General features: G+C 64.0%; 49 protein-coding genes (2 of these 49 only partly in view). 26 read left to right on the top strand and 23 right to left on the bottom strand.

The features are described from left to right. Positions 1 to 197, bottom strand: partial view of a class I SAM-dependent methyltransferase gene (locus tag CK215_RS14085; protein ID WP_095831256.1) — the start only. It extends 436 nt beyond the left edge of the window; the window shows 197 of its 633 coding nt (coding positions 1-197); the start codon lies at positions 195 to 197; its stop codon lies off the left edge, out of view. Positions 198 to 292: 95 nt separating this feature from the next. Here CK215_RS14085 and CK215_RS14080 point away from each other — a divergent pair, with 95 nt between their 5' ends. Further along, positions 293 to 1,195: a phosphotransferase family protein gene (locus tag CK215_RS14080; RefSeq protein ID WP_095831340.1), complete on the top strand. Its 903-nt coding sequence runs from the start codon at positions 293 to 295 to the stop codon at positions 1,193 to 1,195. On the opposite strand, the gene CK215_RS14075 is transcribed toward CK215_RS14080, so the two are convergent. Together CK215_RS14075 and CK215_RS14070 are read right to left on the bottom strand one after the other, a co-directional pair. After that, positions 1,192 to 2,115, bottom strand: a complete 924-nt coding sequence (locus CK215_RS14075) for a DMT family transporter (protein WP_095831255.1) — start codon at positions 2,113 to 2,115, stop codon at positions 1,192 to 1,194. The genes CK215_RS14080 and CK215_RS14075 overlap by 4 nt on opposite strands. Before the next feature lie 83 nt (positions 2,116 to 2,198). After that, complete coding sequence (locus CK215_RS14070; protein WP_095831254.1) at positions 2,199 to 3,479, bottom strand: amidohydrolase family protein; 1,281 nt, start codon at positions 3,477 to 3,479, stop codon at positions 2,199 to 2,201. A 166-nt stretch (positions 3,480 to 3,645) separates the two neighbouring features. Between CK215_RS14070 and CK215_RS14065 the strand changes: the two genes are divergently transcribed. Next, the gene (locus tag CK215_RS14065; RefSeq protein ID WP_095831253.1) at positions 3,646 to 5,400 is read left to right on the top strand and encodes an ABC transporter ATP-binding protein; all 1,755 of its coding nucleotides are present in this window, start codon (positions 3,646 to 3,648) and stop codon (positions 5,398 to 5,400) included. Between the two features lie 144 nt (positions 5,401 to 5,544). Here the strand turns inward: CK215_RS14065 and ilvD are convergent, their stop codons facing one another. Then, the gene (gene ilvD, locus CK215_RS14060; RefSeq protein ID WP_095831339.1) at positions 5,545 to 7,389 is read right to left on the bottom strand and encodes a dihydroxy-acid dehydratase; all 1,845 of its coding nucleotides are present in this window, start codon (positions 7,387 to 7,389) and stop codon (positions 5,545 to 5,547) included. Between the two features lie 264 nt (positions 7,390 to 7,653). Here ilvD and CK215_RS14055 point away from each other — a divergent pair, with 264 nt between their 5' ends. Further along, the gene (locus CK215_RS14055; RefSeq protein ID WP_095831338.1) at positions 7,654 to 8,124 is read left to right on the top strand and encodes a VOC family protein; all 471 of its coding nucleotides are present in this window, start codon (positions 7,654 to 7,656) and stop codon (positions 8,122 to 8,124) included. A 237-nt stretch (positions 8,125 to 8,361) separates the two neighbouring features. Continuing rightward, a complete protein-coding gene (locus tag CK215_RS14050) occupies positions 8,362 to 9,483 on the top strand; it encodes a TIR domain-containing protein (RefSeq protein ID WP_095831252.1) in 1,122 nt (373 codons plus the stop codon). A 13-nt stretch (positions 9,484 to 9,496) separates the two neighbouring features. Here CK215_RS14050 and CK215_RS14045 read toward each other — a convergent pair whose 3' ends face one another. The 3 genes from CK215_RS14045 to CK215_RS14035 form a co-directional block, all read right to left on the bottom strand. Then, positions 9,497 to 11,089 (bottom strand): peptide chain release factor 3, encoded by a 1,593-nt coding sequence (locus CK215_RS14045; protein WP_095831251.1) that lies wholly within the window; start codon positions 11,087 to 11,089, stop codon positions 9,497 to 9,499. 123 nt (positions 11,090 to 11,212) lie between these two features. After that, a complete protein-coding gene (locus tag CK215_RS14040) occupies positions 11,213 to 11,455 on the bottom strand; it encodes a DUF1127 domain-containing protein (RefSeq protein ID WP_067003572.1) in 243 nt (80 codons plus the stop codon). A 135-nt stretch (positions 11,456 to 11,590) separates the two neighbouring features. After that, complete coding sequence (locus CK215_RS14035) at positions 11,591 to 11,872, bottom strand: DUF4242 domain-containing protein (RefSeq protein ID WP_067003570.1); 282 nt, start codon at positions 11,870 to 11,872, stop codon at positions 11,591 to 11,593. Positions 11,873 to 12,076: 204 nt separating this feature from the next. On the opposite strand from CK215_RS14035, the gene CK215_RS14030 reads away from it, so the two are divergent. Beyond that, positions 12,077 to 13,885 carry a winged helix-turn-helix domain-containing protein gene (locus tag CK215_RS14030; protein WP_170950298.1) on the top strand — a complete coding sequence of 603 codons (1,809 nt, stop codon included), beginning with the start codon at positions 12,077 to 12,079 and terminating at the stop codon, positions 13,883 to 13,885. Positions 13,886 to 13,952: 67 nt separating this feature from the next. Further along, positions 13,953 to 15,026, top strand: a complete 1,074-nt coding sequence (locus CK215_RS14025) for an FAD-binding oxidoreductase (protein ID WP_095831249.1) — start codon at positions 13,953 to 13,955, stop codon at positions 15,024 to 15,026. Here CK215_RS14025 and CK215_RS14020 read toward each other — a convergent pair. The 3 genes from CK215_RS14020 to CK215_RS14010 form a co-directional block, all read right to left on the bottom strand. Continuing rightward, entirely contained in the window at positions 15,020 to 16,393 is a 1,374-nt protein-coding gene (locus tag CK215_RS14020) for an amidase (protein ID WP_095831337.1), read from the bottom strand. The two genes, CK215_RS14025 and CK215_RS14020, sit on opposite strands and share 7 nt — an antisense overlap. Before the next feature lie 162 nt (positions 16,394 to 16,555). After that, a complete protein-coding gene (locus tag CK215_RS14015; protein ID WP_067003564.1) occupies positions 16,556 to 17,356 on the bottom strand; it encodes a class II glutamine amidotransferase in 801 nt (266 codons plus the stop codon). Between the two features lie 16 nt (positions 17,357 to 17,372). After that, the gene (locus CK215_RS14010) at positions 17,373 to 17,627 is read right to left on the bottom strand and encodes a DUF6356 family protein (protein WP_067003741.1); all 255 of its coding nucleotides are present in this window, start codon (positions 17,625 to 17,627) and stop codon (positions 17,373 to 17,375) included. A 116-nt stretch (positions 17,628 to 17,743) separates the two neighbouring features. On the opposite strand from CK215_RS14010, the gene CK215_RS14005 reads away from it, so the two are divergent. From CK215_RS14005 to CK215_RS13985, 5 genes are all read left to right on the top strand, one after another. Continuing rightward, entirely contained in the window at positions 17,744 to 18,214 is a 471-nt protein-coding gene (locus CK215_RS14005) for an Lrp/AsnC family transcriptional regulator (RefSeq protein WP_095831248.1), read from the top strand. Between the two features lie 84 nt (positions 18,215 to 18,298). Next, positions 18,299 to 18,784, top strand: coding sequence for a dUTP diphosphatase (gene dut / locus CK215_RS14000; RefSeq protein ID WP_067324332.1), 486 nt, complete (start codon positions 18,299 to 18,301; stop codon positions 18,782 to 18,784). Beyond that, the gene (locus tag CK215_RS13995) at positions 18,785 to 19,444 is read left to right on the top strand and encodes an HAD family phosphatase (protein ID WP_095831247.1); all 660 of its coding nucleotides are present in this window, start codon (positions 18,785 to 18,787) and stop codon (positions 19,442 to 19,444) included. It abuts the gene before it with no gap. 174 nt (positions 19,445 to 19,618) lie between these two features. Further along, a complete protein-coding gene (locus CK215_RS13990; RefSeq protein WP_095831246.1) occupies positions 19,619 to 20,476 on the top strand; it encodes a hypothetical protein in 858 nt (285 codons plus the stop codon). Between the two features lie 74 nt (positions 20,477 to 20,550). Next, positions 20,551 to 21,363 carry an oxaloacetate decarboxylase gene (locus CK215_RS13985; RefSeq protein ID WP_095831245.1) on the top strand — a complete coding sequence of 271 codons (813 nt, stop codon included), beginning with the start codon at positions 20,551 to 20,553 and terminating at the stop codon, positions 21,361 to 21,363. A 70-nt stretch (positions 21,364 to 21,433) separates the two neighbouring features. Here CK215_RS13985 and CK215_RS13980 read toward each other — a convergent pair whose 3' ends face one another. Beyond that, the gene (locus CK215_RS13980) at positions 21,434 to 22,153 is read right to left on the bottom strand and encodes a sulfate transporter family protein (RefSeq protein WP_095831244.1); all 720 of its coding nucleotides are present in this window, start codon (positions 22,151 to 22,153) and stop codon (positions 21,434 to 21,436) included. Between the two features lie 152 nt (positions 22,154 to 22,305). Further along, positions 22,306 to 23,208 carry an EamA family transporter gene (locus CK215_RS13975; protein ID WP_095831243.1) on the bottom strand — a complete coding sequence of 301 codons (903 nt, stop codon included), beginning with the start codon at positions 23,206 to 23,208 and terminating at the stop codon, positions 22,306 to 22,308. Between the two features lie 264 nt (positions 23,209 to 23,472). On the opposite strand from CK215_RS13975, the gene CK215_RS13970 reads away from it, so the two are divergent. The 3 genes from CK215_RS13970 (at position 23,473) to CK215_RS13960 (ending at position 26,978) form a co-directional block, all read left to right on the top strand. Beyond that, complete coding sequence (locus tag CK215_RS13970; RefSeq protein ID WP_095831242.1) at positions 23,473 to 24,465, top strand: adenosine kinase; 993 nt, start codon at positions 23,473 to 23,475, stop codon at positions 24,463 to 24,465. Between the two features lie 354 nt (positions 24,466 to 24,819). Then, positions 24,820 to 25,383: a hypothetical protein gene (locus tag CK215_RS13965; protein ID WP_348628601.1), complete on the top strand. Its 564-nt coding sequence runs from the start codon at positions 24,820 to 24,822 to the stop codon at positions 25,381 to 25,383. Between the two features lie 422 nt (positions 25,384 to 25,805). Next, positions 25,806 to 26,978 (top strand): porin, encoded by a 1,173-nt coding sequence (locus CK215_RS13960; protein WP_095831241.1) that lies wholly within the window; start codon positions 25,806 to 25,808, stop codon positions 26,976 to 26,978. 194 nt (positions 26,979 to 27,172) lie between these two features. Here CK215_RS13960 and CK215_RS13955 read toward each other — a convergent pair whose 3' ends face one another. Beyond that, a complete protein-coding gene (locus tag CK215_RS13955) occupies positions 27,173 to 29,452 on the bottom strand; it encodes an NADP-dependent malic enzyme (protein WP_095780196.1) in 2,280 nt (759 codons plus the stop codon). A 254-nt stretch (positions 29,453 to 29,706) separates the two neighbouring features. On the opposite strand from CK215_RS13955, the gene mutS reads away from it, so the two are divergent. Further along, complete coding sequence (mutS, locus tag CK215_RS13950) at positions 29,707 to 32,430, top strand: DNA mismatch repair protein MutS (RefSeq protein WP_245418678.1); 2,724 nt, start codon at positions 29,707 to 29,709, stop codon at positions 32,428 to 32,430. A 27-nt stretch (positions 32,431 to 32,457) separates the two neighbouring features. On the opposite strand, the gene CK215_RS13945 is transcribed toward mutS, so the two are convergent. The 3 genes from CK215_RS13945 to CK215_RS13935 form a co-directional block, all read right to left on the bottom strand. Continuing rightward, a complete protein-coding gene (locus CK215_RS13945; protein ID WP_095831239.1) occupies positions 32,458 to 33,303 on the bottom strand; it encodes an aldo/keto reductase in 846 nt (281 codons plus the stop codon). 93 nt (positions 33,304 to 33,396) lie between these two features. Then, positions 33,397 to 33,786: a DUF305 domain-containing protein gene (locus tag CK215_RS13940; RefSeq protein WP_095831238.1), complete on the bottom strand. Its 390-nt coding sequence runs from the start codon at positions 33,784 to 33,786 to the stop codon at positions 33,397 to 33,399. A 44-nt stretch (positions 33,787 to 33,830) separates the two neighbouring features. Beyond that, complete coding sequence (locus CK215_RS13935; RefSeq protein ID WP_095831237.1) at positions 33,831 to 36,341, bottom strand: heavy metal translocating P-type ATPase; 2,511 nt, start codon at positions 36,339 to 36,341, stop codon at positions 33,831 to 33,833. 195 nt (positions 36,342 to 36,536) lie between these two features. On the opposite strand from CK215_RS13935, the gene CK215_RS13930 reads away from it, so the two are divergent. The 6 genes from CK215_RS13930 to CK215_RS13905 all read left to right on the top strand — a co-directional run bounded on the left by CK215_RS13930 (position 36,537) and on the right by CK215_RS13905 (position 46,009). Then, positions 36,537 to 39,341, top strand: a complete 2,805-nt coding sequence (locus CK215_RS13930) for a [protein-PII] uridylyltransferase (protein WP_095831236.1) — start codon at positions 36,537 to 36,539, stop codon at positions 39,339 to 39,341. Between the two features lie 46 nt (positions 39,342 to 39,387). Next, positions 39,388 to 40,995 carry a murein biosynthesis integral membrane protein MurJ gene (gene murJ / locus CK215_RS13925; protein WP_095831235.1) on the top strand — a complete coding sequence of 536 codons (1,608 nt, stop codon included), beginning with the start codon at positions 39,388 to 39,390 and terminating at the stop codon, positions 40,993 to 40,995. A gap of 172 nt (positions 40,996 to 41,167) precedes the next feature. Then, positions 41,168 to 42,235 (top strand): tryptophan--tRNA ligase, encoded by a 1,068-nt coding sequence (trpS, locus tag CK215_RS13920; protein ID WP_067003531.1) that lies wholly within the window; start codon positions 41,168 to 41,170, stop codon positions 42,233 to 42,235. 102 nt (positions 42,236 to 42,337) lie between these two features. Continuing rightward, complete coding sequence (locus tag CK215_RS13915; protein ID WP_067003529.1) at positions 42,338 to 42,829, top strand: universal stress protein; 492 nt, start codon at positions 42,338 to 42,340, stop codon at positions 42,827 to 42,829. A gap of 322 nt (positions 42,830 to 43,151) precedes the next feature. Beyond that, on the top strand, positions 43,152 to 45,296 hold the full coding sequence (locus CK215_RS13910; RefSeq protein WP_095831234.1) for a glycogen debranching N-terminal domain-containing protein: 2,145 nt from the start codon (positions 43,152 to 43,154) through the stop codon (positions 45,294 to 45,296). A 143-nt stretch (positions 45,297 to 45,439) separates the two neighbouring features. Then, the gene (locus CK215_RS13905; protein WP_067003527.1) at positions 45,440 to 46,009 is read left to right on the top strand and encodes a NifU family protein; all 570 of its coding nucleotides are present in this window, start codon (positions 45,440 to 45,442) and stop codon (positions 46,007 to 46,009) included. A 173-nt stretch (positions 46,010 to 46,182) separates the two neighbouring features. Here CK215_RS13905 and CK215_RS13900 read toward each other — a convergent pair whose 3' ends face one another. Then, a complete protein-coding gene (locus CK215_RS13900; protein WP_067003525.1) occupies positions 46,183 to 46,800 on the bottom strand; it encodes a L,D-transpeptidase in 618 nt (205 codons plus the stop codon). Between the two features lie 223 nt (positions 46,801 to 47,023). On the opposite strand from CK215_RS13900, the gene cueR reads away from it, so the two are divergent. From cueR to CK215_RS13880, 4 genes are all read left to right on the top strand, one after another. After that, complete coding sequence (gene cueR, locus CK215_RS13895; RefSeq protein WP_067003523.1) at positions 47,024 to 47,413, top strand: Cu(I)-responsive transcriptional regulator; 390 nt, start codon at positions 47,024 to 47,026, stop codon at positions 47,411 to 47,413. 85 nt (positions 47,414 to 47,498) lie between these two features. Next, positions 47,499 to 47,801, top strand: a complete 303-nt coding sequence (locus CK215_RS13890) for a DUF1330 domain-containing protein (RefSeq protein WP_095831233.1) — start codon at positions 47,499 to 47,501, stop codon at positions 47,799 to 47,801. A 649-nt stretch (positions 47,802 to 48,450) separates the two neighbouring features. After that, the gene (locus CK215_RS13885; protein ID WP_095831232.1) at positions 48,451 to 48,702 is read left to right on the top strand and encodes a hypothetical protein; all 252 of its coding nucleotides are present in this window, start codon (positions 48,451 to 48,453) and stop codon (positions 48,700 to 48,702) included. Between the two features lie 87 nt (positions 48,703 to 48,789). Next, positions 48,790 to 49,290 carry an MmcB family DNA repair protein gene (locus tag CK215_RS13880; RefSeq protein ID WP_170950297.1) on the top strand — a complete coding sequence of 167 codons (501 nt, stop codon included), beginning with the start codon at positions 48,790 to 48,792 and terminating at the stop codon, positions 49,288 to 49,290. 75 nt (positions 49,291 to 49,365) lie between these two features. On the opposite strand, the gene CK215_RS13875 is transcribed toward CK215_RS13880, so the two are convergent. The 6 genes from CK215_RS13875 to CK215_RS13845 form a co-directional block, all read right to left on the bottom strand. Continuing rightward, positions 49,366 to 49,830 (bottom strand): hypothetical protein, encoded by a 465-nt coding sequence (locus tag CK215_RS13875; protein WP_245299809.1) that lies wholly within the window; start codon positions 49,828 to 49,830, stop codon positions 49,366 to 49,368. A 118-nt stretch (positions 49,831 to 49,948) separates the two neighbouring features. Then, entirely contained in the window at positions 49,949 to 51,139 is a 1,191-nt protein-coding gene (nhaA, locus tag CK215_RS13870; protein ID WP_095831336.1) for a Na+/H+ antiporter NhaA, read from the bottom strand. Positions 51,140 to 51,413: 274 nt separating this feature from the next. Beyond that, entirely contained in the window at positions 51,414 to 51,977 is a 564-nt protein-coding gene (locus tag CK215_RS13860) for an ActR/PrrA/RegA family redox response regulator transcription factor (RefSeq protein ID WP_040974834.1), read from the bottom strand. Between the two features lie 106 nt (positions 51,978 to 52,083). After that, entirely contained in the window at positions 52,084 to 53,409 is a 1,326-nt protein-coding gene (locus tag CK215_RS13855) for an ActS/PrrB/RegB family redox-sensitive histidine kinase (RefSeq protein ID WP_095777048.1), read from the bottom strand. Between the two features lie 381 nt (positions 53,410 to 53,790). Beyond that, a complete protein-coding gene (gene hrpB, locus CK215_RS13850) occupies positions 53,791 to 56,253 on the bottom strand; it encodes an ATP-dependent helicase HrpB (RefSeq protein WP_095831230.1) in 2,463 nt (820 codons plus the stop codon). A gap of 52 nt (positions 56,254 to 56,305) precedes the next feature. After that, on the bottom strand, positions 56,306 to 57,196 hold the full coding sequence (locus CK215_RS13845) for a DMT family transporter (RefSeq protein ID WP_095831229.1): 891 nt from the start codon (positions 57,194 to 57,196) through the stop codon (positions 56,306 to 56,308). A 23-nt stretch (positions 57,197 to 57,219) separates the two neighbouring features. On the opposite strand from CK215_RS13845, the gene CK215_RS13840 reads away from it, so the two are divergent. Then, positions 57,220 to 57,671, top strand: partial view of a PIG-L deacetylase family protein gene (locus CK215_RS13840; RefSeq protein WP_067003507.1) — the 5' portion only. It continues 238 nt past the right edge of the window; 452 of the gene's 690 nt are visible here — the first part of the coding sequence; the start codon lies at positions 57,220 to 57,222; the stop codon falls past the right edge of the window.

Raw genomic sequence — 57,671 nt, 5'->3', positions numbered from 1 at the left:
GCGTCGAGCACGGGTTCCGCGCCGCGCGGCAGATGGCGGGCAAGCAGGGCCAGGCAGATGGTCGGATGGCGATAGCCGGCCGCCGACATATCGGCGTCGTAAGTTTCGGCCCAGCTATCGTAGATTGCGGCCACTTCGTCCGGCCGTGTTGCGGCATAGGCCGCGCTTAGCGCGCTGTTGTGCTTGCCCTCCGCCATTGCCGCTCCCGCCGCCGATTCGTGTTGGCCATGGTAGCCAAGCGGCAAAAACTGTGGAACCGTTCCGCCATAAACATGGCGTGATGGTTAAGGGGGTGACGATGGAAGAGGCGCGCGCGGCGCTGGCCGCCATTCCGGCGCTTGCCAGGTATAAGGGTCCGCTGGAGCGGCTGGGCGGCCTTACCAACCGTGTCTACAAGGCCGGCGAGGTCTGCCTGCGCATTCCCGGCAAGGGCACGGAGGAATATATCAACCGCGCCAACGAGGCAGTGGCGGCGCGCGAGGCGGCCAAGGCCGGCGTCAGCCCGGAGGTGCTTTTTGCCGATCCCGCATCCGGCTTGATGGCAACGCGCTTCGTCGCCGACGCCGAGACCATGTCGCCGGAAAAGTTCAAGGCCAGACAGGGCAGTCCGGCGCGTGCTGGCGCAGCCTTCCGCAAGCTGCATGCGTCCGGCGCGGTCTTCCCCTTCCGCTTCGAGCTGTTTGCGATGATCGACGACTATCTGAACGTACTGTCGACCAAGGATGTGGCCCTGCCGCCCGGCTATCACGACGTGGTGCGCGAGGCGGGCAGCGTGCGCGAAGCATTGGTCACGCACCCGATCCAGCTTGCTGCCTGCCACTGCGATCCGCTCTGCGAAAACTTTCTCGATACCGGGGAGCGGATGTGGATCGTCGACTGGGAGTACTCCGGCATGAACGATCCGTTGTGGGATCTCGGCGACCTCTCGGTCGAAGGCAAGTTCGACGCCGGCCAGGACGAAGAGCTGATGCGCGCCTATTTCGGCGGCGAAGCAAGGCCGGCCGAGCGCGGCCGCGTCGTCATCTACAAGGCCATGTGCGACCTGCTCTGGACGCTGTGGGGGCTGATCCAGCTCGCCAACAACAACCCGGTCGACGATTTCCGCGCCTATGCGGACGGACGCTTCGCCCGCTGCAAGGCGCTGATGGAGACGCCCGAGTTTTCACGGCACCTGGCCGCAATACGAAAGGGCTAATTGACGCCCTTCGGCACATTCTCGGGCGGCACGACGGTCTCGACCACCTTCTGGCGATAGAAGATGAAGATGCCGGCGAGCACAACGATGGCCGAGCCGGCGAGTATCCGCGGGCTCGGCACATCGCCGAAGAAGACCAGGCCGAAGACAATGGCCCACAGCAGCAGGCTGTAATGCAGCGGCGCAAGCGTTGACGCCGGCGCCAGTTTCAGCGCGCGGGTGATCATCAGATGGGCGGCGCAGGAGACGATGCCGAGCAAAAGCATGGCGCCGAAATCGAGCGCCGACGGCGTACGCCAGGCGCCGATGGTCAGAACGCCGCCGACAATCAACGTGCCGATGGTCTGCCAGGTGACCAGCGTCGTGTCACTCGTTCCGCGCAAACGCCGGCCGAGAATGATGGCGAAGCCGAAGGCAATGCTGCCGATCAGCGCATAGGCCGATGACAGCGAAAACGCGGCCGACGATGGCTTCAGGATGATCAGCACACCGCAGAAGCCGACCAGGATCGCCAGCCAGCGCCGCCAGCCGACCTTCTCGCCGAGCAGGAGATGCGAGAGCGCGGCGACATAGATCGGTCCGGCCATGTAGAAGCTCATCACGTCGGCGAGCGGCAGATAGACGACCGCGGCATAGAACAGCCCGGTATCGAGCGTGGTCGCCGCGACGCGCAGGACCTGCAGCACCGGCCTTTCCACCTGAAAAAGCTTGCCTGCGCCCTGGTTGGCGATCATCGGCCCAAGCACCAAGAAGGCGCCGATGGAGCGGACCAGCACCACCTGACCGACCGAGAAGGAAGCGACCAGCCATTTGCCCATCGCGTCGTTCAGCGCGAACATGAAGTCGCCGGCCAGCATCAAGAGAATGCCGGCGAGCAGGACATTCTTGATCGTAAGATTGCGGGCGAGGAACTGGGCCATGCCCGGCTCCCTACTCGCAATCTGTCGCTTTGAGGAGGGAAATTCGGACGATCCGTAAGACCAGCGGCGGAAATCGGCTGGCGCTACGCGGATTTGTGCCTGCGGTTGACGTTCTCCGGCCGACCGGCGATCGACAGCCGCGTCTCCTGCCTGGTCCGTTCGGCCACCACCTTGCCCCTGGCGATGACACAGAGGCGCTCGGGGCGCAGGCGGACGGCCTCGATCGGATTGCCGGCGTCGAGCACGACAAGGCTCGCCCGCTTGCCGACGGTCAGACCCAGATGATCAAGCCCCATGATCGCGGCGTTGACGTTGGTGACCATGTCGAAGCAGCGCGCCATGTCGGCCGGGCTCGACATCTGCGCGACATGCAGGCCCATGAAGGCCACGTCGAGCATGTCCGCCGTGCCCAGCGAATACCATGGGTCGAGCACGCAGTCCTGGCCCCAGCCGACGCGGATGCCGAGCGCCTGCATCTCCTTCACCCGGGTCAGGCCGCGCCGCTTGGGGAAAGTATCGTGGCGCCCCTGCAGCATGATGTTGATCAGCGGATTGGGGATCGCAGAAACGCCGGCCTCGGCGATCAGCGGCAACAGCTTCGAGACGTAGTAATTGTCCATGGAATGCATCGAGGTGAGGTGCGAGCCCGCCACCCTGCCCTGCAAGCCGAAGCGCTGCGTTTCATAGGCAAGCTGCTCGATGTGGCGCGAAAGCGGGTCGTCGGTCTCGTCGCAATGCATGTCGACCATCAGGCCGCGCTTCGCCGCGATCTCGCAGAGCTCCGTCACCGAGCGGGTGCCGTCGCCCATGCTGCGCTCGAAATGCGGGATGCCGCCGACGATGTCGACGCCCATATCCAGCGCCCGGATTGTGTTTTCGCGGGCCGTCGGCGAGCGATAAAACCCGTCCTGCGGAAAGGCGACCAGCTGCAGGTCGAGATAGGGCGCGACCGTTTTCTTCACGTCCAGCAGAGCTTCCACGGCAAGCAGCCGGTCGTCGCAGACATCGACATGGGTGCGGATGGCAAGCAGGCCCATCGACACCGCCCAGTCGCAATAGGCGAGCGCGCGGTCGCGCACGGCCTCATGCGTCAGGAGCGGCTTCAACTCGCCCCAGAGCGCAATGCCTTCGAGCAACGTGCCCGAAGCGTTGATGCGCGGAATGCCATAGGAGAGCGTGGCGTCCATATGGAAATGCGGATCGACGAAGGGCGCCGTGACAAGATTGCCGCGCGCGTCGACCTCGCTCCGAGCTGCGCCTTGCAACTGAGGCTCGATCGCGGCGATGGTTTCGCCAGCGATGCCGATATCGGCGATCCTGCCGTCCGGCAGCGTGCCGCCGCGCACGATGAGGTCGAAATCCATGTCATCATCCCTTTGGTAGAATCAGCGTTATCGTGATCGGAAAGGCGGCCCGCCGCAGCCGTTTCTTCCCTGCCGGCGTTTCCTCCGGCGCCAACTCGCTCTATAAGCCGCCTCTCGCCCCCGTGGCGAATCCGAAATTTGCTAAGCCAGACACAGGATCGGCCGTTTGTTTCGCTTCTTCCGCTCGACGGAGAACCAGCGCCTTGTCGCAAGGCTGGTACGAGAATCTTTCCGGGAGCATAAATTCGGCTATGGCGCGGCCATTGTGTCGATGCTGGTGGTGGCCGCCATGACGGGGGCAAGCGCATGGATCCTGAAGGAGATCACCAACGAATTCGTGGTCTACAAGAGAGCGGATCGCGTCAACCTGATCGCGGCCGCGGTCGCCGCTATCTTCGTCCTCAAGGGCCTGGCGACCTTCGTTCAGGCCTATTTCATGAGCCGGGTCGGCAATGCCATCATCGCCGATAGGCAGCGAAAGATCTATGACCGGATCCTGGCGCAAGGCATCGAATTCTACCATTCGACCTCGTCGTCCGACCTGATCACCCGCATGACCAACAACGCCCAAGCCGCGCGCAGCGTGCTCGACCTCGTTGTCACGTCCTATGTGCGCGATCTGGTGACGCTGATCGTGCTGGTCGCAGTGATGGTCTGGGAGCAGCCGGCGCTGTCGCTGATCTGCTTCGTCGTCGGACCGGTGGCGATCCACGGCGTCAACAGCATTCTCAAGCGCGTGCGCCAGATCGCCAAGATGGAATTCCGCTCGCTCGGCCAGATCGTGCATGTGATGCAGGAAACGGCAATCGGCGTGCGCGTCGTCAAATCCTTCAATCTCGAAGGCGCGATGCGCAAGCGCATGTACAAGGCCGTGTCGGACGTCCAGAACCGCGCCAACAACATCGCGACGCTCGAGGCAGCCACCAGCCCGGTGATGGAAACGCTTGCCGGTCTGGCGATTGCCGGCGCAGTCTTCATCAGCGGCTTCCTGGTGCTGCAGGGCGGCCAGATGCCGGGCAACATCATGGCCTTTATCGGGGCGCTGCTGCTCGCTTATGAGCCGGCAAAGCGGCTGGCGCGCGTGCGCATCTCGCTGGAGACCGGCATTGTCGGCGTGCGCATGATGTTCCAGCTTGCCGACCGGCCGCTGACGCTGGCCGAAAAGCCCGGCGCCAAGCCGCTGCAGCCGGGCCCGGGCGAAATCCGCTTCGACAATGTCAGCTTCGCCTATCCCGAGAGCCCGCCGGTTTTCGAACATCTCAACCTGACCCTGGCGGCCGGCAAGATGACGGCGCTGGTCGGACCTTCCGGCGGCGGCAAGTCAACGATCCTCAACCTGATCATGCGCATGTACGACCCGCAGAGCGGCAAGGTGATGTTCGACGGCCAGGACATCTCCTTCGCCACGCTCGATTCACTCAGGCAGAAGATTGCCTATGTCAGCCAGGACACATTCCTGTTCGCCGGCACCATCATGCACAACATACGTCTCGGGCGTCAGGACGCGACCGACGAGGAGGTGATCGCCGCGGCCAAGGCCGCCAACGCGCATCACTTCATCAGCGCCATGGCCAAGGGCTACGACACGGAGGTGGGCGAGAACGGCTCGTTGCTGTCCGGCGGCCAGCGCCAGCGCATCTCGATCGCGCGCGCCATGCTGCGCAATGCCGAGATCCTGCTGCTCGACGAGGCGACCAGCGCGCTGGACGCCGAATCGGAAGCGCTGTTCCGCGACGCGCTGCAGCAACTCACGGTCGGGCGCACGACCATCGTCATCGCGCATCGGCTGTCAACGGTGCATCAAGCCGACACGATCGTGGTGCTGGAAAACGGCAAGGTGCTGGAAAGCGGCCCGCACAAGTCCCTGCTCAAACAGGGCGGACTCTATCAGAAGCTTTATGAATATCAGCTGATGCCGTGACGCCGGCGCTTACCCTCCCCGTTGTGGGGAGGGTCGCTGCGCAGCAGCGGGGTGGAGGTGCGGCGCCGACCGACCCGGACCTTCGGTCCGACCTCCCCACAGAGGGGCCCACAAGGGGGAGGTAGGGGGGTGCTGCCCGACTTATTATTCCGGCACTTTCCTGACAGCACCTTTGTCGGCGCTGGTGGCGAAGGCGGCGTAGGCGCGCAGCGCCGTCGTCACCTTGCGCTTGCGCTTTTCCTCAGGCTTCCAGGCCTCCGCGCCCTTGGCCGCCATAGCCTTGCGGCGGGCGTCGAGCTCGGCTTCGCTGACGGCGAGACGGATCTTGCGGTTCGGGATGTCGATCTCGATCGTGTCGCCTTCCTGAACCAGGCCGATCAGCCCGCCCTCGGCGGCTTCCGGCGAGACGTGGCCGATCGACAGACCCGACGTGCCGCCGGAGAAGCGGCCGTCGGTGATCAGCGCGCAGGCCTTGCCGAGGCCCTTCGACTTAAGATAGCTGGTCGGGTAGAGCATCTCCTGCATGCCGGGGCCGCCGCGCGGCCCCTCATAGCGGATGACGACGATGTCGCCCGCCTTGATCTCGTTGCCGAGGATCGCCTTGACGGAAGCGTCCTGGCTTTCGAAGACGCGGGCCGGACCGGTGAATTTCAGGATCGACTCGTCGACGCCGGCCGTCTTCACGATGCAGCCGTCGAGCGCCAGATTGCCCTTCAACACGGCGAGGCCGCCATCCTTGGAGAAAGGCGTCTTGGCCGAGCGGATGACGCCCGTCTCGCGGTTGGTGTCGAGATCCTCCCAGCGGCGATCCTGGCTGAAGGCGACCTGCGTCGGCACGCCGCCGGGGGCCGCAAGGAAGAAATCGCGGACATTCTGGCTGGAGGTGCGGGAAATGTCCCAATGGTCGAGCGCTTGGCCCAGCGTCGCGGTGTGCACCGTCGGCAAGTCGCGGTTGATCAGGCCCGCCTCGTCGAGCTGGCCGAGGATCGCCATGATGCCGCCGGCGCGGTGGACGTCCTCCATATGCACGTCGGACTTGGCCGGCGCCACCTTGCACAGCACCGGCACTTTCCGTGACAGCCGATCGATGTCTTCCATGGTGAAGTCGACCTCGCCCTCATGCGCGGCTGCAAGGATGTGCAGCACGGTGTTGGTCGAGCCGCCCATGGCGATGTCGAGCGCCATGGCGTTTTCGAAGGCGCCCTTGGAGGCGATGCTGCGCGGCAGCGCGCTGTCGTCCTCCTGCTCGTAATAGCGTTGGGCGAGATCGACGACGAGATGGCCGGCCTCGACGAACAGGCGCTTGCGGTCGGCATGGGTGGCCAAAGTCGAGCCGTTTCCGGGCAGCGACAGGCCGAGCGCCTCGGTCAGGCAGTTCATCGAATTGGCGGTGAACATGCCCGAGCAGGAGCCGCAGGTCGGGCAGGCCGAGCGCTCGATGACCTTGACGTCCTCGTCGGAGACGCGGTCGTCGGCGGCGGCGACCATGGCGTCGACCAGGTCGAGCGCTTGCGCCTTGCCGCCCAGCACCACCTTGCCGGCCTCCATCGGCCCGCCGGAGACGAAGACGGTCGGGATGTTGAGGCGCAGCGAGGCCATCAGCATGCCGGGGGTGATCTTGTCGCAGTTGGAGATGCAGACAATGGCGTCGGCGCAATGCGCGTTGACCATGTATTCGACGGAGTCGGCGATCAGCTCGCGCGAGGGCAGCGAATAGAGCATGCCGTCATGGCCCATGGCGATGCCGTCGTCGACGGCGATGGTGTTGAATTCCTTGGCGACGCCGCCCGCCTTCTCGATCTCGCGCGCTACGAGCTGGCCGAGATCCTTCAGGTGCACATGGCCCGGGACGAACTGGGTGAAGGAGTTGACCACGGCGATGATCGGCTTGCCGAAATCCGAATCCTTCATGCCGGTGGCGCGCCACAGGCCGCGGGCGCCGGCCATGTTGCGGCCATGGGTAGTGGTGCGGGAACGATAGGCAGGCATCGGATTGTCCTTGCTGGCCGGCCACGCCGATGCACGGCGGGCGGCGCTCAAATTTTAGTCGGCAGCGGTTATAGCGGCCATAGCCCGGCATGACCACCATTTTGCACTGCGCCAGATTCTTGCGAAAAAAGCATCGGGCGAAAAAGCATCGGGCCAGTGTCGGATCGCGGGCCGCACAGCCGTCCTTGGGCAGACGGCAAGGAATGGCACCATTCTCGGAGCCAGCCGTTCCACTACAACAAGCAGCAACCCGAGGAGCACGACATGCAAAAGATCACCACCTGCCTGTGGTTCGACGACCAGGCCGAAGAGGCGATGAATTTCTACGTGTCCATCTTCAAGAATTCCAAGGTGCTGAGCGTGATGCGTTGGCCCGAAGGCCACGCCGATGAAGGGAAGGTGCTGGTGACCACGTTCGAACTCGACGGCGTGCAGTTCCAGGCGCTCAATGGCGGCCCCCACTTCAAGTTCAACGAGGCGATGTCACAGTCGATCGACTGCAAGACGCAGGAAGAGGTCGATTATTTCTGGGACAGGCTCATCGAAGGCGGTGGTGAACCGTCACAATGCAGCTGGCTGAAGGACAGGTTCGGCGTCTCCTGGCAGGTCGTGCCGGAGCAGTTGCCCCGTCTGCTCCTGGATCCGGACCGGGCCAAGGCCGGCCGGGTCATGTCGGCTATGATGCAGATGAGCAAGATCGACATCGCCAAGATCGAGGAAGCGGCGAAGGGGTGATCGCGATATAGAGAATTTCTTATATTTCTTCTAGGCGCGCCAAAGCTATTGGCGCGCCTGATTGGTAGTTAGCAGTAGCACCTTGGTGCTGGTGAGACCTAGACCAGCCACTGCACTGAAGCGGACTGCCCTATAGGCGAGCTTCCGCAAATCTCTTTAGGGAGGATTCTGGATAGAACTTATCCTCCACAAAGAATCAGCGTAAATGTGATTCTTGGGAAGGGAGGGAAGTTTTCAATGCCTAAATCCTCGAAAGAATTAGAAAAAACGCCAGTTGCACCCCCGGCCAAACGGACGCGCATTAGCCAAGCTGATATTCCTGCTGTTTCGCTGCATGAGGCCTTACGAATTCCGCAGGCCATAGTGGACAGTTATGCAGCAAAGCCCACAGCTCCTCTCAGGGTCGCTCAAGCAGTCGAGATGACGCCCACTTCCGGGCCTTTCCGAATGTTGACGGGTGCAGCAATTGCATACGGTCTAACCGAGGGCGCCGCCCAAGGGAATCTCATATCGCTGACCCAATTGGGACTACAGGTGTGTCGTCCCACCGAAGATGGAATGCGCGAGGCGGGGTTGCGACAAGCACTATTGCAACCAAGGCTTATTGGTGAGTTTCTAAGGCGCTATGATCAAAGCAGATTGCCTAGCCCAGCTATCGCTGCCAACGTCTTGATCGAAATGGGCGTCCCTGCTGACAGGGCGCCTGAGGTGTTCGGCACAATATTGTCCGAGGCTCAACAGGTTGGATTCATCGCGGAAGTTAGCGGAAAGCCATTTGTCGACCTGGCAGCAACAAACGCCCCACATGACGCAACAGTCATCCCTGAAGAGATTCCGGACGTCAGCAAGCCTTTAGAAGCCTTAGCTGGCGACATTAAATTACCGTCCAACGCTAACGCCCATACGTCGGATATACCTACAGATACAAGAAAAAGGAAATTCGTATTTATTACACACGGAAAGAACAAGAAATTTGTTGAACCACTAAAGCAGATACTTGCCTTTGGTGAACTTGAAGCAAGAGTCGCAGTTCAGGAGGAAACTACCTCAATTGGCGTTCCCGATAAAATCATGAGCGGGATGAGAGAGTGCGGCGCAGCAATTATCCATGTCGACGCTGACCGAGTGCTAATCGATTCTGAAGGCAAGGAGCATACTCTCTTAAATTCGAATGTTCTGATCGAAATAGGAGCTGCGATGGCTCTATATGGAAACAGATTCATTCTTCTCGTTAAAGAGGGTGTCCAAATGCCATCAAATCTTCAAGGCCTTTATAGGGTGGAATACTCGGGAGACGACCTAGGTAGCGAGGCCACCGTTAAGCTCATGGGGGCTATAAACGACATGAAGAAACGGTAGCCTCCCTGCCGAATTATGCCGCCTTATCTCGGACCTGATAGTCCTTGACGGTGGCGAAGCGGATCGCCTTCCAGCGCTCGGCCTCGTAGTTGAGCGAGAAAGCGTGCTGGGCGAGGAAGACCGGATCGTTGTCGAGGTCGCGGGCGATGTCGCCGCGATGCGCCTCGATGAAGCGCTGGACATCCGCCCTGTCGTCGGCCGAGATCCAGCGGCAGACGGAGAAACGCGACATCTCGAAATCCACCGGCAGCGTGTATTCGATGTTAAGCCGCTCCTTCAGCACATCGAGCTGCAGCGCGCCGACAACGCCGACGATGGCCGGCGAGCCGTCCTCAGGCGAGAACAGCTGCACGACGCCCTCCTCGGCCATCTGATGCAGCGCTTCCTTCAGCTTCTTGGCTTTCATCGCATCGCCGAGGCGGACACGGCGCAGGATTTCCGGCGCGAAGTTCGGCACGCCGCGGAACAGGATCTCCTCGCCCTCGGTCAGCGTGTCGCCGATGCGCAGTGTGCCGTGATTGGGAATGCCGACGACGTCGCCGGCGAAGGCCTCGTCGGCGGTGACGCGGGTGCGGGCGAAGAAGAATTGCGGCGCCGAGAGGCTCATCGGTTTGCCGGTGCGCACCAGCTTGGCCTTCATGCCGCGCTCCAGCTTGCCGGAGCAGACGCGGACGAACGCGATCCGGTCGCGATGGTTGGGGTCCATGTTGGCCTGGATCTTGAAGACGAAGGAGGTCATCTTCCCCTCCGTCGCCTCGACCGTGCGTTCATCGGCTGCCTGGGCCCGCGGCGGCGGTCCGTAGGCGCCGAGCGCCTCGATCAGGTCGCGCACGCCGTAATTGCGCAGCGCCGAGCCGAAATAGACCGGCGTCAGATGGCCTTCGCGGAAGGCGTCGATGTCGAGCGGTCTGCACGCTTCCCGCGCGAGCTCCAGTTCCTCGATGAAGTCGTTGCGCTCGTTTTCCGGCAAAAGCCCGGCGACGCGGTTGGAATCCGGGCCGTTGACCGGCGTGCGCTCCTTCTCGTCATCGCTCCGGCGCACCGCGTTCTGCGCCAGGTGATAGGTGCCCGAAAAGGTCTTGCCGCGGCCGATCGGCCAGGTAACCGGTGCTGTGTCCAGCGCCAGCTTCTGCTCGATCTCGTCGAGGATTTCGAACGGATCGCGGCTCTCGCGGTCCATCTTGTTGACGAAGGTGATGATCGGGATGTCGCGCAGCCGGCAGACCTCGAACAGTTTCAGCGTGCGCGGCTCGATGCCCTTGGCGGCGTCGATGACCATGACGGCCGAATCCACCGCAGAGAGCGTGCGATAGGTGTCGTCGGCGAAATCCTCGTGGCCGGGCGTGTCGAGCAGGTTGAAGACGTTGTCGTCATATTCGAAGGTCATCACCGAAGTGACGACCGAGATGCCGCGCTCGCGCTCGATCTTCATCCAGTCGGACCGGGTCTGGATGCGATCCTTCTTGGCCTTGACCTCGCCGGCAAGCTGGATGGCACCGCCGAACAGAAGCAGCTTTTCGGTGAGCGTGGTCTTGCCGGCATCGGGGTGGGCGATGATCGCGAAAGTGCGGCGGCGCGAAACCGCCTGTTCGATGTCTTCTGCCAATTTTTGGAATCCTGTCTGTGGCGCGGGCTTCTAGCAGCGCATTTTGGGCGTGTCGACAGTTTCGGGCAGACCGGCACGGCCGAACAGCGTAGTCGATGTGGCCTGACAGGAACCTTAGGTCGTTCAGGTTCGCTCGCGATGACGGTCCTGGCGGCCCAACCGGGTAGCTAAACGTATCTCCGCCCGTTCGATGCCGATGTCGCGCAGCAGATAGTCCGGCAATTCGTCCAGCGTGGCCCGACCCCTGCGATTTCGCAGGATGCGCGCAAGCACGCCTCCGCCGGAACGGCAGATTTCGGGGATCGCAACGAGGAACCGTCCGAGCGCGGAATGGTTGGCCGCAAGCTCCTGTCCAAGGATGGTCATGGTTTATCCTCCTCTGTTTGAATGATGAAATCGGGAGGGCCCAGACTGGCCCTCCCGAAGGTTTGGCCGACAGAAGATCAGGATCGATCGTGCTCGCAGCTCGCCTGCAAAGGCACTTCACGATCGATCCCTCCATCAGGCGGCGGCGTATGCCGTCGTCGGATCGAACAGGCGCTTCACCTGCGTGATCTTGGTGGCCGGGAAGCCGCTCATCTTGGCGTGGCGCTGAATGATCGCCTCGTCCTTGGCGAGGTAGACGCAGAAGGTCTTGTCATCCGCGACGAAGGATTCGACCCACTGAATGTCCGGGCCGAGCTCGGCGAGAACGGCGTTCGAGGCCTTGGAGGCGTCGCGAAGCTGCTCGCGCTCGAAGGTGCCGACCTTGGGAATTTCACGTTCGATGATGTATTTCTGCATTTCGCAATCTCCTTGATCTTGGGTTCAACTGCCTCCGGACGCTCGACCAGATTCGATGCCGGTGACATTCCCGGGGCCGCTGAGCTAAACTGCAGCATGGCTCGCCGGGCAGACGGAGAATTGCGCAAGAGGCGGCCGACAGTCCTTACGCCGTCCTTATCTTCTTCCGATCCTTTGCCTACTGCCGTTACAGGATTGCTGCCGATGGGAACTTATTGCTTCGGCGACTTCGAGCTTAACGAGGACGCTCGCGCCCTCCGTCTCGCCGGAAGCGAGATCGAGGTGCAGCCCCTGGTCTTCGATTTCCTCGCCATCCTGCTGCGGCACCGGGACCGGGCCATGAGCAAAGACGAATTGCTTGAAACGCTATGGCCAGGCGTGACGGTGACGGAAGCTTCGTTGCAGCGCGTGGCTAGCCTTGCCCGCGGCGTTCTTCGCCAGGGCGGCATGGAAACGGCGCTGCGCAACCTGCCCCGCTTCGGCTACCGGATTTGCCTCGACCTGCCGCCCATTTCGGCGAACGGGCCGGCCGGCGCGGGCGGCAAGCTTTCGAGCCCCGGTTCACCGGTTCTGTCGGCACGCGAAGCTGTTGCTGTCAGAAAATGGCACGAGGCCGCGGCCTGCTTCACCGAAGCGGATGCCGCTGGCGAGCTGCTGACGGCCGATCTCGAGGAATGGGCACTTGCGCTGGAGTGCATGGGGCGCCCGGCTGAAGCCATCCCGCTTCTGGCGCGCGCGGTGACTGCCTACGGCGTGGCCGGCGAGCGCTTGCGAGCGGCGTCCCCGGCAATCGGCCTGGCCAGGGTTCATCTGGAGAGAGGGGAACTTGCCGTCGCCAAGGGCTGGCACAAGCGGGCGGCGCAGCTGATCGATGGCGCAACCGACAGCAGGGAGCACGGCCTGTGGTGCTGGATGGGAGCGCGCATCATGGGCGCGGAAGCCGAGCCGGAGCAGGCGCTTGCGCTTGCCGAACAGGCTTTCGCGGTTGGCAGAGATCTCGAAGATCCGGTCGTGGAGTCGCTCGGGCTGATCTATCGCGGCTTTTTCAAGCTCTGCCTCGGTGAAACCAAATCCGGCCAGGAGGATCAGGATTTCGCCGCCGCGCTGGGTCTCTCCAGCGACGTGGACCCGGTCGTCGGCGGCATTCTCTACTGCAACATACTTTGGGCCTGCCGGAATTTTGGCGACTGGGCGAGGGCCAACCAATGGACCCTCGGCTATGAGGACTGGTGCAGGGGACATGGGCTTGAGGATCTGTCGGGCTCCTGCCGGCTGCATCGCGCCGAAGTGCTCGGCGTTCACGGCACGCTGAAGGAGGCTGAGGCGCTGGTACGCGCCGCGCTCGACCAACTCGCCGTCGACGCCCCCTGGGCGACGGGCGATGCGCTGCGTGTCTTGGGTGACATTCATCTGGCCGCCGGAGATCTCACCGAGGCGGAAACAGCCTATCGGGCGTCCCATGCCGCCGGCTGGGATCCGCAGCCCGGCCTGGCGCTGCTGCAGCTGGAGCAAGGCCAGGCCGAGGCCGCCTTCAGCGCTCTCGAGCGGTCGTTGGTCGGAAACGGCTGGCCGACGCTGCAGCGGCGAGGCATGGTCCTTGCCACTCTCGCCAAGGTGGCGGCGCGCACCAATCGTCTCGAGCGTGCAAAAGAAGTCATCGCCGAGTTGGAGAGCCAGCCGCAGCGCTGGCCGATGGCCTCCATCCGGGCGCTGACCGCCGAGGCCAAGGCTGAACTTTTCATACGGGAAGGCCGCCTCCCCGAGGCTGTTCGGGAGCTGCAGACCGCATGCTCGCGCTGGAGCGAGGTCGGCTCGCCGGTCAATGTCGCCGATGCGAGGCTTGCGCTCGCAGCGCTGCTCATCCAGCTCGGCGATCGTGCCGGCGCGGAGTTGGAGCTCGGCACAGCGTTGGCGTTAGCGAAGAAGGTCGACTCTTCACGGCTCACGCGGCGCTGCGAAGAGCTGAAGGGCCTGCTTGTCGGGACGCAGAAGATAGCGGTGGGCGGCGCTTAGCCGCTTCTCGCTTGAGGTCTGGCCGGCGCGATGGCATGACGGGGAAATCTCCTCTGAAGGTCATGACATGAGCAGCGCAAAACAAGTCATCGTCATCGGCGCCGGCATCCTCGGCGCATCGATCGCCTGGCATCTGGCGAAGGCCGGAGCGCGGGTGACGGTCGTCTCGACAAGCGGCGGCGGCGGAGTCGCGACGCCCAATTCCTTCGCCTGGATCAACGCAAGCTGGGGCAATCCGCAGACCTATTTCCGGCTGCGCATCCGGGCTATGGCCGAATGGAAACGCTTGGCGAATGATCTGCCGGGCCTGCCGCTTGCCTGGTGCGGCGGCCTGTGCTGGGACCTGCCGGCGGACAAGCTCAAAGCCTATGCGGCCGAGCATTCGTCCTGGGGCTACGGCATCGAGCAGGTCGGCCGCGAACAGGCGGCGCGGATCGAACCCAATCTGACCGAGCTTCCCGATTTTGCGCTTCATGTCGCCGAGGAAGGCGTGGCCGAGCCGGTCGCGACCGCAACGGCGCTGCTGGCGGACGCCGAACGGCGCGGCGCGCGGCTCATTACGGGGACTGTCGATAGACTGACTCTATCGGGCGGCAGCCTGAGTGGCGTCGTCGTTGCGGGTGAAACCATCGCCGCCGACGAGGTGGTGATCGCCGCCGGCGCTGGCGCTCCGGCGATCGCCGCGACGGCAGGCGTCCAGTTGCCGATCAAGACGCCGCCCGGTCTGATCGTGCATTCGCGACCCTACAGGAAGCTCCTCAATGGCCTGGTGCTGGCCGAGAGGCTGCATATGCGGCAGACGGCCGATGGCCGGATCATCGCGGGCTCGGATTTTGGCGGCGGCGATCCGGGCGAGAACCCGGAGGCAACCGCGCTTGAGCTTTTCGAAGCGGTGAAAGCGATGCTGCGCGGCGCCGACGGGCTGGAGTACGATTTCCATACGGTCGGCTATCGTCCTACTCCGATCGATGGTTTCCCAATTGTTAGCCGCGCCGACGGCGTAGGCGGCGTCTATGTCGCCGTCACCCATTCCGGCATCACGCTGGCACCCGCCATCGGCCTGTTTGCGGCCCGCGAAATCGTCGATGGCGAGCGCGATCCATTGCTCGCGCCTTATGCGCTGTCGCGCTTCGCTCAGTAGCCCGGCGGCCGGCGAAACCCGTCGGTCAGCGGCGCGATCGCCGCAGCGACGCCGAGCAGTCTCGCCTCCGACCAGCGCTTGCCGACCAGTTGCAGGCCGATGGGCAACCCGTTGCTGTCCTGCCCGCCTGGTATCGCCAGCGCCGGATGGCCGGAATAATTGAAGACCGCGCCATAGGCCGGCAGCATCCAATAGCTCTCGTCCTTGCCGTCGACCTTCAGCGCGCTGCCTGGCTTGCAGTGCGGAAAGGCCGTTGTCATGGCGACCGGGCAAAGCAAGGCATCACAGCTCTCGAAGAACCGCTCCCAAGCAAGGATCGACCGGTCGCGGCGAACGAGCGCCGCGAACCAGCGCGACACCGGCGCAGGCTGTTCCGGCGGTTCCGGTTGCGCTGCCTCCAGCATCATGCCGATCAACTTGCCGCCCTCGGCGAGATCATCATGCAGGTCGAGCTTCGGCAGTTTGGCTTCCTCGACGTGCGCGCCGGCGGAAGCCAGCCTAGCAGCCAATCTCTCGACCGCGGCGCCGATCTCGGCGGCCACCGGAAAGCCGCGGAAGGTGCCGGCGAAGGCGATGCACAGCGATTTCATCTCGATCGTCGATATGGGATCAACGGGCACCGGCGCCAGATCGGTATCGCCGCCGTCCGGACCGGCAATGATCCGGTAAATCAGCGCCAGGTCCTCCAGATTGCGAGCAATCGGCCCAACACAGGACATCAAGCGGACGCTGCGCGGAATGCCGCCCGGGTCGGGAAAAGCGCCGGCCAGCGAGACGCGATGCTCGGTCGGCTTCAGGCCGTAGACGCCGCAAAAGGCGGCGGGCAAGCGGATGGAACTCTGCATGTCGGTGCCGACCTCGAAGGGCGTCATGCCCGTCGCGACCGCAGCGGCGGCGCCGCCGCTGGAGCCGCCCGCTGTGCGCGACGGATCCCAAGGGTTGCCGGTGCGGCCGAACAGCGGATTGTCAGACTGCCAGTCGCCCAGCATGGTGGCGACATTGGTTTTGCCGACCAGCACGCCGCCGGCTCTCTTTAGCCTGGCAACCACAGGGCTGTCCTGCTTGGGAACGTAGTCGGCAAATGGCGGGAAACCGACCGTCGTCTTCATGCCAGCGGTCTCGTGCGCGTCCTTCAGCGTGAACGGCACGCCGTGCAGCGGGCCGAGCGCGGCGCTGCGGGCCAGTGCCACATCGGCTTCTCGGGCACGCTGAAGCGCACCTTCCCGGTCGAGGAGGATGACGGCGTTCAGTGCTTCGTTATGTCGGTCGATCTGCGCCAGATGCGCATCGAGCGCCTCCACGGCCGAGATTCTCCGCCGGGCAATTGCTGCCGCAAGTTCGGTAGTCGAGGAAAATCCGATGTCCATTGTGCTGCACTCCGGCTGCTTGCCGCGCTGCGCCTTGAACATGACGGATGAGAGCGCGGCTTCAAGCCGAACTCAGCATCGTTAGGACAGCGGTGCTTGATCGAAATTGCGCCGAGCTGTGGTCAGGGCGGCGCTGTCCCGCGACCTTCGCTACGTTTGGAGCTAGACGGCCAACGCGAACTTAGCAACGGTCGGCGCGAACGGCCGGATGTTTGTGCCGTCCCTTGTCATGGTGACAAAGCTCGACGGCGGGATCGCCTGCCATTCTCCGCCGTCGCGGTCGAACGGTTCGGAGACGATGCAGCGGCCGGCGCGGCTCGCGAATGCGCCGGTATAGAGCGTTGGCGCCTGGCCGTCGGTGGCGTAGCGCACGGCGTAGAGCGCCTCGCCATCGGAAAATGCCGCTGTCAGCTTCAGGGAGGGTTCGAGACCGGCGTGGCGCGAAGCCTCGAGAACGCGGCTGGTGGCGCGGGCTACCGCGCCTTGCGGGTCGGCGGACAGGCCTTCGTCGAGCATCAGCAGGAAGAACAGTTCGGAATCAGTCGTCCCTTCGCGCTGGTCGAAGACAGCATCCGACAGCGAATTCTCAAGCGCGCGGCGGATCTTCTCGAAGCCGCCGATCTGGCCGTTATGCATGAACGACCAGCGGCTGGAGACGAAGGGATGGCAGTTCATGCGGCTGGTCGCGCCGCCGGTGGAGGCGCGCACATGAGCGAGGAACAGGCCTGATTTGATCTGCCGGCAGAGGCTTTTCAGATTGGGGTCCGACCAGGCCGGCAGGATGTCGCGGTAAAGGCCGGGCTCGGGACGGTCGCCATACCAGGCGAGGCCAAAACCGTCGCCATTGGTCGGCGACTTGGCCTCCTGGGCGCAGTGGCTCTGGGCAATCAGCGAGTGGCAGGGCGCGGTGACGATGTCTTCGAGGAAGACCGCTTCACCGAGATAAGCCGCCCACCGGCACATCGCATTCCACCATTTATCAGGCGCGATCCATCAGAGCCTGAGGCTCCTTCACCGCGTGTGAGCCTCTGTTGTTCGTGCGCTCATAGAGCTCACGGACGATTCGGCTGGCGGTAGTCTCGAACAGAAATGGCAAGAAAGCGTGAACGAGGGCGGCGCCCGCGGCCATCGACAGGCGGGAGCAGAACCAGGCGGCGAAGGCCATGTGGCCGAAATAGGTTTCGCCAACCTTGGCCGGGTGAGACGTAAAGAGCGCCGAAAACCGCGTCGTCATGGTGATCCCTCCTGCCGGGATGAGCCCCGATATTGAGTATCCTGCCACGAGTTGAAGGTTCATCGATCCCAAATTGTCCTTGTGTCTAGCCCTATTTTGGGACATTTATCCCAAGAATGGCATATGATATCGACGAAACTGATCGGAGATTGCTGGCCGAACTGCAGCGCGACGGCACGCTTTCCGTCGACCAGTTGTCGGAGCGCGTGGCCTTGTCCCGCAACGCCTGCTGGCGGCGCGTGAAGCGGCTGGAGGAGGAGGGCGTCATTACCAGGCGCGTGGCGCTGGTCGATGCCGACAAGCTTGGACTCGGGCTTTCGGTGTTCATCCTGATCCGCACGTCGAACCACGACCCGGACTGGCTGCAAAAGTTCCGGGCGGCGGTGACGGGCTTTGCGGAGATCACCGGCGTCTACCGCATGTCGGGCGACCTCGACTATGTGCTGAGAGCCCGCGTCGCCGACGTGAAAGCCTATGACAGGCTCTATCAGCGGCTGATCGCCAAGGTGCCGCTGTCGGACGTCTCCGCTTCCTTCGTCATGGAGGAGATCAAGGAGACGACCGTCGTTCCGGTGGAGTTGCGCTGACGCGGAACCGCATTGAAAGAAAGGCGTTGATAGCGTCGCGGCCGGGTTGACCGAATCGGCAGCCGCGCCGATAGGAATGGGCTCATGCGCACGGCTGTCTATCCTTCCTCCGTCATCGGCCCCACCGTCGGTTTCGTCAGGCTTCCGCATGGCGAGGGCTTGCCGCTGCCGACCTATGAAAGCGCGGGCGCGGCCGGGATGGACCTGCGAGCCGCGGTGCCGGAAGACCGGCCGCTGCTTATCCTGCCCGGAAAACGCGCGCTGGTGCCGACCGGGCTGATCGTGGAAATCCCGGAAGGCATGGAAGGCCAGGTGCGGCCGCGCTCCGGCCTCGCCTTCAAACATGGGCTGACCGTGCTCAACACGCCCGGCACCATCGACAGCGATTACCGCGGCGAGGTGAAAGTGCTGCTCGTCAATCTTGGCGATGAGGACTTCGCGGTGACGCGCGGCATGCGGATCGCGCAGATCGTGTTTGCGGCAGTCACGCAGGTGGCCAGCGAAGAACGGGCGCTCGCCGGCGGCACGGCGCGCGGCGCCGGCGGTTTCGGATCGACCGGCACCGCCTAAATGCAAGTCCCAAAACTGGTCATCTTCGATTGCGACGGGGTTCTGGTCGACACCGAGAACCTTGCCAATCGGCGCCTCGCCGACTGGCTTTGTGAAGCGGGCTTTCAAACCACATTCGAATATCGCCGCAAGACCTTCTCGGGCCGCAGCATGGCCTCGGTGCAGAAAGAGATCGAAGAGGCGACCGAGGCCCGGCTCGGCGCCGACTTCGTCGAACGCTGGAACGCCGGCCTGCCGGATCTATTCGCGCATGGCGTCGAGGCGATGCCTCACGTGCGCGATTTCATCGAAAAGGTGCGCGCCGCCGGTATTGCCTATTGCGTCGCCTCGTCGGCGCGGGTTTCGAAGATGCATATCACGCTCGGGCAGACCGGCTTATTGCCGCTGTTCGAGCACGCCATGTTTTCCTCGACCATGGTCGGGCGCGGCAAGCCGTTCCCGGACCTTTTCCTGCATGCGGCAAAGACGATGGGCTTCGAGCCGGCCGACTGCATCGTCATCGAGGACAGCATCGCCGGCACCCAGGCCGGCATTGCCGCCGGCATGCGCGTGTTTTCCTATCACGCCGATCCATTCTCGGACCGCGACGGGCTGGCGGAAGCCGGCGGCGTCCTGTTCGACGACATGCGCGACCTCGCAGGACTGGTGCCGATCCTTTGATCGGACACTGGCGCGGTTCCGCTTTCGTCGAATTGCCGAGCCGCTCCAGCTACTTGTTTTTACGCAATTCCGGACGGAAAACTGTTTCACATTCTTCCTGGAATTGCTCCGGGCTGTTCGGCGAAATCTTCCGTGCTAGCGTGCAGCCGTCAAACAGCCGGCGGCTCCCACCCCATGAAATTCACCCTGCTTCGCCTCGCCCTCGCTCTTGTGCTTCTGTCATGGCTTTGGGGCCCGGCGAGCGCGGAGAATGTCAGCTTTCCGGACTTTGCCAGCGCCATCCCGGGCCACAAGGACGTCACCTATCTCGACCTCGCCAGGATCGTCATCCCCGATCTGGCGTTGAACGCCGACGGCTTCTACCACGGCGGCTTGCCGATCGAAATGCGCCACGTCGCCGGTCCGGACAGCGGTGGCTCGCCGCCTGAAACGTCAAGCCTGCCCAATGCTGCGGTGCTTGCCATCAAGGCCGGCGGCAAGGACCGGCTGACCATGCTGTTCGATCTCGGCGACTCTCCCGACAGCGCCGAGGGCTATGCGGTGCTGGCGCTCTACGATCTGACCGGCGGCAAGCCGGCGCTGCTCGACGCGGTCAATGTCGCCGTCGATCGCAGCACCTATTTTCGCGAACCGAACAAACTGTCGGTCGGCGCCGGTGACGATATCCTCATTACCATGAGCACGCATTTCAATTCGAGCCAGGGCTATGTGATCACGCCGTTGATCATGGTGCGCAACGACAAGTTCGAACTGATCGACATGATCTACACGTTCGATGAAAGGCTATGCACCTACAGCCGCAAGCAGGACATCGCTTTTAAGGCCATTGCCGGTGGCCGGCCGCATGCAGCCGTCAAGGTGACGGTGGCCGATGCCACGATACCAAGCGGCGAAAGCTGCGACGATGCGGCGCCCGAGGCGTCCTCGAAAGACATTTCAGTCATCTATCATTGGGATAAGAAAGCGTCGCGCTACGTGGCGAGTTCAGACGCCCTCAAACGGTTGTCAGCAGAGAACGAGAAACGCTTCTGAGCCGAGCGCATTCGTTTGCCCGAGCGGGGCGACCGCGATAAATTCCCCGCACGACCCATGATTGAGGACCCGCCATGGACAAGGGCAAGATTTTTCGCGATCTGCACGCCTCGACCTTCGTCATGCCCAATCCCTGGGATGTCGGCACGACCAAGCTTCTGGCTTCCTTCGCCTTCAAGGCGCTGGCCACGACCAGCGCCGGCTTCGCCTTCTCGCGCGGCCTGCCCGACGGCGCGGTGACATTCGAGGCCATGATCCACCATTGCCGCGAAGTGACGGCGGCAACCGACCTGCCGGTTTCGGCCGATCTCGAGCGCGGCAAGGGCGACAGCGCCGAGCAGGCGGCAGAAACCATCTTCGCGGCGGAAGCCGCCGGCCTTGCCGGTTGCTCGATCGAGGACCATACCGGCGATCACGAGAATCCGATCTACGAGTTCTCGCATGCTGTCGAACGCGTCGCCGCGGCCGCCGAGGCGGCGCGCGCCCTGAAGCACGATTTCGTGTTCACCGCGCGGGCCGAGAATTTCCTTTGGGGCAAGACCGATCTCGACGACACGATCAAGCGTCTGCAGGCTTTCGAGAAAGCCGGCGCCGACGTGCTTTATGCGCCGGGCCTGAGCGACACCGACGCGGTGCGGACGGTCTGCTCCGCGGTCAGCAAGCCGGTCAATGTCATGGCGCGACCCGGCTTCACCGTGGCCGACCTTGCTGCGGCCGGCGTAAAACGCGTCTCGCTCGGGCCATGGCTGACGAATTTCGCCTTTGGCATGCTGGAAACCGCTGCGCGGGAAATCCAGCAGGACGGCACCTTCGGCTTCACCCGTTCGGCGATGCCGTTCGGCAAGCTGCAGGCGCTGTTCCGCGGGGGCGGTACCGAGCAGGATTAGGGCGTTCAGCGTTTCACGGAAACACCGAACCGCTCTATCCCCTTGTTGCGCATTTCCGGACGAAAAACCGCTACGCGCTTTTCCTGAAATTGCGCTGGACCGGGTCCCGCGCCGAAACCGCCTTGTGCAGATGCACCATCATGGCGGCGGCAAAGAGCGGGGTCAAAAGGTTGAGCAGCGGCACGGCAAGGAAGACCGCGATCAGCAGTCCGGCCAGGAATACCGTGCCCGCATACTTCCGGCGCAGCGCCTTGGCTTCGGCCTCGGGGCGGAAGCGCATGGCGGCGAACTCGAAGAATTCGCGGCCCAGCAGATAGCCGTTGACGATGAAGAAGGCGGCGAGGTTGATGCCCGGCACCAGGAGCAGCAGCAGGGCGACGATGTTGCCGAGGATCACGACGCCAAAGAATTTTATCGCCAGCGCCATCGACTGCAGCACCGGCACGGCGCGGCCGGGCAGATCGCCGGGATAGTCGGTGCGCTCGACCACCTCGGCGATATCGTCGAGGAACAACCCTGCGACGATCGCCGTCACGGGTGCCACGAGCAGCGCCATGCCCATTGCCAAGAGGATGCTGGCGATGATGCCGCTCAGCCATCCTGCCCAGGACGGCAGGCCGGGCACAAATGTCTGCAGCCACGGCCATGCCAGCCATTCGAGCAGGCTCTCGATGCCGAACCAAAGCGCCACCAAGGCGAGCAGCGTCAGGCCCAGCGTCTTCAGAAAGACGGAGCGGAATTCAGGTGAGAACAGCCGGCTGGCGGCGGCGCGGGCGGCGTCGAGGATCACGGCAGGTCCAAGCCCTTACAGAGGAACGTCGTTCCCGAGATAGGCCGGCTTGCTAAGCGGCGCAACTAAAGCGCGTCGCGTCGACGCGCCTTAGGTTTGTCTCGATGCATGTCGTCCTCCCAAAACCGCCATGCACTTTTGGGCGACATGCATTATTGCGCAAGCCTGGCCAGTCTTGCCGGGATGGTCATGGCCGCGACGCCAACGACGACGAAGCCCATGCCGAGCCAGGCGCTCGGCCCGAGGCTTTCGCCCAGAAAGACGGCGCCGATGCCGACGCCGATCGGCACGCGCAGATAGGCCTGCGAGGTGGTGCCGACCGAGCCCAGCGTGTGGATGAGCCGGAAGAAGATCGAAAAGGCGAGCGCGGTGGAGAAGACCGAAAGCCCGAAGAGCGCCAGGATCGACGCCGTCGACGGCGTCAACGTCCAGGGTCGGTCGAAGACGAGGCTCAAGGGAATCAGGATCACGGCGCCGCAGATCATCGAGCCGGCGGCCGGCACCATCGGGTCGAGCCCTCTGAAATTGCGGCCGAAAATGGCGGCGCCGGCATAGCAGACGGTGGCGGCGACGACCGCAAGCTGCGCCCAGAGCTGATGGCCGATGCCGCCTAGCGCCTCGGTGCCGACGATGAGGCAAATGCCGGCGATTCCGGCGCCGACGCCGACCAGCTTGCGTAATGTCACCGGCTCGTGGCGGGTGATCAGCGCCGTCAGCAGAAAGGTGAAGATCGGCGACGTCGCGTTGAGGATCGTGGCAAGGCCGGCGTCGATGGAACGTTCGGCGGCGGCGATCAGCGTGAACGGGATGACGCTGTTGAGGCAGGCCTGGAGCATGAAGCGGCGCCACATGACCACGCCCGGCGGCATGACAAGGCCGCGCCAGCGGATGAGGCCAAGCAGAATGCCGCCGGCGATCAGCGTGCGCCCGGCGATGAAGGTCACCGGCGGGATCGTCTCGACGCCGATCTTGATGAAGGTATAGGAGGCACCCCACAGCGCCGCCAGCAGGCCAAGCAGCGCCAGCTCGGTCGTCATCTCGATCTTATCGGACATGGTGGTTTCGCGCCTTCAGCCTGGTTCGACGGTCGCTCTAGCTCACATCGCGGCGTGGATGTTTCGATGACGCCCCAACCATAGCCGCCGTCGCCTCTAACGATATGGTCCAGTTCGGCGCGACGGCTGCCGCAGCAACCGACCCGAAAGTCGGCGAAGCGGAAACCGGTGCCGATTTTCGGGGTAGGCAAAGCGGCTGCGAGCCGCTAGACCCGCGCGCGGTCGGCGTGGCAGAAAGCCGGACAGTCGTTGGCGGAGACATTGATGCCGGAATATGACGTGCTTTGCATCGGCAATGCCATTGTCGACATCATCGCACAATGCGACGAGGCCTTTTTGGAAACCAACGGCATCATCAAGGGCGCGATGAACCTCATCGACACCAGGCGCGCCGAGCTCCTCTACAGCCGCATGGGACCGGCGATCGAAGCTTCGGGCGGCAGCGCCGGCAACACGGCGGCGGGCGTGGCGAGCTTCGGCGGCCGCGCCGCCTTTTTCGGCAAGGTGTCGAACGATGCGCTCGGCGACATCTACAGCCATGATATCCGCGCCCAGGGCGTGGCCTTCGACACCAGGCCACTGCAGGGCGAGCCGCCGACGGCTCGCTCGATGATCTTCGTCACGCCGGACGGCGAGCGCTCGATGAACACCTATCTCGGCGCCTGCGTCGAGCTGGGGCCGGAGGACGTCGAGGCCGACAAGGCGGCCGGCGCCAAGGTCACCTATTTCGAGGGTTATCTGTGGGATCCGCCGCGCGCCAAGGAAGCGATCCGGCAGACCGCGAGGCTGGCGCATGCGGCGGGGCGCGAAGTGTCGATGACGCTGTCGGATTCTTTCTGCGTCGACCGCTACCGCGACGAGTTCCTCGATCTGATGCGCTCCGGCACGGTCGACATCGTCTTCGCCAACAGCCACGAGATCAAGTCGCTCTACCAGACCGCTTCCTTCGAGGACGCGCTGGCGGCGATACGCAAGGATTGCAAGATCGCCGCCGTCACCCGCTCGGAAAAGGGCTCGGTGATCGTGCGGGGCGACGAGACCGTCACTATCCGCGCGACCTCGATCAAGGAACTGGTCGACACGACCGGCGCGGGCGACCTCTATGCCGCCGGTTTCCTCTATGGATACACGACCGGACGCAGCCTCCAGGACTGCGGCGACCTCGGCTCGCTGGCGGCCGGGCTGGTGATCCAGCAGATCGGCCCGCGACCGCGCCAGAATCTGCGCCGCGAAGCGGAACAGGCGGGCCTGCTTTAGTTCCGCCGCGTCATCCCGGCCGGGCGCCAAATGACCCCGTCTGTCGCGCCGCTGTCATAGATCGCTCCTAGAGGCACATTGGGCGTTCCGCGACTGACATTTCGGGACGCCAGCAGCAGTTGGGGGTGTCAAAAATGCAAGACAGCAACCTTCACGGTCGCTGCGTCTGTCACCATTGCGATAGCCGCTTTCCGCTGTAGCCTTTCAACGACGGCCCAGCTTGGGAGAAGCGCGGCCGCGCAAGACAGATCCATGACCAGAATTCAGAATCCGCCTGAAGGAATTTCGCAAGACGCCTTGGCCGGACTTGTGGCCGAGGCTGTGCGACAGGCTTTGATTCAGCATGGCGTCCTAATGGACGCGGAGTCGCTGATCTGCGCCGCCGCGATGGCCGGCGGTGTTGCCGCCGCCCTTCCGTTCCTGCCGCAGGCGCAGCGGCTTGCAATCACCTCCTTCAAGGGCAGCTGGACCGGGCTCGCCTCCGAATTCTTCCGCGCGATGGCGGAGAAGATCGCGCGCGCCGAGCTGCGCGACGCAGGCAGCAGGGACGAAAATCCGAAGATCGGGGCCGGCAAGCCCATCGCCCGGCCCTTTGCCGAGCTGGTCTCCGAGCTGCAGTCGATGCTGATAGAAGACTGGGCCGGCGAGGTCGCAGGTTCGACCTATCTGGAAGAGAAGTTCCGCATACCTCGCTCGACGCTGCACCGCTGGCAAAGGCGCGGTGAGGTCGTCGCGCTGCGCAAAGGCGGCCGCAAGCATGTCTTCCCGCTCGCCCAGTTCGTCGACGGCAGGCCGGCCCCGGGTATAGGCGAGGTGTTGGCAGCCATCACCAATCCGAGGCTGGCTTGGTTCTGGCTGACCCGGCCTTCCCCCGAGCTCGATGGCCGCACCCCATCGAAATGCTGCGCGAGGACATGATCGAGGATGTGGTTCGCGTCGCGCGCAACCTGTCCTGATCCCCCATTTTCACGGATGCTGGTCCACGTTTTTGTGCGCCGCTTCAAGAGTCATTAGGCGGTTATACATTTGTCATAAAACCGTAATAAATGGAACATATGGGACATTTCAAAGTCAAAAATATCGTCTCTAACGTATATATTGTGCAATATGTGCCATTCTTTCAAATATGTGACGTGATATTTGCGCAACAAGACTTCCATAAGAGTCCAAAAGGCGTTTTTCAGACACAATCTCTGTTGTTAACGACAGCCAGTTAGGCCATGTCGAGGGCGAAGAAGCGGCGCCGGTGCGCGACTTTTTCAACGATGGGGACAGGGGCAGCGGAGCCTGTGGGGTCATACGCAAACCTGTCTTGAACCTTTGACTGGAGATTCAAGAAAATGAACATCAAGAGCCTTCTACTCGGCTCCGCTGCGGCCCTGGTCGCAGTTTCGGGCGCCCGCGCCGCCGACGCGGTCACCGTCGCCGAGCCGGAACCGGCCGAATACGTCAAGATCTGCGACGTCTACGGCGCGGGTTACTTCTACATCCCCGGCACCGAGACCTGCCTGCGCATCGGAGGCTACGTCCGCTACGACATCGGCGTCTCCGATGTCGGTTCCCTCGACGGTGTCAACCATGTGCCAGACCATCAGGACGCCGGCAGCACGCATTCGAGTTTCTATAAGAACACCCGCTTCACGCTGAAGACCTGGACCGGTCAGGAAACCGAACTCGGTACCCTCAAGACCTACACCGAGACCCGCTTCAATTACGGCAACAGCAACGGCGACTTTCTCAATCAGAACGCTTCAAATGCGGACGATTGGCAGGGCCGTAACAAAGCGCTCTCGCTGCGCTTCGCCTGGATCCAGCTCGGTGGTCTCCGCGTCGGTAAGGACGATACCGCTTTCGATACGTTCATCGGTTATGCCGGCGCCGTCATCCAGGATACGCTGGTCCCGTATGGCGGCCAGGAGAGCAACGTCGTTCAGTACTATTTCGATGCAGGCAACGGCTTCACTGGGTTGGTCTCGCTCGAAGAAGGCGCTGGCAGGGTCGGCACCATCGACAGCTATGTTCCGCATGTCGTCGGCGGCGTGAAGTACAAGGGCGACTGGGGTGCGGTCACCGGCGTCGTCGCCTATGACAGCAATTACGAGGAAGTCGCCGGCAAGGTTCGCTTGGACGTCAATGTCAGCAAGGAACTGACGTTGTTCGTCATGGGCAGCTACGGCACCGACGACAACCTCAATGACAATGCCGGCAACGCCATCGATGCCAGCGGTCGCGGCTTCTACAAGCAGTGGGGCGGCAACTGGGCAATCTGGGGCGGTGGCACCTACAAGTTCAACGACAAGACCGCGTTCAACGCCCAGATCTCGTATGACGAATGGAAGAACCTGGGTGTCGCCGCCAACGTTGCCTATACCGTCGTGCCCGGCTTCACGGTCACGGCCGAAGTCGATTACCTCAACGCTGGCAAATTCGGCGACGCCGACTTTAACAATTGGACCAAGGCCAACAAAAAGAGCAGCCTCGGCGGTATCCTCCGCTTCCAGCGCTCGTTCTGATCGGACCTCCCAACCTACTGAAAAGGCCCGCGGCGTCCGCCGCGGGCCTTTTTGCCTTCGGGTCGGCGAAGGTCCCGTGCAAATCGCGCCTTAAAGCGTGTCGCGCTGAAACGGATTCAGACGACGCGCTTTAAGTCCTTTGATTTGATGCATGTCGTTGTCCCAGAACCGAGCATACTGCTGGGCGACATGCATTAGTTCCCCGCCGTATAGGCGGCGATCGCCGCCATGTTGACGATGTCTGAGTCCTTGGCGTTGAGCGAGACGATCTGCACCGGCTTGTTCAAACCGACCAGCAGCGGGCCGATGACGGTCGAGCCGCCGAGTTCCTGCAGCATCTTGGTCGAGATCGAGGCCGAGTGGAAGGCGGGCATCACCAGCACATTGGCCGAACCGGTCAGCCTGATGAACGGGTACTGCGCCATGGCGCGCGGGTTCAGCGCCACGTCGGCGGCCATCTCGCCGTCATATTCGAAGTCGACGCGGCGCTTATCGAGGATGCGCACCGCTTCCTGCACGCGCTCGGAGCGCTCGCCCTGCGGATGACCGAAAGTGGAGTAGGCGAGCATCGCAATCCTCGGCTCGTAGCCCATGCGGCGGGCAAACCCGGCCGCCTCCTCGGCGATATCGGCGATCTGCTCGGCATTCGGCATGTCGTGCACCGCGGTGTCGGCAACCAGCACGGTGCGGCCCCTTGCCAGCACGATCGAGACGCCGATCACGCGGTGGCCTGGCTTGGCGTCGATGACGCGGCGCACGTCGTCGAGCGCGGTGGAATAGTTGCGGGTCACGCCGGTAACGATGCCGTCGGCGTCGCCCAGCGCCACCATGCAGGCGGCGAAATGGTTGCGGTCGTTGTTGATCAGGCGCTGACAGTCGCGGAACAGGTAGCCTTTGCGCTGCATACGTTCGTAGAGATAATCGGTGTAGATCCCATTGCGGCGCGACAGCCTGGCATTGATGATCTCGAGGCCTTGCTTGTTGAGTTCGATGCCGGCGTTGCGGGCATTCTCCTTGATGACGTCGTCGCGGCCGAGCAGGATCGCCGTGCCCAGCCTCTGGTTCACATAGGAGACGGCGGCGCGCATCACCTGCTCCTCCTCCCCTTCGGCGAAGACGATGCGCTTTGGCTGGCGGCGGACGCGGTCATAGATGCGCTGCAAGGTCGAGGCGATCGGATCGCGGCGGGCGGAGAGCTCATGCGCGTAGCGGTCAAGATCGAGGATCGGCTTGCGGGCAACGCCGGACTCCATCGCGGCCTTGGCCACGGCAAGCGGGATCGCCGAGATCAGGCGCGGATCGAACGGCACCGGGATGATGTAGTTGGGGCCGAATTTCGGCCGGTTGCCCTGATAGGCGGCGGCGACGTCGTCGGGCACGTCCTGGCGCGCCAGCTCGGCCAGGGCGCGTGCGGCGGCGATCTTCATCTCGTCATTGATGGTGGTGGCCCTGACATCCAGCGCGCCGCGGAAGATGTAAGGGAAACCCAGCACATTGTTGACCTGGTTCGGGTAATCCGAGCGGCCGGTCGCCATGATGGCGTCGGTGCGGATCTCGCCGACTTCCTCGGGCGTGATCTCCGGATCCGGATTGGCCATGGCGAAGATGATCGGGTTCTTGGCCATCGACTGCACCATGGCGGGGGTCAGCGCGCCCTTGGCCGAGAGCCCGAGGAAAACGTCGCAGCCGTCAAGCGCCTCGGCGAGCGAGCGCGCCTCGGTCTTGACCGCATGCGCCGACTTCCACTGGTTCATGCCTTCGGTGCGGCCCTGAAAGACCACGCCCTTGGTGTCGCACAGGATGATATTCTCCGGCGAAAAACCCATCGCCTTCATCAATTCGATACAGGCGATGCCCGCTGCGCCCGCGCCGTTGCAGACCATTTTCGTGGTCTTCATGTCGCGGCCGGTGATCTCCAGCGCGTTGATCAGCCCGGCGGCCGAGATGATGGCGGTGCCGTGCTGGTCGTCGTGGAAGACGGGGATGTCCATCAGCTCGCGGAGCCGCTGCTCGATGATGAAGCATTCCGGCGCCTTGATGTCCTCGAGATTGATGCCGCCGAATGAAGGTCCGAGGAAGCGCACGCAGTTGATGAATTCGTCGGCGTCCTCGGTGGCCACCTCGAGGTCGATCGAATCGACATCGGCGAAGCGCTTGAACAGCACCGACTTGCCTTCCATGACCGGCTTCGAGGCCAGGGCGCCGAGATTGCCAAGACCGAGGATTGCGGTGCCGTTGGAGATGACGGCGACCATGTTGCCGCGCGTCGTGTAGTCGAAGGCGCGGCTTGGATCCTCCGCGATTGCGCGCACAGGAACGGCGACGCCCGGCGAATAGGCGAGGCTCAGATCGCGTTGCGTCGCCATCGGCTTGGTGGCGACGATCTCCAGCTTGCCCGGCCGACCCATGGCGTGGAATTCGAGCGCCTCCTGCGCGCTGACGGAGGGCCCGCTGCTTTCGGTTTTCCTGGCCATGATGCTTTTGATTTCCTCGCCTGTGCGGCACCGCTTGGGACGGCTGCTTGCTTATGGTTCCCACCGATTAAGGCTACACGCGGCGACTGTAAACCGACAAGCCGGGCGAAGCTGCTTCAACGCAGAAGGCCGGCAATGCGGCGGACCGATTGACGGCGAGCTGGCAGCATGGCTCGCGCTTTCCCCTGCTTTTCGAGCCTCCGGCATTAAACCGCCCTGCCACATCTGCTAGCGTTCGGGGCATGAACATGCACATGCCGACCGATACCGACGCCCAGGAAACGACGACGCCGGCGCCCACCATGGGCGGCGTCACGCCGATGATGGAGCAGTATATCGAGATCAAGGCGGCGAACCCGGATTCGCTTCTGTTCTATCGCATGGGCGATTTCTACGAGCTGTTCTTCGACGACGCCGAAAAGGCGAGCCAGGCGCTCGGCATCGTGCTCACGCGGCGCGGCAAGCACCAGGGCCACGACATCCCGATGTGCGGCGTGCCGGTGCATGCGGCGGACGATTATCTGCAGAAGCTGATCGCGCAGGGCTTCCGCGTTGCCGTGTGCGAGCAGATCGAGGACCCGGCGGAAGCCAAGAAGCGTGGCTCGAAATCGGTGGTGCGCCGCGACGTGGTGCGGCTGGTCACGCCGGGCACCATCACCGAGGACAAGCTGCTTGCACCCTCGGAGTCGAGCTTCCTGATGGCGCTGGGGCGAGTGAAGGGCGGCAATGCAGCCAGCCAAGGCAGTTTCGCGCTTGCCTGGATCGACATCTCGACGGGCGCGTTTCGGGTGGCTGAAACCTCGGCCGAACGGCTGCTTGCCGACATTTTCCGCGTCGATCCGCGCGAGCTGATCGTCGCCGAGCCGGTGTTCCATGACGCGGAGCTGCGGCCGGTCTTCGACGTGCTCGGCCGGGTCGCCAACCCGCAGCCGCCATCGCTGTTCGATTCGGCGTCGGCCACGGGTCGCATCGCCCGCTTCTTCGAGGTGGCGACCCCGGCCAGTTTCGGCACTTTTTCGCGTGCCGAGCTGTCGGCGATCTCGGGCGCCATCGCCTATGTCGAGAAGACGCAGAAGGCCGAACGGCCGCCGCTGTCGCGGCCCGAGCGCGAGGAGAACGGCTCGACGCTTTTCATCGACCCTGCGACGCGCGCCAATCTGGAACTCCTGCGCACGCTATCCGGCAGCCGCGAAGGCTCGCTGTTCAAGGCGATCGACCGAACCGTGACCGGGGGCGGGGCGAGACTGCTCGCCGACCGGCTGATGGCGCCGCTGACCGACCCGGCATTGATTTCCGCTAGGCTGGATTCGGTGTCGTTCTTTCGCGCCGAAGCGCGGCTTTGCCAGGGATTGCGAACGAGCCTGAAAAGTGTCGCCGACATGCCGAGGGCGCTCTCCAGGCTGGCGCTCAACCGCGGCGGCCCGCGCGACCTTGGCGCGCTCAGCGCCGGCTTCGAGGCCGCGGGCGCGATCGCCGCACTGTTTGCGACGACGCCGCTCCCCGCCGAACTCGCCGCGGCGCTCGCGGCGATCCATGGCTTGCCCAAGGCGCTCGCCCGCCATCTCAGCGAGGCGATCGACGACGAGTTGCCGCTCATCAGGCGCGACGGCGGCTTCGTGCGATCAGGCTACAATGCCGAACTCGACGAGATGCGGGCGCTGCGCGATGAGTCGCGAAAGGTGATCGCCGGGCTGGAGCGCTCGTTGATCGAAGAGACCGGCATCCGCTCGCTGAAGATCCGGCACAACAATGTGCTCGGCTACTATATCGAGGTGACCGCCAACCATCATTCGATCATGACCGGCAGCGACGCTGCGAAGGCGCGCTTCATCCATCGCCAGACGATGGCCAACGCCATGCGTTTCACAACGACGGAACTGGCGGAGCTGGAATCGAAGATCGCCAATGCCGCCGATAAGGCGCTGAGCATCGAGCTTGCCACCTTCGACCGGCTGACGGCGGAAGTGGTGAGCGAGGCCGACAGCATCCGCGCCGGGGCCGAGGCACTTGCAGTCCTCGACGTATCGTCGGCCTTGGCGCTGCTGTCCGAAAGCGAGGGCTGGTGCCGGCCGGTCGTGGATTCCAGCCTCGCCTTCGAGATTGCCGGCGGCCGCCACCCGGTGGTCGAACAGGCGCTCAGGCGATCAGGCGAAGGTCCGTTCGTCGCCAATGACTGCGACCTCTCGCCTGAAAACGGGGCAAAGGCCGGCGCCATCTGGCTGCTCACCGGCCCGAACATGGGCGGCAAGTCGACCTTCCTGAGGCAGAACGCGCTGATCGCCATCCTTGCCCAGACCGGCTCCTTCGTGCCGGCCGAAAGCGCCCATATCGGTGTCGTCGACCGGCTGTTCTCGCGCGTCGGCGCCTCGGACGATCTCGCGCGCGGCCGCTCGACCTTCATGGTCGAGATGGTCGAGACCGCGGCGATCCTAAACCAGGCCGGGGAGCGGGCACTGGTCATCCTTGACGAGATCGGCCGCGGCACCGCGACCTTCGACGGTCTGTCGATCGCCTGGGCGGCGGTCGAATATCTGCATGAGAGGAACCGTTGCCGTGCGATCTTCGCCACGCATTTCCACGAGATGACGGCGCTGGCCGGCAAGCTTTCGCGGCTCTCCAACGTCACCATGCGGGTCAAGGAATGGGAAGGCGATGTCGTCTTCCTGCACGAGGTCGGCAAGGGTGCCGCCGACCGTTCGTACGGCGTGCAGGTGGCTCGGCTCGCCGGACTGCCGGAAGCGGTGGTGGCGCGCGCCAAGCAAGTGCTGCACCAGCTCGAGGAAGGCGAGGTTTCCGGCAAGACCAACCGGCTGGTCGACGATCTGCCGCTGTTTTCGGTGGCGGTGAAGCTCGAAGCGCCGAAGCCGGCGAAGAACGATGTCCTGGGCGAAGCACTGGGGGCGATCAACCCCGACGAAATGACGCCGCGCGAGGCGCTGGAGGCGCTCTACAGGCTTAAGGGGCTGGCGGCGAAATAAGGCTTTCCAGCGTCATTGCGAGCGCGCCTAGATCATCTCCAACCCGCGCTTGCGCGTCGGCGGCGGAAAGGCGCGGTCAAGGTCGGCAAGGTCTTCCGCCGTCAGGACTAGGTCGAGCGCCGCAGCATTCTGGCGGACGTGTTCCTGCCGGCTGGCCTTCGGGATGGCGATGACGCCTTTGTGCGCCATTACCCAGGCAAGCGCGACCTGTGCCGCCGTGGCGTTGTGGCGGGCAGCAACGGCATCGAGCCTGGCGTTGCGCGCGAGCGCGCCCTGCTCGACCGGCGAATAGGCCATCAGCGGGATGCCGCGCTCAAGACTCCAGGGCGCGAGGTCGAATTCCGGACCGCGCCGAGAGAGATTGTAGAGGACTTGGTTGGTCTGGACGTTGGCGCCGGAGGGTAGGCCGACCAATTCCTCCATCTCGTCGGTATCAAAATTGCTGACGCCCCAATGGCGGATCTTGCCGGCCGCCTTCAAGGCCTCGAAGGCTTCGATCGTTTCCGACAGCGGCACGCTGCCCGGCCAGTGCAGCAGATAGAGGTCGATGCGGTCGGTGGCGAGCCGTTTCAGACTGTTCTCGCAGGCCCGCTTGACGCCGGCGCGCGAGGCGTTGGACGGCAGCACCTTGGAAACCAGAAAAGTCTCGTCGCGGCGCCCGACGATGGCTTCCGCCACCACCTCCTCGGCGCCGCCGCCGGCATACATTTCCGCCGTATCGATAAGCGTGATGCCGAGATCCAGCCCAAGCCTCAGCGCCGCGACCTCATCGGCGCGGCGCCGGCCGTCCTCACCCATCTTCCACGTGCCTTGACCCAGCACCGGAACGGCTTCGCCTGACGGCAGGAAAGTGGTTCTGATTTTAGAAGACATGGCCTGCTCCGCGTGAGGCTGGATCGCAGCACAAGCATGGCCGAAAATCCAGGCCGAAGTCCTCGCCTTCGTCCGGATTTCCGGCGCGGGAAACTAGTTCACCGGATGCTTGGCAAGCCAATCCTGCATTTTTTTGATCTCGGCTTCCTGCGCCTTGACGACGTTCTCGGCGAGCTTGCGGATTTCCGGGTCCTTGCCGTTGGCGATCACCACCTTGGCCATGTCGATGGCTCCCTGGTGATGCGGGATCATGCCGCGGACGAAATCGACCTCGGCATTGCCGGTGTAGTTGAGCATCATGTCCTTGTGCATCTTGTCCATGGCCGCCTTGTAGCCAGCGGTTGCGGGGCTGTCCGCGCCCATGGCCATCCCGGACATGTCGTGCTTCATTTCGTCCGATTGCGCGGGCACGCTTTCGAGGAACACCGCGATCAGCATTCCCGCCGCCATCAGCAGCAGCACAATCTTCTTGGCCAAGGTCATCCAATATCTCCTGTTGAATGGAATGTCGTATTTGGGGGCGTCGCTCAGAGTTTCAACGTTCTCAGCCGCAGCGCGTTGCCGATCACCGAGACCGACGACAGGCTCATCGCCGCCGCCGCGATCATCGGCGACAGAAGCATACCGGTGAGCGGGTAGAGCACTCCGGCGGCGACCGGCACGCCGAGCACGTTGTAGAGGAAGGCGAAGAACAGGTTCTGGCGAATGTTGCGGATCGTCGCCTGGGCCAGTGTGCGGGCTCTGACGATGCCGTTGAGATCGCCCTTGACCAGCGTGATGCCGGCACTTTCGACCGCGACGTCCGCGCCGGTGCCCATGGCGATGCCGACATCGGCTCCGGCAAGCGCCGGCGCATCGTTGACGCCGTCGCCGGCCATGGCGATGCCGGCGCCCCTGGCGCGCAGTTCGTCGACAAGTGCCGCCTTCTGATCCGGCAGCAGCCCGGCGCGGACCTCGTCGATGCCGAGCCTGCCCGCGATCGCTTTTGCCGTGCGCTCGTTGTCGCCGGTCGCCATGATGATCCTCAAGCCCTTGTCGTGCAGCGCCTTGATCGCCTCGGCCGTGGTTGCCTTGACCGGATCGGCGACGGCAACCAGGCCGGCAAGCTTGCCGCCGACGGCAACGAACATCGCCGTCTTGCCTTCGGCCTGCAGCGCCTCCGCGCTGGCGGAAACGGGCGCGGTGTCGACGCCGAGGTCGGCCATCATCGCCGCATTGCCGAGCGCAACCTTCCTGCCGGACACGGTACCGGCAACGCCCTTGCCGGTTATCGCCTCGAAGTCCTCGGCACCTGCAAGCTTGGCGCCGCGTTCGGCGGCACCTTCGACGATCGCCTCGGCGAGCGGGTGTTCCGAGCCCTTTTCGAGCGTCGCGGCGAGCGCCAGCAATTCATTCTCCGCAATGCCTTCGGTGGCGACGACATCGGTCAGCCGCGGCCGGCCCTCGGTCAAGGTGCCGGTCTTGTCGACGATCAGTGTGTCGACGGAGGCGAAGCGCTCCAACGCCGCCGCTTCCTTGATCAGCACGCCGGCATGGGCGCCGCGGCCGGTCGCAGTCATGATCGACATCGGCGTGGCCAAGCCGAGCGCGCAGGGACAGGCGATGATCAGCACCGACACCGCCGACACGATGGCGAAGGCCAGGCTGGGCTCGGGGCCGAAGAGCGACCATACAATGAAGGCGATGATCGCCACCAGCACGACAGCCGGCACGAAGTAAAAGGAAACGCGATCTGCCAGCCCCTGGATCGGCGCGCGCGTGCGCTGCGCCTTGGCGACCATTTCGACGATGCGCGAAAGCGTGGTCTCGGCGCCGACCTTTTCGGCATGCATGATGAGGGAGCCGTTCTTGTTGAGCGTGCCGCCGGTGAGCGAATCGCCCTCCGACTTCTCGACCGGCAGCGGCTCGCCGGTGATCATCGATTCCTCGATGGCCGAGCGCCCCTCGAGCACGATGCCGTCGACCGGAACGGCGTCACCGGGGCGGATACGGAGCCTGTCCCCGGTCTTGACGCTGTCGAGCGGCAGGTCCTTTTCGGTCCCGTCAGCGCCGATCAGGCGCGCCGTCTTCGGCGCGAGGTCGAGCAAGGCGCGAATGGCCGAGCCCGTGCGCTCGCGGGCTCTGAGTTCCAGCACCTGGCCGAGGAACACCAGCGCGACGATGACCGCGGCCGCCTCGAAATAAACCGGCACGCTGCCGTCATGGCCGCGAAACTGGTGCGGGAAGACATCCGGGAACAGCGTCGCGACAAGGCTGAAGAGATAGGCAGCGCCGACGCCGAGCGAAATCAGCGTCCACATATTGGGACTGCGGTTGAGCAGCGATTCCCAGCCACGATGGAAGAACGGAAACGCCGCCCACAGCACCACCGGACTCGCCAGCGCCAGTTCTGCCCAAGTCTTCGTGCGGCCGTCGACGAGGCTTTCGAAGCTGACGCCCAGCATCGGCGCCATTGCGATGATGAGAAGCGGCAGCGAAAGCACGGCGCTGACCCAGAAGCGGCGGGTGAAATCGACCAGCTCCGGATTCGGGCCTTCGTCGCCGGACGGCACGCCCATCGGCTCCAGCGCCATGCCGCAGATCGGGCAGGAGCCGGGCCTGTCGCGAATGATCTCGGGATGCATCGGACAGGTGTATTGCGTGCCCTTAGGCATCGGCTGCGGTTCAGGCCGGCCGGCAAGATAGTTTGCCGGCTCGGTTTCGAACTTGGCCTTGCATCCGGCCGAACAGAAATAGAAGCCCTGCCCTTCGTATCGGGCAAAATGCCTGGCGCTCGCGCGGTCGACATTCATGCCGCAGACGGGATCGGTGGCCGTCAGATATTTGTCCGGCTCTGCCTGGAACTTCGTGCGGCAGCGCTCGCTGCAGAAATGAAAGGTCCTGCCGCCATGCTCGGCCGCCGGCTTGCCGGCCACCGTATCGACCGCCATGCCGCAGACGGGGTCGCGAATCACCGCTTCGGCCGCAGGCCGAGCATTCTTCCCCGAACAGCAGGATGCGCCATGCGCATGACGATGGTTATGGTTGGAATGGGTCATCAGCAAATGCCTCGGAACTCTCGGATTGAGGCGGAGGTAGTCCTTCCAGTAACTGGAAGGTCAAGGGTCAGTTTCGATTTTTTTAGTCTATAAAGTTGATCGACTGAGTGTCGAACGCACCGTCCGCGTGATGGAATTCGGCCTGTCGCACGCCCCATACACAGCGCGAAGAAAACGCGCTATAGACGCCGCCGAATGGCCAAGATCTCCCTCAAACTCGACGAAATCATCGATGGCGACGCTTTGCGCCGCGACATGACGGCGCTGACGGCGCCGAGCGCAGGCGACGGCTCCGGCAAGGCTGCCCGCACAGCCGTTCTCCAACTGCTCAAGGGCAAGCTCGCGGAAGGGCGAACGATCGCCGAGGCGATGCTGAAGCAGGATGGCGGCGGCCATGCCTGCGCCGAGCGGCTGTCGCATCTGATGGACGAGCTGATCCGGGCGCTTTACGACTTCGCGGCTACCCACGTCTACCAGGTCAAGAACCGCTCCGCCGCCGAGCGCATGGCGGTCGTCGCGGTCGGCGGCTACGGCCGCGGCACGCTGGCGCCGGGCTCCGACATCGACCTGTTGTTCCTGCTCCCTTACAAGCAGACGCCGTGGGGCGAGCAGATCGTCGAATACATGCTCTACATGCTGTGGGACATGGGGCTCAAGGTCGGCCACGCCACCCGCAACATCGAAGAATGTCTGAGGCTCTCGCGCACCGACATCACCATCCGCACCTCGATCCTGGAAGCGCGCTTCCTGTGGGGCGAACGCAAGCTCTATGACGAACTGCTCACCCGCTTCGACCACGAAGTGGTGCGCACCACCGGACCCGAATATGTGCAGGCCAAGCTCGCCGAACGCGACGAGCGCCACGCCAAGGCAGGCGAGAGCCGATACCTCGTCGAGCCCAATGTCAAGGACGGCAAGGGCGGTCTGCGCGATCTGCAGACGCTGTTCTGGATCGGCAAATACTTCTACCGCGTGCGTACCGGCCAGGAACTGGTCGAGAAAGGCGTCTTCACCGAAGCCGAGTATCGCGAGTTCCAGAAGGCCGAGGACTTCCTGTGGGCGGTGCGCTGCCACATGCATTTCCTCACCGGCAAGGCGGAAGAGCGGCTGCATTTCGACATCCAGCGCGAGATCGCCGAGCGGCTGGGCTACACCACCCATCCCGGGCTGTCGGCGGTCGAGCGCTTCATGAAGCACTACTTCCTGGTCGCCAAGGATGTCGGGGATCTCACCCGCATCTTCTGCGCCGCGCTCGAGGAAGAGCAGGCCAAGCATGTGCCCGGCTTCAACCGCATCTTCCTCACCTTCTCGCGGCGCAAGCGCAAGCTTGCCGGCACGTCCGACTTCATTGTCGACAACCACCGCATCAACATTGCCGACGACAGCGTGTTCGAACGCGATCCGGTCAACCTGCTCCGGCTGTTCTGGTTCGCCGACAAGCACGGGCTGGAGTTCCACCCCGACGCGCTGAAGCTGCTGACCCGGTCGCTCGGCCTTGCCAACAAGTCGCTCAGGCGCGACGAGGAGGCCAATCGGTTGTTCCTCGATATCCTGACCTCGGACCGCAATGCCGAACTCAACCTCAGGCGCATGAACGAGGCGGGGCTGCTCGGCAAGCTGATCCCCGACTTCGGCAAGATCGTCGCCATGATGCAGTTCTCGATGTACCACCATTATACGGTGGACGAGCATCTCATCCGCTGCATTGGCGTGCTGGCCGAGATCGAGCGCGGCGACGGCGCCAAGGTGCATCCGCTGTCCCACTCGCTGATGCCGGGGCTGAAGAAGAGCCGCGAGGCGCTCTATGTCGCGGTGCTCCTGCACGACATCGCCAAGGGCCGGCCGGAGGACCATTCGGAGGCCGGCGCCAGGATCGCGCGACGCATCTGTCCGCATATGGGGCTGTCGGCCGCCGACACCGAGACCGTCGCCTGGCTGGTCGAAAACCATCTCGTGATGTCGATGACCGCGCAGACGCGCGACCTCAACGACCGCAAGACGATCGAGGATTTTGCCTCGATCGTGCAATCGGTGGAGCGGCTGAAGCTGCTTCTGATCCTCACCGTCTGCGACATTCGGGGCGTCGGGCCCGGCGTGTGGAACGGCTGGAAGGGACAATTGCTGCGCACGCTCTATTTCGAGACCGAGCTGCTCTTGACCGGGGGCTTCTCCGAAGTGTCGCGCGCCGAACGCACCGCCGCCGCGCGCGAGCGGCTGGCCGAGGCGCTTTCCGCCTGGCCGGCGAAGGAGCGCAAGCGCTATGTCGCCCAGCATTACGAAAACTATCTGCTGACCGTCGACCTGCCCGACCAGCTGCGCCACGCCGAATTCGTGCGCGAGGCGGATGTGGCCGGCAGGAAGCTCGCCACCATGGTGAAGACGCATGAGTTCGAAGCGGTAACCGAGATCACCGTGCTGGCGCCGGACCATCCGCGCCTGCTGTCGGTGATCGCCGGCGCCTGTGCCGCGGCCGGCGGCAACATCGTCGATGCGCAGATCTTCACCACCTCTGACGGGCGGGCGCTGGACACCATTTTGATCTCCAGAGAATTCGACCGCGACGAGGACGAGCGGCGGCGGGCCGAACGCGTCGGCAAGCTGATCGAGGACGTGCTGTCCGGCAAGAGCTGGCTGCCCGAGATGATCGAGAAGCGCGCCAAGCCGAAGCGCGGCGCCAAGGCCTTCCGCATTCCGCCGCGCGCCGAGATCCGCAACACGCTGTCGAACCGTTTTTCCGTGATCGAAATCGAGGGGCTGGACCGGCCCGGCCTGCTCTCAGAGGTCACCGGCGCGCTGTCGGACCTATCGCTCGATATCGCCTCGGCCCACATCACCACCTTCGGCGAAAAGGTCATCGACACCTTCTATGTCACCGACCTTACCGGCCAGAAGATCGACAGCCCGACGCGCACGGCCACAATTCACAAGCGGCTGATCGACACACTCGAAGGCAACGCGCCCGAACGCAACGGCAAGGCCAAGGCGGCGGCCGCCGAGTGATCATCACCATCCATTTGACGCAATTCCGCAGGCAGTCATCCTCCGCATGAGCCTTGTCAAGAAATTCGCCACCGTCGCCTCCGGCACGCTGATGAGCCGCGCGCTGGGTTTCGGCCGCGAGATGCTGATGGCGGCGGCCCTCGGCACCGGGCCGGTCGCCGACGCCTTCAACGCCGCCTTCCAGTTTCCCAACACCTTCCGCCGGCTGTTCGCCGAAGGCGCCTTCAACGCCGCCTTCGTGCCGCTGTTCGCCAAGGAGATCGAAACGTACGGCACCGACGGCGCAAAGCGCTTCTCGGAGGAGGTGTTCGGCGTGCTGTTCTCGGCACTGCTCGCGCTCACCATCGCCATGGAACTGGCAATGCCGCTGATCGTCCGCTACCTGGTGGCGCCGGGCTTTGCCGACATTCCGGGCAAGTTCGAGACGACCGTCCGGCTGGCGACGATCATGTTCCCCTATTTGATCTGCATGTCGCTCGGCGCCATGATGGCCGGCATGCTGAACTCGCTGCGCCGCTATTTCGCCGCGGCGATCGCCCCCGCTTTCCTCAACATCATCCTGATCAGCGTGCTCGCCTATGCCTGGTATCATGGGCTCGATGCGCATGATGTCGGCTTCGGCCTGTCCTGGGGCGTGCTGGCGGCGGGCATCGTGCAGCTCGCCATCGTCTGGGTAGCGGTGCGCCATGCCGGCATCTCGATCGGCTTCCGCCGGCCCAAGATGACGCCGAACGTCAAGCGGCTCCTGATCCTGGCGCTGCCGGCCGCTATTACCGGTGGCATCACCCAAATCAACCAGCTGATCGGCACGGCGATTGCCTCCGGGCAGAACAGCGCCGTGTCATCGCTCGCCTATGCCGATCGCATCTACCAGCTGCCGCTCGGCGTCGTCGGCGTCGCGGTGGCGATCGTGCTGCTGCCGGAGCTGTCGCGGGCTTTGAAATCGGGCAATCTGATCGAGGCGGCCAATCTGCAGAACCGCTCGGTCGAGTTCACGCTGTTCATGACCTTGCCGGCGGCCGCGGCGCTTTGGGTGATGTCGGAGCCGATCGTGCGGCTGGTCTATGAGCGCGGCGCCTTCGCCGCCAACCATTCGACGCCGATCGTCGCCTCGATCCTGGCGATCTTCGGCCTCGGCCTGCCGGCCTTCGTGCTGATCAAGGCCTTCACGCCCGGCTATTTCGCGCGCGAGGACACGCGCACGCCGATGATCTTCGCCGCCATCTCCGTCGGCGTGAACGTCGCCACCGCGCTGAGCTTGTTTCCTTCGATGGGCGCGCCGGGCATCGCTGTCGCCTCGGCCGTCGCCGGCTGGGTCAACGCGGCTTTGCTGCTCGGCATGTTGATAAAGCGCGGCCACTGGGGTCGCGACATACCGCTCTTGAAGCGCATTCCCCGGCTGGTGCTGTCGGCTGTTGTGATGGCGGTCGCGCTCTATTTCGCCGAGCACTATTTCGCGGCAAGGCTCGGACCCGGCTCGCCGCTGGTGGTGAAGGCGACGACCCTGTTCGCGCTCGTCGGCGGGGGTGCGGCGCTCTACTTCATCACCGCTTTTGGCACAGGTGGCGCCGATTTCGGCATGATCCGTCGGAACGTGAAGCGCGGCACGGCGAAATCTGCGCCGCGGAAATCGAACACCGGCTTGGACGAATAACTCGAGCTGGCTTTCAGCAACAGCGGTCTTGATCCCGCATTCGCCTTCGTCCATAAGCCCGCCGTCGCAAGACTTTCGCCGCGCGCGGTTTCCAGCCGCATGATTGGCTCCAAAAAGTCTGCAACTTTTTGGAATCATGCGTATACGGCCCTCCACAAGCCATGAGGAAATCATGTCCGCCTTCAAGCCCCTCGTCTTCTCGGGCGTCCAGCCGACCGGCAATTTGCATCTCGGCAACTATCTCGGCGCCATCAAGAAATTCGTCGCCCTCCAGGAACAATCCGACTGCATCTATTGCGTCGTCGACCTGCATTCGCTGACGGCGCAGCTCGTGCACCAGGACCTTGGCGACCAGACGCGCTCGATCACCGCCGCCTTCCTGGCATCGGGCATCGACCCCAAGAAGCACATCGTCTTCAATCAGTCGCGGGTCATCCAGCACGCCGAGTTGGCCTGGATCTTCAACTGCGTGGCGCGCATCGGCTGGATGTACCGGATGACGCAGTTCAAGGACAAAGCCGGCAAGGACCGCGAGAACGCCTCGCTCGGCCTGCTCGCCTATCCGAGCCTGATGGCCGCCGACATCCTGCTCTACCGCGCCACCCATGTGCCCGTGGGCGAGGACCAGAAGCAGCATCTGGAATTGACCCGCGACATCGCGCAAAAATTCAACAACGACTTCTCGGAAAAGATCGCGGCGCTCGGCGTCGGCGTCGAGATGCAGGTCGGCGAAGAGACGGTGAATGGCTACTTCCCGATCACCGAACCGGTGATCGGCGGTCCTGCGGCGCGCATCATGAGCCTGCGCGATGGCTCGAAGAAGATGTCGAAGTCGGACCCGTCGGACCTGTCGCGCATCAACCTCACCGACGATGCCGACACAATCTCGAAGAAGATCCGCAAGGCCAAGACCGATCCGGAGGCCTTGCCGAGTGAAGTCGACGGGCTGGAAAGCCGGCCGGAAGCCGAAAACCTGGTCGGCATCTATGCCGGCCTCGCCGAAATTTCCAAAGCCGACGTGCTGAAGGAATATGGCGGCCAGCAGTTTTCCGTGTTCAAGCCGGCGCTGGCCGACCTTGCAGTCGAAAAGCTCGCGCCGATCGCCTCGGAGATGCGCCGCATCGAGGGCGACCGCGCCTATGTCGACGCCGTGCTCAAGGACGGCGGCGAGCGCGCCCGCGCGATCGCCGAAGGCACGATGAAGACGGTGCGCGACATCATCGGCCTGTTGCAGGACTGATCGGTCCTCGCTGGTTGACTGGGATCGCCATACCGGCCGGCGGCTTGCCGCCGGTCCGTGGCGGTGGCAGATTGCGGCCGAATTGATACCGAGCGGACAGACATGGTTTCCAAACGCCTCAGCCGTGAAGCCGGACATCGCCGCAAATTCCTGGCGATCATCGACGATACGCCGGAATGCGAGCGCGCGGTCGCCTACGCATCGACGCGCGCACAGAGCACCAGCGGCGTGCTGGTCCTGCTCTATGTGATCGAGCCGGACGATTTCCAGCATTGGCTGGGGGTTGAGAAGATCATGCGCGAGGAAGCCAACGCGACCGCGCGCGCGGCGCTCGACACCTATGCCAGCAAGGTGCGCCAGAAGGTCGGCATCGAGCCGGAACTGGTGGTGCGCGAAGGCAAGCCGACCGAGGAAATCCACAAGCTCATCGAGGAAGACCAGGACATCGCCATCCTGGTGCTGGCGGCCGGCGCCGGCAAGGAAGGTCCGGGGCCACTGGTGAGTGCGGTGGCCGGCCGGGGCGCCGCCTTCCCCATCCCGGTCACCGTGGTGCCGCAGAACCTCTCCGACGAGGAAATCGAGAGCCTGGCCTGAATTGGGAAGGCCCCTCCTGCCCGATTGGAACGTCGCCGATCCGCAGATACACATCGATGTTATCAACCAGCCCATAGCCCTTGGCCCGTGTCGGCGGCGCGCCATTTGGAATGGTCACGGAAACGGCCATTCCAAAGGAGCGCCGGTGGACGAATCAACCCGGAAAGCAGGGCGTAGCGGCACGTCAAAGCCGCGAAACGCTGGGACTGGATCACCGGTGCAGCCGCGCTCGCAGGCAGCGCGATCGCAGCAAAAAGCCCGGCAGACGCCTCATGCGCAGCAGGAGCGCAGGCACCGCGTCCTCGCCAAGGGGCACCCGGCCATGGTGGACAGCATCGCCGGCGCGATTACGGTCAAGAATCTCGATCTCTACTATGTCGTCGCTCCCGACGCCCAGATACGGCTGAAAGGCGAGCACGGCTTCGGGCTCTATTTCCACGACTGCCGTTTCCTCGGCGGCTATGAGATGACGCTGGGCGGTTTGCCGCCGATCGTGTTGGCCTCGACCGCGCAAAGAGGTTACGCCGCGCTTTTCGAACTGGCCAATCCCGACCTGCATTGCGATGGGGGGCGACTGATTCCCAAGGACGAGCTCGGCATCCGCTGGGAGCGCATTCTCGATGCGGAGCAAACATGCGTGCGGGAGGTTCTGACCATCCAGAATTTCGGCCACGAGCCGCATGGCTTTCCGCTGGCCCTACACTTCGGCGCCGGCTTCGAGGACATTTTCAATGTGCGCGGACTGGTGCCGAAGAACCTCGGCAGGTGCGAGCGGCCTGCCTGGCGCGACGGCAGCCTCCACTTTGTCTATCACGGCGCCGACCACGTTCGCAGAACGGCAACAATCGGTTTTTTGCCGGCACCCGATGCCATGCACAGAACGGCGGCCGAGTTCCAGTTCGATCTCGCGCCAGGAGAAAAGCGTACCATCGCGATCACCATAGAATTGAGGGAACTGTCGGAAGAGCCGGAGGCCGAGCAAATGAGCCCGCACCCGGCGTTTGCTCTCGAGGCCTTTGCCGGGACGGTTCAGGCGGATACTGAAAAATGGCTGGAGCAACACACGAAGTTCGACAGCGACAGCCTGCTGCTCAACAGCATCATGGACCGTTCGCTGCGCGATCTCGCGGCGCTCAGGTCGGATCTTGGCAACAGGGAGTATTTCGCGGCCGGCGTGCCGTGGTACGTCGCGGTGTTTGGACGCGACAGCCTGATCGTCGCGCTCGAGATGCTGGCCTTCCAGCCGGACATCGCCGCCCAGACGCTGCGCCTTCTCGCCGGCTATCAGGGACGTCGAACGGATCGATGGCGAGAGGAGCAGCCCGGCAAGATCCTGCATGAGCTGCGCGTCGGCGAGCTCGCTCGCGCGGGCAATGTCCCGCATGCCAGATTCTACTGCACGGTGGACGCGACCCCGCTCTTCCTGCTGCTTCTCGGCCGCTATGCCGCGTGGACAGGCGACGTGGGGCTCTTCCGCGAACTGCGGGAGCCGGTGGAAAAGGCCTTGGGCTGGATCGCCAAGGCCGGAGACGGGCATGGCGAAGGCTATGTCAAATACCGCACCATCTCGGAAAGCGGTCTCGTCAACCAGGGGTGGAAGGACTCGGCCGACGCGATCGTCAGGACCGACGGCAGCATCGCCAGGCCGCCGATCGCGCTGGTCGAGGTGCAGGGCTATGTGTTTGCGGCCAAGCATGCCATCGCCGATCTCTACGAACGCATTGGCGAGCGCAACAGCGCCATTCAGCTTCGCGGCGAGGCCGAAAAGCTTCGGACACGGTTCAACCGCGACTTCTGGTGTGAGGACCTGGACACTTTCGCGCTGGCGCTCGAGGCGCGCGGCCGCCCGGTCGCGGTCGTTTCCTCCAACCCGGGCCATGCGCTGTGGACCGGCATCGCGGATCGGGGCAAGGGCCGCCGAACCGTGCGGCGGCTGATGCAGGACGACATGTTCAACGGCTGGGGCGTGCGCACGCTCGCGAGCGCGGAGCGGCGCTACAATCCCGTCGGATATCATCTCGGCACCGTCTGGCCGCATGACAATGCGCTGCTGGCGGCCGGCTGCCGGCGGTATGGCGAGGACGGCGCGGCGCTGCGGATCTTCACCGCCATTGTCGAAGCGGCGATGCACTTCCGCCATCACCGGCTGCCGGAGGCGATGGCGGGCTTTCAGCGCAACGATTTCCAGGTGCCGGTGCACTATCCCGTGGCCTGCCACCCGCAGGCATGGGCAGCGGGCGCGGTGCCGTTCCTGGTGACCACCTGCCTCGGCCTGGAGCCCGACGCCTTCGCAAACAAGCTGCGGATCGTGCGGCCGCGACTGCCCGATTTCGTCAGCCGCATCGAGCTTCGCGGGCTGCGGGTCGGCGAGGCAAGCGCCGACCTCGAATTCATGCGCAGGGCGGACGGCGCCGAGGTGAACATCCAGAAGACGAGTGGACAACTCAGCGTGGAAGTCGGAGGATAGGCTTGCCGTGGCGGGCGCTCCGCCGGGGCAAAAACATTCCGCCAGCCAGCCGTTCGGGCGACGCGTTTCGCTTGAATGTCCAGCCGATAGAGCCTATTTAGAACTATTCCAAACTATCGGCCCGGAAGGGCCTGGAGATATCCATGTTCATCCAGACCGAATCGACGCCGAACCCGGCGACGCTGAAATTCCTGCCCGGCAAGGAAGTGCTGCGCGACGGCACCGCCGATTTCCGTGACGCCGAAGGCGCCGCACAGGCTTCGCCGCTGGCCGGCCGGCTGTTCGAAATCCCCGGCGTCACTGGCGTCTTCTTCGGCTACGACTTCATCACCGTGACCAAGGACGGTCCGGACTGGCAGCACCTGAAGCCGGCAATCCTCGGCGCCATCATGGAGCATTTCATGTCCGGCGCGCCGGTCATGGCTTCGGCGGCTCCGGCCAACGACGCCGGCCAGGCCGGCGAGTTCTACGACAAGGCCGACGAGGAGCTGGTGCTCACCATCAAGGAGCTGCTCGACACCCGGGTGCGCCCGGCGGTCGCGCAGGACGGTGGCGACATCACCTTCCGCGGCTTCGAGAACGGCACCGTGTTCCTGCACATGAAGGGTGCCTGTGCCGGTTGCCCGTCATCGACGGCGACGCTGAAGCACGGCATCCAGAACCTGCTTCGGCATTTTGTTCCGGAAGTGCAGCAGGTCGAGCAGGTCGCCTGATAATTCTGCTCCGCCGGCCGCCTGTTGCGGTTTCTGAGCTTCTCGGCGGAGTGAATTTTCTCCAACCGCAAAAACAAAAAACCGGGCCCCAACAGCCCGGTTTTCTGTCTTTGGACGTCTTGTTGTTGCCTAGACGGTCCGCGCACGCAAGCTTTTGTCCGCCGCCATGGTGATCACATCACGATGACCTTGGCGCCGACCGAAGTGCGGTCGTAGAGATCGATAATGTCCTGGTTCATCAGGCGGATGCAGCCCGACGACATCGCCTTGCCTATGGAGAACCACTCCGGGCTGCCATGCAGGCGGTAGCCCATGTCGCCGCCCTTGTTGAACAGATACATGGCGCGCGCGCCGAGCGGGTTCTTCAGGCCCGGCTCCATGCCGCCGGCGAATTTGGCGAGTTCGGGCTGGCGCTTGATCATCGGCGCCGGCGGCGTCCAGGTCGGCCATTCGCGCTTCAGCGCGATATGGGCGGTGCCGTGCCACTCGAAGCCCTCGCGGCCGACACCGATGCCGTAGCGCATGGCCATGCCGTCACCCTCGACGAAGTAGAGGAACTTGTTCTGGGTGTCGACGATGATGGTGCCGGGCTTCTCGGGAGTGTCGTAGCGCACTTCCTGCCGGCGGAAGCGGGCCGGAACCTTCTCGATCGGGATGCGCGGCAGCTGATAGCCGGCATCGGTCATCGCGCCATAGTTGTTGGTGAAGATCTGCCCGCCGATGGTGCTGCACCCGCTGATCGCGGTCGACAGCGCAAGGGCGGCGACGATTGCAAACGACTTCAAGCGCATGAATAGGTCCGACGCCCTGCCTTTTATCAGCGGCACGAGTCGGCCGCTTTCTCACCATCATTCATGCTGGCATTTCTTTTGCTTGCCAAGCGCGCACTGCCTATATGCATGACCTTCCCTGCCGGTAAGTGCCGAACTGCGGCATTTCGGCAACAGGGGTCGCGAGATTGTGAAGTAAAATCAACGGGGCAGCCGGAAGGGCTGCCGGAGACAGGAGAGCGCCATGAATGTCGGTGATGCCGCCGAGCGTTCCGGCCTGCCGGCCAAGACCATCCGCTACTATGAGGAGATCGGCCTGATCCTGCCGGCGCGCGCCGAAAACGGCTACCGCGACTACTCGCGCGACGACGTGCACCGGCTGGCCTTCTTGCGCCGCGCCCGCAACCTCGGCTTTTCAATCGACGATTGCAGGCAGCTGATGGCGCTTTATCAGGACCGCGACCGCGCCAGCCACGACGTGCGCGAAATCGCCAGCGCCCATGTCAGGGCGATCGAGGAAAAGGTGCGCGAACTGCAGTCGATGCGCGCAACGCTGCAGAAGCTGATCCACGCCTGCCACGGCGACGACCGGCCGGACTGCCCGATCTTGGATGACATGGCGGGGGCGGCGTGAAGTCGCCGAGCCGAAGCTAGACAAGTATCCAATCTCTATCTTAGCTCTTGAGCGAGCAACAAATCCTCGGCAGGAGTGCTCCACCATGAAGGGATACTGGCTCATCGTCGGCACCGAGATTTCGGATCAGGAAGCGCAAGCCGAATACGCCAGGCTTTGGAAGCCCATCGGCGAGAAGTATCAGGCGCGCAGCAATCCCTCGAAAGTGCCGCCCCTGCTGGTGGAGGCGCGCGATTCCGGTCGGGTGGTAGTCGTCGAATTCCCGTCATTGGAAGCTGCCAAGGCCTGCTATGACGACCCGGCTTACGAGGAAGCGAAGCGGTTTGCGCTGCAGGCGTCGAACCGCGTCTTGCTGATCTTCGAAGGGGATCTGGGGGAGGCTGGATGAGGCGCTCTACAATGAAGCGTCAATCACCGGCATTACTTGGGCGATCACCGATTGGCCTGTAACGCTGATTGCGTTCGGCTTAGGATTTTTTTGGGGTTCATACTGCGGATGCAGCAGGGTAGCAACACTCTCAAGTGTTGCGGTGGTCTGTGAAATATATAACCGCCCTGCTCAACGCGGTTATTTATTTAACAGACCCGACTTGGCACCCGGGACAAATCATGATCCAAAAGCGGTTGTCTTGGGGGGAACCACTTTTGATCCGCATAGCAATCCTTGTAGGCATTGTTGCCAGCGCGACGGCATGCACCAGCCAGGCGAATGTTCCTTATTCGAGTAAGGTAACATGCACAAACCATACCGAATACGGTGCAATCCCCGGCGGGGCGCTTGTGCCGGTGAACGTTAATGTTTGTATCCCAGACACACCGAACAAATCCTGTCTGGAATATGTCACTCGCACCGGAGGGCTGGCGGTCAGGTGTACCCCGCTGACTCGTAAGGCAACCACTACCGAAGGACGCGCCAGACAACTTGCGGGAAGCAAATACCCCTAGTTCCCGGCTCTCGTCGCCCCGGATGAACCGGCGATTAAAGGAACTGGCGCGGCGCATGCACCCGCAAAAGGCAGTGATAGCCAAGGCCAACGATGAGCGAAAACGGCGAGCTTATTATTTATCCTATGCCCAGCCTTGTCGCGACCTTGCTCAATCGAGAGAGAGCAAAGGGAAGCCCTTTGACAGAGGAAGAGGCGATCCAAATCCGCGATAGCTGTCCGGCGATTGCGCTCACTCGGGAGGACGCCAGGCGCATGGATGAATCGAGAGGCTACCTCGATATTGATCCAGAGAATTGCTGGGTAGAATGGCAGCGAGTTCGGTTGGAACTCGCCGACGACTAAGGCATTGCCCCTCTTGGTTTGTCAACCAGATCATCGCCGATGAATCACGGGTTCAAACCGTGAACAAAATCTGGCATGGTGCTTGCCATGCCTATCGTTTCCCCAATTCCCCTCAACCCGCTGATCGACGGCCGCCAGTCAGAACGCGCCATGCTTGTGCGGCGCGGCGTGCAGCGTCTGCTGACCCAAATGGGCGCGCATGTGCTGCCAGAACTGTCCCTGGCCACCGGCCGGCGCGCCGATCTTGTCGCGCTGACCCGGCAGGGCGACATCTGGATCATCGAGATCAAATCCTCGATCGAGGATTTCCGCGTCGACCGCAAATGGCCGGACTACCGGCTGCATGCCGACCGCTTCTTCTTCGCCACGCATCCCGGCGTGCCCGCGGAAATCTTTCCGCAGGAGTGCGGCTTCATCCTCTCCGACGGCTATGGCGCGGAGATCCTGCGCGAGGCGCCGGAGCACCGCATGGCCGCTGCGACGCGCAAGGCGCTGATGTTGCGCATCGCGCGTGCGGGCGCGGCGCGGCTGCTGGCGGCGGAGCTTGCCGGTGTTTCGGTGCCGGTGCTGGACGGCGAAAGCGAGTAGGACGCTATCTCGTCGTCGCTGGCCGCGGGCCGCGCAGCACCGGGCTACACTGCGCCGGGACCCAAAGCGCAGCCCCTACTCGACATTGACGTCCACGACGATCTTGTACGCGTTCCCATCAAAAGTGTGAACCGAGAAGGTCATCTGATCCTGCCCCTTGAACCCGGCAGCCGATTTGTAGACGCCTTTTATTCCGTCGACCTTCCGAGAATTGCATTTAAACCTCTGGTTGGTTTTCGCAAAAGATGTGTAAACCTTCCCTTCAACCAACCTAACTTCCCCATGGCTCGGCCCGGAGATGATTTTTACATCGTCCTTGCCGGCAGAAGAGCAGTCCACGTTCAGGCTCGCTCCCTTAAAGACGAGAATCTCCTGGCCAGTCAGTGCTGTTTTTTCGTAGCTCGACAGATGTGTGAACGCAGCCGCCGGAGAGAGCCCAAAGCCCAAAACCGCGACCGTTGCTATGACACTTGTTGTGCGACATACCATTATTGCTGACCCCTTAACCGAGTGAATTACCCCGCCGCTGTTTGACGGCACGCTGAAGCACGCTAGCATTCCAGCGATAGCTTCAACTCATCAAATTCAAGTCATCGGAAAGTAGTGGTTCGCCTTACAACGCTTCCATTGATCGACAAGACGGGTTCCCGCCGCTGCCCTACTCCACTTCTTCTTCGGCGCCACCCCGCGCCGGCGCCATCAGCAGCACCGCCGCGCCGACCAGCGCGGCGATCAGCGAGCCGGCGAGGATGCCGACCTTCACCGCGTCTTGAAGGGCGGCGTCATTGGCGAAGGCGAGTAGGCCGATGAACAGGCTCATGGTGAAGCCGATACCGCACAGAAACGAAATGCCCACCATGTGCAGCCAGCCGGCATTGGCCGGCAGGTCGGCGAGGCCGAGCCGGATGGCGAGACCCGAGGAGGCGAAGACGCCGACCAGCTTGCCGACGACGAGGCCGGCGGCGACGCCCAGCGTCAGAGGCTCGACCAGCGCGGCAACGCTCAAGCCGCCTAGCGAGACGCCGGCATTGGCGAAGCCGAAGATCGGGATGACGATGAAAGGCACGAGCTTGTGCAGGCCGTGCTCCAGCCGGTGCAGTGGCGAGTGTTCGACGTCGTGACCGATGCCGGGCGAACGCTCAAGCGGGATGGTCAGCGCCAGCGCCACGCCGGCAAGCGTCGCATGCACGCCCGATTTCAGCACCAGCACCCAAAGCAGCGCGCCCAGCACGAGATAGGGCAAGAGGTTCATCACCCGCATGCGGTTGAGTACGATCAATACGGCGATGACCGCGAAGGCGGCGCCGAGATAGGCGAGCGACAGGCCGCTGGTGTAGAACAGCGCGATGATGATGACGGCGCCGAGATCGTCGATGATGGCCAAAGCGGTAAGAAACACTTTCAGCGAGGCCGGCACGCGGCTGCCGAGCAGCGACAGCACGCCCAGCGCGAAGGCGATGTCGGTGGCGGTGGGGATCGCCCAGCCGGGAAGCGCCGCCTGGTTGTCGCGGTTGACCAACACATAGACCAGCGCCGGAAACACCATGCCGCCGGCCGCGGCGATGCCCGGCAGCACGCGGCGCGGCCAGGTTGAGAGATGACCGTCCAACATCTCGCGCTTGATCTCCAGCCCGACCAGGAGGAAGAACACCGCCATAAGCCCGTCATTGACCCAGTGCGAGACGCTGAGCGGCCCGAGATAGGCGTGGAGGGCGGCGAAATAGATTTCGGCGAGCGGCGAGTTTGCGACGATGAGCGCAAGGGCGGCGGCCGCCATCAGGATGATGCCGCCGGCCGCCTCGCCGTCGAGGAATTCGCGAAGCATCGATTTCGGCCGCTCGTCGCGCATGACCCCCTCCGTCACATGGCCCGTCGGCCGCTGTCCTTCGCGATGATGCTCAAACTTGCACGACCGGGCAAGCATTGGACCGGTCGGTCACCGTCGCCCTCCTTGCAAGCGCCGGCGCCTCCCCTCACCTGCCTGCCGGCATCCTCTCCCCGTATAGTGACGGGGAGAGGGGCGCTCTCGTCGATGATTTCGCCAATCGCCAGCGTTGCGAGGCGGGAGCCAGCGCTGCCTTCGACACCTGCCGTCGGCAGCACCGTACGCGTGTTTAAGCAGGTTACCGCGGCGCCCGCTTTGCCAGAATCCGCTGCAGGGTGCGCCGGTGCATGTTGAGCCGGCGCGCGGTCTCGGAGACGTTGCGGTCGCACATTTCGTAGACGCGCTGGATATGTTCCCAGCGCACGCGGTCGGCCGACATTGGGTTTTCCGGGGGTGCGGCCCGCTCGCCCGCTGTGCGGGTCAGCGCGGCAAATACGTCGTCGGCATCGGCGGGCTTCGACAGGTAGTCGACGGCGCCGAGCTTCACCGCCGTCACCGCGGTGGCGATGTTGCCGTAGCCGGTCAGGATGATGGTGCGGGAATCGTCGCGCTTCTCGCGGATGGCGGCGACCACGTCGAGGCCGTTGCCGTCGCCGAGCCGCATGTCGACCACCGCATAAGCCGGCGGGCGAGCGCGCGCCTTGGCGACCGCCTCTTCCACGCTTTCCGCCGTCTCGACCGCGAAGCCCCTGGTTTCCATGGCGCGGGCAAGCCGGGTGAGAAATGGCTTGTCGTCGTCGACGATCAGCAGCGAGGTGTCCTCGCCTTCTACCATTGCGCCGGTGGGTTCTTCTGCGCTCATTTGCGTCAGCATCCTACTGCCTTACTTTTACGCAGATACAATTCTGCAACTGCAATGTCCAATTTTTACAGCCGGCAACAAAGCTGCCATGCGCAAATGCATAGGCTCACGCATTGTCGAATGCGGTGCCAGGGGCATGCTCGGGATTGAGGAAGACGCCGCGGGGCCAGGTGATCTGCACCACCGCCCCCTCGCCGAGCCCGCTCGAATTGCGAAAATCGATCGTCGCGCCCGAGCGCTCCAGCAACGTCTTGGCGATGAAAAGCCCGAGCCCGAGGCCGCCGCCGGCCTCTGTCCCCTGGCGCGTCGACATATAGGGCTCGCCGATGCGGTCGATGATTTCCGGCGGGAAGCCCGGCCCGTCGTCGATGATGGAGAAGGAGACCTCCTCATTGTCCCAGTTCCAGCTGACGGTGACCGTGTCCTTGGCGAAGTCGACGGCGTTCTCGACCAGATTGCCGAGCCCGTAGATGACGCCCGGGCTGCGCTGCCCGACCGGCTCCGGGCCGATGCGCTCGCCGGGGCGCAGCCGGATCGAGATGCCGAAGTCGCGGTGCGGCGCCGTCACTTCCTCGACCAGCGAGGTCAGCGGCAGGCGCGAAAGATGCGCCTCGCCTTCCGAGGACAGGCTGGTCAGCCGCTTCAGGATCTCGCGGCAACGCTCGCTTTGCGAGCGCAGCAGCTTCACGTCCTCGCTGAATTTCGGATCTTCGCCCAGCGCCTTTTCCATTTCCTTGGCGACGACGGTGATCGTGGCCAAAGGCGTGCCGAGCTCATGCGCGGCCGCCGCCGCGAGGCCGTCGAGCGCCGAAAGATGCTGCTCGCGCTGCAGCACCAGCTCGGTGGCGGCGAGCGCGTTGGCGAGCAGGCGTGCCTCGGCCGCGACGCGGAAGGCATAAATCGCGGTGAAGGCGATCGAGGCGAACACCGCCATCCACATGCCGGCGACATAGATGAAGGGCATCGACAGCGGCGCGCCCTCGTACCAGGGCAGCGGCAGATGGAAGAACACAAGCAGCGTGGCCGCCGCGATAACCAGCGCGCCGAGCACCGCGGTGAGGCGCAGCGGCAGTGATGCGGCGGAAATGACGACGGGCACCGAGAGCAGGACCGAAAACGGATTGGTCAGGCCGCCGGTCATATAGAGCAGGCCGGCAAGCTGCAGGCTGTCGATGGTGAGGATGACGAAGGCCGAGAGCGGGGTCAGCCGATGCGCCGCGGGATAGCGGAAGGTGAGCCAGAGGTTCATCCAGGCCGAGCAGGCGATCAGCGCGAAGCACAGCGAGACCGGAAGCGGGAATTTCAGCCCGTAGGCGACGACGAGCACCGCGATGCTCTGGCCGACGATGGCCAGCCAGCGCAGGCGGATCAGCGTGTTGAGCCGCAGCCGCTGGCTCTGCTGGGAATCGGGCGCGCGCAGAATATTGATCATCGACTTACGATTATAGCCGCAGGAGGGTGAGCGCTAGTAGCGCTGTGACGGCGACTTGACCCGTCAGCGGCCGTTGTTTCGGTTCACCATCATGAGCGCTTGATGATTGGACGAGGCCCCTCGCGATTTCGTCATCCACGGGCGGAGCGACGCGAAGCGGAGCGCAGACCCGAGGATCCATCCCGTGACTTCGAAGCTTTGCGATGGTTCAGAATTCTGTTCCGCTGCATTTTTACGGTCAAGCTAACGGAATGGATCCTCGGGTCTGCGCGTCGCTTCGCTCCTTGCTCCGCCCGTGGATGACGAAGTGATGGGCGTTTGCGCCAATCGCCAACGCGCGTTGCCCACTAACGCGAATGGCCCGCCGAAAGCGGCACGAACCTATGTCCCGCGCGGCTTGGCGCGGCTGGTGGCGGCCGCCAGCAGCGGGTTTTCCGGCCAGACATGCTTAGGATAGCGACCGCGCATATCGGTGCGCACATCCGCCCACGAGCCGCGCCAGAAGCCGGGCAGATCGCGCGTCGTCTGGATCGGGCGATGCGCCGGCGACAACAGCTCCAGAGTCAGCGGCACCGTACCGCCCGCGACCGAAGGATGGCGATCGAGGCCGAACAGCTCCTGCACGCGGATCGCCAGCACCGGCCATTCGCCATCATAGCGGATCGGCACATGGCTGCCCGAGGGCGCGTCGAAATGGGTCGGCGCCAGCGCGTCGACTTTGCGCTGCAGATCGTGTGGGACCAGGGACATCAGGCCTGCTGCAAGCGCCGCCGGCCTGATCGCCGCGAAGGAGGCATCGCCGCCAAGGAAAGGCAGCAGCCAGTCGTCGAGACGGCCGAGAAGCGCCTGGTCCGAGACGTCGGGCCACGGCGCGCCGAGGCCGCGATAGAGCCAGCCGAGCCGCTGGCGCAGCGTTTCCGCCTCCTTGCCCCAGTCGAGCAGCGACAGGCCGTGCTCGCGCAGGGCGTCCAGCATGGCCCGATCGGCCTCGGCACCGGAAGGTGCGGGCAGCATGCGCTCGGAAAGGGTGATGGCGCCGAGCCGCGCCGTCTCGCGCACGCGCACGGCGCGGCGCTCGCGGTCGAAACTCGTCTCGCGCTTCGTCTCGATGCGGTCGGCAAGCGCGGTGCGGATAACCGCCTCGTCGACGGGCGCGGCGGCGGTGATACGGGCATTCTGCGCCTTGCCCTGCAGATCGGCGACGACCAGCCAGCTCTCGCCGGCAAGCGGATCGGCGGCGTCGACCATCGCGCCGGAACCGTTGGCGAGCACGAAGCGGCCGCGCTCGCCGCGGGCTCTGGCGACACGATCCGGCCAGGCATGGATCAGCAAGGCACCGGGCGCGGCTGGCGTGTCTGCCCTTGCCCCGCCTGCCTGCTTGGCCAGGCGTGCGGCAAGTTGCCGGGCGGCATCGGCGCGCGGCGATTTTTCGGCGCGGAAGCGGATCAGCCGCCGTTCGAGGTCGGCGCTGTCGCCGCCAAGCCCGCGCTCCGTCAAAAGCACGGCAAGCATCGCCGCTTCCTGCGCCTGCCCGATCTCAGCCGCTTCCGCCACCATGTGCGCGAGCCGCACCGGCAGGGCAAGCTTGCGCATCGCCGCGCCCGCCTCCGTCAAGCGGCCGGCGTCATCGATTGCATGCAGCGCTTTGAGCAAGACCCTCGCTTCGTTGAGCGCCGGCGCCGGCGGCGGGTCGAGGAAGGACAGGCTCGACGGATCGGCGACGCCGAAAGCGGCGCAGTCGAGCAACATGCCGGAAAGGTCAGCCTCGAGGATTTCCGGCGGTGTGAAGGCGGGCAGCGCCGCCGTCTGCTCGGCACGCCACAGTCGGATGGCGACGCCCGGCTGCGTTCGTCCGGCGCGGCCGGCCCGCTGATCGGCGGAAGCCTTGCTGACGCGCACCGTCTCCAGCCGGGTCAGGCCGCTTGCCGGCTCGTAGCGCGGCAGGCGCGACAGGCCGCAATCGATGACGACGCGCACGCCGTCGATGGTGATCGAGGTCTCGGCGATCGAGGTCGCCAGCACCACTTTACGGCGGCCAGGCGACGCCGGCTTGATCGCGGCATCCTGCGCCCTGTTGTCCAACTGGCCATAGAGCGGAACGATGTCGGTATCGGCACCGAGGCGATCTTCTAGCCGCTCTGCGGTGCGCTCGATCTCGCGCTGTCCGGGCAGGAAAGCGAGCACGCTGCCCTGCTCGGCGGCTAAAGCCGAGCGAACCGCCTTGGCCATCGCGTCCTCGACCGCCATGCCGGCCGGCCGCTCGTCATAGCGGATGTCGACCGGGAAGGCGCGGCCCTCGCTTTCGATCACCGGCGCCCCCGCCAGTAGTTTTGCGACGCGCGCGCCGTCGAGCGTCGCCGACATCACCAGCAGGCGCAGATCCGGCCGCAACGCGCCCTGAACATCGAGCGCCAGCGCGAGGCCGAAATCGCCGTCGAGCGAACGCTCGTGGAATTCATCGAAGATTACCGCCGCAACGCCGGGCAGTTCGGGATCGTCGAGGATCATGCGCGACAGCACGCCTTCGGTGACGACGAGGATCTTTGTCCGCGGCGAAGTGCGGTTCTCCATGCGCATCGCATAGCCGACTGTACCGCCCGGCTCCTCGCCGACAAGCTCGGCCATGCGGCGGGCGGCGGCGCGGGCCGCCAGCCGGCGCGGCTCCAGCAGCACGATCCTGCTTTCGCCGAGCCAGGGCGCGTCGAGCAGCGCCAGCGGCACCAGCGTCGTCTTGCCGGCACCGGGCGGCGCCACCAGCACGGCGCTGTTGCGCCCGGCGAGCGCCTCGCCGAGCACCGGCAGCACGGCGGATACCGGGAGTTCCGGCAAAATTCCTCTGTTCATGGCGTCCGCATATCAGCGGCCACGGTGAGCGCGCAACCTGTCCCGGAATTGCCTAAAGCCTGGTGCGCGTGAACTGGTTCCAGCGCACGGTGCCCAGCCGTACCTCCTCGCGAACCATGGTCAGCAGGCCCGAGGCGCCGAGCACCGCAAGGCCGGCCATCGTCAGCAGGTCGGGATCTTCCCGGAAGAACAACGAGCCCAGCACCACCGCCCAGACGATCTGTGAATAATGCGTCGGCGCGATCCGGTTGGCGGGCGCGTATTTGGCCGCGAGAAGCTGCAACAGCTGACCGCCGGCGGTGAAGGCGCCGGCCATGACCAGCCAGATCAGCTGATTGGCATCCGGCAAGGTGAACGACGTTGCCGCCACACCGAGGCCATTGAAGAGCAGGCCATAGCCGACAAGCACGCCGAGCATCGTCGTGCGCTTCTCCTGCTGCGCCAGCGACCGCATCAGGATGACGCTGGTGGCGGCAAGAAAGGCGATGGCAAAGGCCGCGAGGTGGCCGAGATGAAGTTCGCGGAAACCCGGCCTGACGACCAGCATGACGCCGGCAAAGCCGGCGACCACGGCGAGCCATCGCCACGGCCCAACCTTCTCCTTCAGGATGAGAGTGGAGAGGATGGTGACGAACAACGGCGCCAGGAAAATCAACGCGTAGACTTCCGCCAGCGGAATGGTGGTGAAGGCATAGACGCTGAGCACGCCCGATGCGATGCCTGCCCAGGCGCGGGCCTGCACGGCCCAGGGCCGGCTGGTGCGCCAGAAGTCGCGCCAGCGCTCATCGGCAGGCCTTGTGAAGAACAGGAAACAGCCGGCAAACAAGGTTACGAAGAAGCCGATCTCGAAGACGGTGAACTGCCCGCCCAGGCTCTTGATGACGGCATCGCTCCACGAATAGCTTGCATAGGCGACGAGGGCGAGCAGGATTCCGTTCGGCACGTTCCATATCCGGGAGAAAAGAAGTGAAGATACTGGCGCTGGGGGCTCATCCCGACGATATCGAGATATTCATGTTCGGTACGCTGGCCGCCTATGCCGCGCTAGGCGCAGAGCTGACTTTTGCGATAGCCACGGACGGCGCCAAGGGCGGCAACGGCGATCCGGCCGCGCTTGTCAAAGCGCGGCGCGAGGAAGCGACCGAGGCGGCCACCCTGCTCGGCGTCACACCGCGTTTCCTCGGTTTCCCCGACGGGGCGCTGGTTGCGGATGCCGCATTGATCGACACACTCAAGGCGCTGATCGGCGAGGTGCAACCGGACCTCGCGATCACTCATGCGCCGAACGACTATCACGGCGACCACCGCGCGCTGTCGGACGGCGTGCGCATCGCGGCGTCCTTCGAGGTACCGGTGCTGCATGCCGACACGCTGGGCGGCACAGGTTTCTCGCCGACGCATTACGTCGACATTTCCAG

The sequence above is a fragment of the Mesorhizobium sp. WSM3864 genome (assembly GCF_002294955.1).
GTDB lineage: Bacteria > Pseudomonadota > Alphaproteobacteria > Rhizobiales > Rhizobiaceae > Mesorhizobium.
Note: the sequence above shows the minus strand (reverse complement) of the source record. Positions and strands in the feature narration are given on the sequence as shown.

Bases quoted from the DNA above. Each gene is read 5' to 3' on its own strand.
- CK215_RS13985 (WP_095831245.1), top strand. From the start codon at position 20,551: ATGGACAAGGGCAAGATTTTTCGCGATCTGCACGCCTCGACCTTCGTC.
- CK215_RS14055 (WP_095831338.1), top strand. From the start codon at position 7,654: ATGCAAAAGATCACCACCTGCCTGTGGTTCGACGACCAGGCCGAAGAG.
- CK215_RS13935 (WP_095831237.1), bottom strand. From the start codon at position 36,341: ATGACCCATTCCAACCATAACCATCGTCATGCGCATGGCGCATCCTGC.
- CK215_RS14050 (WP_095831252.1), top strand. From the start codon at position 8,362: ATGCCTAAATCCTCGAAAGAATTAGAAAAAACGCCAGTTGCACCCCCG.
- CK215_RS14075 (WP_095831255.1), bottom strand. From the start codon at position 2,115: ATGGCCCAGTTCCTCGCCCGCAATCTTACGATCAAGAATGTCCTGCTC.
- CK215_RS13945 (WP_095831239.1), bottom strand. From the start codon at position 33,303: ATGTCTTCTAAAATCAGAACCACTTTCCTGCCGTCAGGCGAAGCCGTT.
- CK215_RS13940 (WP_095831238.1), bottom strand. From the start codon at position 33,786: ATGACCTTGGCCAAGAAGATTGTGCTGCTGCTGATGGCGGCGGGAATG.
- CK215_RS14040 (WP_067003572.1), bottom strand. From the start codon at position 11,455: ATGACCATCCTTGGACAGGAGCTTGCGGCCAACCATTCCGCGCTCGGA.
- CK215_RS13860 (WP_040974834.1), bottom strand. From the start codon at position 51,977: ATGAGCGCAGAAGAACCCACCGGCGCAATGGTAGAAGGCGAGGACACC.
- CK215_RS13995 (WP_095831247.1), top strand. From the start codon at position 18,785: ATGCAAGTCCCAAAACTGGTCATCTTCGATTGCGACGGGGTTCTGGTC.
- hrpB (WP_095831230.1), bottom strand. From the start codon at position 56,253: ATGAACAGAGGAATTTTGCCGGAACTCCCGGTATCCGCCGTGCTGCCG.
- cueR (WP_067003523.1), top strand. From the start codon at position 47,024: ATGAATGTCGGTGATGCCGCCGAGCGTTCCGGCCTGCCGGCCAAGACC.
- CK215_RS14070 (WP_095831254.1), bottom strand. From the start codon at position 3,479: ATGGATTTCGACCTCATCGTGCGCGGCGGCACGCTGCCGGACGGCAGG.
- CK215_RS13990 (WP_095831246.1), top strand. From the start codon at position 19,619: ATGAAATTCACCCTGCTTCGCCTCGCCCTCGCTCTTGTGCTTCTGTCA.
- CK215_RS14035 (WP_067003570.1), bottom strand. From the start codon at position 11,872: ATGCAGAAATACATCATCGAACGTGAAATTCCCAAGGTCGGCACCTTC.
- trpS (WP_067003531.1), top strand. From the start codon at position 41,168: ATGTCCGCCTTCAAGCCCCTCGTCTTCTCGGGCGTCCAGCCGACCGGC.
- CK215_RS13885 (WP_095831232.1), top strand. From the start codon at position 48,451: ATGAGCGAAAACGGCGAGCTTATTATTTATCCTATGCCCAGCCTTGTC.
- nhaA (WP_095831336.1), bottom strand. From the start codon at position 51,139: ATGCGCGACGAGCGGCCGAAATCGATGCTTCGCGAATTCCTCGACGGC.
- CK215_RS13960 (WP_095831241.1), top strand. From the start codon at position 25,806: ATGAACATCAAGAGCCTTCTACTCGGCTCCGCTGCGGCCCTGGTCGCA.
- CK215_RS14015 (WP_067003564.1), bottom strand. From the start codon at position 17,356: ATGTGCCGGTGGGCGGCTTATCTCGGTGAAGCGGTCTTCCTCGAAGAC.
- CK215_RS13855 (WP_095777048.1), bottom strand. From the start codon at position 53,409: ATGATCAATATTCTGCGCGCGCCCGATTCCCAGCAGAGCCAGCGGCTG.
- CK215_RS13905 (WP_067003527.1), top strand. From the start codon at position 45,440: ATGTTCATCCAGACCGAATCGACGCCGAACCCGGCGACGCTGAAATTC.
- CK215_RS13965 (WP_348628601.1), top strand. From the start codon at position 24,820: ATGGACGCGGAGTCGCTGATCTGCGCCGCCGCGATGGCCGGCGGTGTT.
- ilvD (WP_095831339.1), bottom strand. From the start codon at position 7,389: ATGCCTGCCTATCGTTCCCGCACCACTACCCATGGCCGCAACATGGCC.
- CK215_RS13975 (WP_095831243.1), bottom strand. From the start codon at position 23,208: ATGTCCGATAAGATCGAGATGACGACCGAGCTGGCGCTGCTTGGCCTG.
- CK215_RS13915 (WP_067003529.1), top strand. From the start codon at position 42,338: ATGGTTTCCAAACGCCTCAGCCGTGAAGCCGGACATCGCCGCAAATTC.
- CK215_RS13910 (WP_095831234.1), top strand. From the start codon at position 43,152: ATGGTGGACAGCATCGCCGGCGCGATTACGGTCAAGAATCTCGATCTC.
- CK215_RS14030 (WP_170950298.1), top strand. From the start codon at position 12,077: ATGGGAACTTATTGCTTCGGCGACTTCGAGCTTAACGAGGACGCTCGC.
- CK215_RS14020 (WP_095831337.1), bottom strand. From the start codon at position 16,393: ATGGACATCGGATTTTCCTCGACTACCGAACTTGCGGCAGCAATTGCC.
- CK215_RS13970 (WP_095831242.1), top strand. From the start codon at position 23,473: ATGCCGGAATATGACGTGCTTTGCATCGGCAATGCCATTGTCGACATC.
- CK215_RS13900 (WP_067003525.1), bottom strand. From the start codon at position 46,800: ATGCGCTTGAAGTCGTTTGCAATCGTCGCCGCCCTTGCGCTGTCGACC.
- CK215_RS13890 (WP_095831233.1), top strand. From the start codon at position 47,499: ATGAAGGGATACTGGCTCATCGTCGGCACCGAGATTTCGGATCAGGAA.
- mutS (WP_245418678.1), top strand. From the start codon at position 29,707: ATGCCGACCGATACCGACGCCCAGGAAACGACGACGCCGGCGCCCACC.
- CK215_RS13930 (WP_095831236.1), top strand. From the start codon at position 36,537: ATGGCCAAGATCTCCCTCAAACTCGACGAAATCATCGATGGCGACGCT.
- CK215_RS14010 (WP_067003741.1), bottom strand. From the start codon at position 17,627: ATGACGACGCGGTTTTCGGCGCTCTTTACGTCTCACCCGGCCAAGGTT.
- CK215_RS13880 (WP_170950297.1), top strand. From the start codon at position 48,790: ATGCCTATCGTTTCCCCAATTCCCCTCAACCCGCTGATCGACGGCCGC.
- CK215_RS14025 (WP_095831249.1), top strand. From the start codon at position 13,953: ATGAGCAGCGCAAAACAAGTCATCGTCATCGGCGCCGGCATCCTCGGC.
- murJ (WP_095831235.1), top strand. From the start codon at position 39,388: ATGAGCCTTGTCAAGAAATTCGCCACCGTCGCCTCCGGCACGCTGATG.
- dut (WP_067324332.1), top strand. From the start codon at position 18,299: ATGCGCACGGCTGTCTATCCTTCCTCCGTCATCGGCCCCACCGTCGGT.
- CK215_RS14005 (WP_095831248.1), top strand. From the start codon at position 17,744: ATGGCATATGATATCGACGAAACTGATCGGAGATTGCTGGCCGAACTG.
- CK215_RS13955 (WP_095780196.1), bottom strand. From the start codon at position 29,452: ATGGCCAGGAAAACCGAAAGCAGCGGGCCCTCCGTCAGCGCGCAGGAG.